Source organism: Salipiger mangrovisoli (assembly GCF_015223355.1).
Classification (GTDB): domain Bacteria; phylum Pseudomonadota; class Alphaproteobacteria; order Rhodobacterales; family Rhodobacteraceae; genus Salipiger; species Salipiger mangrovisoli.
This window is the reverse complement of the sequence record NZ_JADFFK010000018.1, coordinates 1-55,204: the sequence shown is the minus strand read 5'-3', so window position 1 is coordinate 55,204 and position 55,204 is coordinate 1. Positions and strand designations below refer to the sequence as shown.

55 protein-coding genes, 1 tRNA gene and 1 pseudogene (1 of these 57 cut by a window edge) are annotated in these 55,204 nt (G+C 66.8%); 21 read left to right on the top strand and 36 right to left on the bottom strand.

Going from position 1 to position 55,204, the window contains the following annotated elements:
- Nucleotides 1–490, bottom strand: the 5' end (the start) of a protein-coding gene (gene hutI, locus IQ782_RS20935) for an imidazolonepropionase (protein ID WP_194136619.1). Its footprint begins 716 nt before the window's first position; the window shows 490 of its 1,206 coding nt (coding positions 1–490); it begins with the start codon at nt 488–490; its stop codon lies off the left edge, out of view.
- 249 nt (nt 491–739) lie between these two features.
- On the opposite strand from hutI, the gene IQ782_RS20930 reads away from it, so the two are divergent.
- The 3 genes from IQ782_RS20930 to IQ782_RS20920 all read left to right on the top strand — a co-directional run bounded on the left by IQ782_RS20930 (nt 740) and on the right by IQ782_RS20920 (nt 4,306).
- On the top strand, nt 740–2,092 hold the full coding sequence (locus IQ782_RS20930) for an LLM class flavin-dependent oxidoreductase (RefSeq protein ID WP_194136618.1): 1,353 nt from the start codon (nt 740–742) through the stop codon (nt 2,090–2,092).
- A gap of 192 nt (nt 2,093–2,284) precedes the next feature.
- Entirely contained in the window at nt 2,285–3,322 is a 1,038-nt protein-coding gene (locus tag IQ782_RS20925) for an AI-2E family transporter (RefSeq protein ID WP_194136617.1), read from the top strand.
- A 150-nt stretch (nt 3,323–3,472) separates the two neighbouring features.
- Nucleotides 3,473–4,306, top strand: a complete 834-nt coding sequence (locus IQ782_RS20920; RefSeq protein WP_194136616.1) for a bestrophin-like domain — start codon at nt 3,473–3,475, stop codon at nt 4,304–4,306.
- 56 nt (nt 4,307–4,362) lie between these two features.
- Here the strand turns inward: IQ782_RS20920 and IQ782_RS20915 are convergent, their stop codons facing one another.
- Both IQ782_RS20915 and IQ782_RS20910 read right to left on the bottom strand, forming a co-directional pair.
- A complete protein-coding gene (locus IQ782_RS20915; protein ID WP_194136615.1) occupies nt 4,363–4,761 on the bottom strand; it encodes a cupin domain-containing protein in 399 nt (132 codons plus the stop codon).
- Between the two features lie 308 nt (nt 4,762–5,069).
- Nucleotides 5,070–6,065 carry a YihY/virulence factor BrkB family protein gene (locus IQ782_RS20910; RefSeq protein WP_194136614.1) on the bottom strand — a complete coding sequence of 332 codons (996 nt, stop codon included), beginning with the start codon at nt 6,063–6,065 and terminating at the stop codon, nt 5,070–5,072.
- Nucleotides 6,066–6,192: 127 nt separating this feature from the next.
- On the opposite strand from IQ782_RS20910, the gene IQ782_RS20905 reads away from it, so the two are divergent.
- Genes IQ782_RS20905 through IQ782_RS20895 form a run of 3 tightly spaced genes read left to right on the top strand, consistent with a single transcriptional unit; the run spans nt 6,193 to nt 8,189 of the window.
- On the top strand, nt 6,193–7,155 hold the full coding sequence (locus tag IQ782_RS20905) for a diacylglycerol/lipid kinase family protein (RefSeq protein WP_194136613.1): 963 nt from the start codon (nt 6,193–6,195) through the stop codon (nt 7,153–7,155).
- On the top strand, nt 7,152–7,997 hold the full coding sequence (locus IQ782_RS20900) for a metallophosphoesterase family protein (RefSeq protein ID WP_194136612.1): 846 nt from the start codon (nt 7,152–7,154) through the stop codon (nt 7,995–7,997). The genes IQ782_RS20905 and IQ782_RS20900 overlap by 4 nt, the downstream gene beginning before the upstream one ends.
- Before the next feature lie 33 nt (nt 7,998–8,030).
- Nucleotides 8,031–8,189 carry a hypothetical protein gene (locus IQ782_RS20895; protein ID WP_194136611.1) on the top strand — a complete coding sequence of 53 codons (159 nt, stop codon included), beginning with the start codon at nt 8,031–8,033 and terminating at the stop codon, nt 8,187–8,189.
- Between the two features lie 38 nt (nt 8,190–8,227).
- Here IQ782_RS20895 and IQ782_RS20890 read toward each other — a convergent pair whose 3' ends face one another.
- The 3 genes from IQ782_RS20890 to msrB form a co-directional block, all read right to left on the bottom strand.
- Entirely contained in the window at nt 8,228–8,848 is a 621-nt protein-coding gene (locus tag IQ782_RS20890) for an exopolysaccharide biosynthesis protein (RefSeq protein ID WP_194136610.1), read from the bottom strand.
- Nucleotides 8,849–8,977: 129 nt separating this feature from the next.
- A complete protein-coding gene (msrA, locus tag IQ782_RS20885; RefSeq protein ID WP_194136609.1) occupies nt 8,978–9,487 on the bottom strand; it encodes a peptide-methionine (S)-S-oxide reductase MsrA in 510 nt (169 codons plus the stop codon).
- A complete protein-coding gene (msrB, locus tag IQ782_RS20880) occupies nt 9,484–9,933 on the bottom strand; it encodes a peptide-methionine (R)-S-oxide reductase MsrB (protein WP_194136608.1) in 450 nt (149 codons plus the stop codon). The genes msrA and msrB overlap by 4 nt, the downstream gene beginning before the upstream one ends.
- A gap of 324 nt (nt 9,934–10,257) precedes the next feature.
- Here msrB and IQ782_RS20875 point away from each other — a divergent pair, with 324 nt between their 5' ends.
- The 4 genes and pseudogenes from IQ782_RS20875 to IQ782_RS29880 all read left to right on the top strand — a co-directional run bounded on the left by IQ782_RS20875 (nt 10,258) and on the right by IQ782_RS29880 (nt 12,262).
- Nucleotides 10,258–10,800, top strand: coding sequence for a hypothetical protein (locus IQ782_RS20875; protein ID WP_194136607.1), 543 nt, complete (start codon nt 10,258–10,260; stop codon nt 10,798–10,800).
- A gap of 462 nt (nt 10,801–11,262) precedes the next feature.
- Nucleotides 11,263–11,422, top strand: a pseudogene (locus IQ782_RS20870) (transposase); the annotation flags it as partial.
- Between the two features lie 142 nt (nt 11,423–11,564).
- On the top strand, nt 11,565–11,903 hold the full coding sequence (locus IQ782_RS29890) for a hypothetical protein (protein ID WP_240989451.1): 339 nt from the start codon (nt 11,565–11,567) through the stop codon (nt 11,901–11,903).
- A gap of 191 nt (nt 11,904–12,094) precedes the next feature.
- The gene (locus IQ782_RS29880) at nt 12,095–12,262 is read left to right on the top strand and encodes a hypothetical protein (RefSeq protein ID WP_240989450.1); all 168 of its coding nucleotides are present in this window, start codon (nt 12,095–12,097) and stop codon (nt 12,260–12,262) included.
- A 246-nt stretch (nt 12,263–12,508) separates the two neighbouring features.
- Here IQ782_RS29880 and queG read toward each other — a convergent pair whose 3' ends face one another.
- The 7 genes from queG to IQ782_RS20830 form a co-directional block, all read right to left on the bottom strand.
- Complete coding sequence (gene queG / locus IQ782_RS20860) at nt 12,509–13,564, bottom strand: tRNA epoxyqueuosine(34) reductase QueG (protein ID WP_194136606.1); 1,056 nt, start codon at nt 13,562–13,564, stop codon at nt 12,509–12,511.
- A 136-nt stretch (nt 13,565–13,700) separates the two neighbouring features.
- Nucleotides 13,701–14,366 carry an FtsZ-binding protein FzlA gene (fzlA, locus tag IQ782_RS20855; protein ID WP_194136605.1) on the bottom strand — a complete coding sequence of 222 codons (666 nt, stop codon included), beginning with the start codon at nt 14,364–14,366 and terminating at the stop codon, nt 13,701–13,703.
- Nucleotides 14,367–14,579: 213 nt separating this feature from the next.
- Nucleotides 14,580–15,644: a linear amide C-N hydrolase gene (locus tag IQ782_RS20850; protein ID WP_194136604.1), complete on the bottom strand. Its 1,065-nt coding sequence runs from the start codon at nt 15,642–15,644 to the stop codon at nt 14,580–14,582.
- A gap of 148 nt (nt 15,645–15,792) precedes the next feature.
- Entirely contained in the window at nt 15,793–16,542 is a 750-nt protein-coding gene (mtgA, locus tag IQ782_RS20845) for a monofunctional biosynthetic peptidoglycan transglycosylase (RefSeq protein ID WP_194136603.1), read from the bottom strand.
- A gap of 112 nt (nt 16,543–16,654) precedes the next feature.
- Nucleotides 16,655–21,196: a glutamate synthase large subunit gene (gene gltB, locus IQ782_RS20840; protein WP_194136602.1), complete on the bottom strand. Its 4,542-nt coding sequence runs from the start codon at nt 21,194–21,196 to the stop codon at nt 16,655–16,657.
- A gap of 133 nt (nt 21,197–21,329) precedes the next feature.
- On the bottom strand, nt 21,330–21,767 hold the full coding sequence (locus IQ782_RS20835) for a GFA family protein (RefSeq protein ID WP_194136601.1): 438 nt from the start codon (nt 21,765–21,767) through the stop codon (nt 21,330–21,332).
- Nucleotides 21,768–21,879: 112 nt separating this feature from the next.
- Nucleotides 21,880–23,319 (bottom strand): NAD(P)-dependent oxidoreductase, encoded by a 1,440-nt coding sequence (locus IQ782_RS20830; RefSeq protein ID WP_194136600.1) that lies wholly within the window; start codon nt 23,317–23,319, stop codon nt 21,880–21,882.
- Nucleotides 23,320–23,545: 226 nt separating this feature from the next.
- On the opposite strand from IQ782_RS20830, the gene IQ782_RS20825 reads away from it, so the two are divergent.
- Nucleotides 23,546–24,349 carry an undecaprenyl-diphosphate phosphatase gene (locus IQ782_RS20825; RefSeq protein ID WP_194136599.1) on the top strand — a complete coding sequence of 268 codons (804 nt, stop codon included), beginning with the start codon at nt 23,546–23,548 and terminating at the stop codon, nt 24,347–24,349.
- Between the two features lie 260 nt (nt 24,350–24,609).
- Here the strand turns inward: IQ782_RS20825 and rlmH are convergent, their stop codons facing one another.
- The 4 genes from rlmH to deoC form a co-directional block, all read right to left on the bottom strand.
- Nucleotides 24,610–25,080, bottom strand: coding sequence for a 23S rRNA (pseudouridine(1915)-N(3))-methyltransferase RlmH (rlmH, locus tag IQ782_RS20820; RefSeq protein ID WP_194136598.1), 471 nt, complete (start codon nt 25,078–25,080; stop codon nt 24,610–24,612).
- Between the two features lie 12 nt (nt 25,081–25,092).
- On the bottom strand, nt 25,093–25,464 hold the full coding sequence (gene rsfS, locus IQ782_RS20815) for a ribosome silencing factor (protein ID WP_240989449.1): 372 nt from the start codon (nt 25,462–25,464) through the stop codon (nt 25,093–25,095).
- Between the two features lie 244 nt (nt 25,465–25,708).
- The gene (locus IQ782_RS20810) at nt 25,709–28,048 is read right to left on the bottom strand and encodes an aldehyde dehydrogenase family protein (protein ID WP_194136596.1); all 2,340 of its coding nucleotides are present in this window, start codon (nt 28,046–28,048) and stop codon (nt 25,709–25,711) included.
- Nucleotides 28,049–28,079: 31 nt separating this feature from the next.
- The gene (gene deoC, locus IQ782_RS20805) at nt 28,080–29,072 is read right to left on the bottom strand and encodes a deoxyribose-phosphate aldolase (protein ID WP_194136595.1); all 993 of its coding nucleotides are present in this window, start codon (nt 29,070–29,072) and stop codon (nt 28,080–28,082) included.
- A gap of 344 nt (nt 29,073–29,416) precedes the next feature.
- Here deoC and IQ782_RS20800 point away from each other — a divergent pair, with 344 nt between their 5' ends.
- The gene (locus tag IQ782_RS20800) at nt 29,417–29,761 is read left to right on the top strand and encodes an antibiotic biosynthesis monooxygenase family protein (protein ID WP_194136594.1); all 345 of its coding nucleotides are present in this window, start codon (nt 29,417–29,419) and stop codon (nt 29,759–29,761) included.
- Nucleotides 29,762–29,827: 66 nt separating this feature from the next.
- Here IQ782_RS20800 and IQ782_RS20795 read toward each other — a convergent pair whose 3' ends face one another.
- From IQ782_RS20795 to smpB, 3 genes are all read right to left on the bottom strand, one after another.
- Nucleotides 29,828–31,012, bottom strand: a complete 1,185-nt coding sequence (locus IQ782_RS20795; RefSeq protein ID WP_194136593.1) for an amino acid aminotransferase — start codon at nt 31,010–31,012, stop codon at nt 29,828–29,830.
- The gene (gene sseA / locus IQ782_RS20790; RefSeq protein WP_194136592.1) at nt 31,012–31,869 is read right to left on the bottom strand and encodes a 3-mercaptopyruvate sulfurtransferase; all 858 of its coding nucleotides are present in this window, start codon (nt 31,867–31,869) and stop codon (nt 31,012–31,014) included. The genes IQ782_RS20795 and sseA overlap by 1 nt, the downstream gene beginning before the upstream one ends.
- A gap of 92 nt (nt 31,870–31,961) precedes the next feature.
- Nucleotides 31,962–32,435 carry an SsrA-binding protein SmpB gene (smpB, locus tag IQ782_RS20785; protein WP_194136591.1) on the bottom strand — a complete coding sequence of 158 codons (474 nt, stop codon included), beginning with the start codon at nt 32,433–32,435 and terminating at the stop codon, nt 31,962–31,964.
- A gap of 412 nt (nt 32,436–32,847) precedes the next feature.
- Here smpB and puuE point away from each other — a divergent pair, with 412 nt between their 5' ends.
- From puuE to IQ782_RS20765, 4 genes are all read left to right on the top strand, one after another.
- Nucleotides 32,848–34,260 carry an allantoinase PuuE gene (gene puuE / locus IQ782_RS20780; protein ID WP_194136686.1) on the top strand — a complete coding sequence of 471 codons (1,413 nt, stop codon included), beginning with the start codon at nt 32,848–32,850 and terminating at the stop codon, nt 34,258–34,260.
- A gap of 5 nt (nt 34,261–34,265) precedes the next feature.
- A complete protein-coding gene (locus IQ782_RS20775) occupies nt 34,266–35,108 on the top strand; it encodes a bifunctional allantoicase/(S)-ureidoglycine aminohydrolase (protein ID WP_194136685.1) in 843 nt (280 codons plus the stop codon).
- Nucleotides 35,105–35,602 (top strand): ureidoglycolate lyase, encoded by a 498-nt coding sequence (locus IQ782_RS20770; RefSeq protein WP_194136590.1) that lies wholly within the window; start codon nt 35,105–35,107, stop codon nt 35,600–35,602. Before IQ782_RS20775 ends, IQ782_RS20770 begins: the two co-directional genes overlap by 4 nt.
- Before the next feature lie 95 nt (nt 35,603–35,697).
- Entirely contained in the window at nt 35,698–37,065 is a 1,368-nt protein-coding gene (locus IQ782_RS20765; protein WP_194136589.1) for a uracil-xanthine permease family protein, read from the top strand.
- A gap of 28 nt (nt 37,066–37,093) precedes the next feature.
- On the opposite strand, the gene IQ782_RS20760 is transcribed toward IQ782_RS20765, so the two are convergent.
- Nucleotides 37,094–37,732, bottom strand: a complete 639-nt coding sequence (locus tag IQ782_RS20760) for a hypothetical protein (RefSeq protein WP_194136588.1) — start codon at nt 37,730–37,732, stop codon at nt 37,094–37,096.
- 177 nt (nt 37,733–37,909) lie between these two features.
- Here IQ782_RS20760 and IQ782_RS20755 point away from each other — a divergent pair, with 177 nt between their 5' ends.
- The 3 genes from IQ782_RS20755 (at nt 37,910) to IQ782_RS20745 (ending at nt 39,879) form a co-directional block, all read left to right on the top strand.
- A complete protein-coding gene (locus IQ782_RS20755; RefSeq protein ID WP_194136587.1) occupies nt 37,910–38,194 on the top strand; it encodes a hypothetical protein in 285 nt (94 codons plus the stop codon).
- Nucleotides 38,166–38,867, top strand: a complete 702-nt coding sequence (locus tag IQ782_RS20750; RefSeq protein WP_194136586.1) for a hypothetical protein — start codon at nt 38,166–38,168, stop codon at nt 38,865–38,867. Before IQ782_RS20755 ends, IQ782_RS20750 begins: the two co-directional genes overlap by 29 nt.
- A gap of 517 nt (nt 38,868–39,384) precedes the next feature.
- Nucleotides 39,385–39,879 carry a hypothetical protein gene (locus IQ782_RS20745; RefSeq protein ID WP_194136585.1) on the top strand — a complete coding sequence of 165 codons (495 nt, stop codon included), beginning with the start codon at nt 39,385–39,387 and terminating at the stop codon, nt 39,877–39,879.
- A 31-nt stretch (nt 39,880–39,910) separates the two neighbouring features.
- On the opposite strand, the gene IQ782_RS20740 is transcribed toward IQ782_RS20745, so the two are convergent.
- The 4 genes from IQ782_RS20740 to IQ782_RS20725 all read right to left on the bottom strand — a co-directional run bounded on the left by IQ782_RS20740 (nt 39,911) and on the right by IQ782_RS20725 (nt 42,925).
- The gene (locus IQ782_RS20740) at nt 39,911–41,149 is read right to left on the bottom strand and encodes a lytic murein transglycosylase (protein WP_194136584.1); all 1,239 of its coding nucleotides are present in this window, start codon (nt 41,147–41,149) and stop codon (nt 39,911–39,913) included.
- A 119-nt stretch (nt 41,150–41,268) separates the two neighbouring features.
- Nucleotides 41,269–41,871, bottom strand: coding sequence for an SCO family protein (locus IQ782_RS20735; protein ID WP_194136583.1), 603 nt, complete (start codon nt 41,869–41,871; stop codon nt 41,269–41,271).
- Between the two features lie 11 nt (nt 41,872–41,882).
- Nucleotides 41,883–42,446 carry a copper chaperone PCu(A)C gene (locus tag IQ782_RS20730; protein ID WP_194136582.1) on the bottom strand — a complete coding sequence of 188 codons (564 nt, stop codon included), beginning with the start codon at nt 42,444–42,446 and terminating at the stop codon, nt 41,883–41,885.
- Between the two features lie 125 nt (nt 42,447–42,571).
- A complete protein-coding gene (locus IQ782_RS20725) occupies nt 42,572–42,925 on the bottom strand; it encodes a hypothetical protein (protein WP_194136581.1) in 354 nt (117 codons plus the stop codon).
- Between the two features lie 265 nt (nt 42,926–43,190).
- Between IQ782_RS20725 and IQ782_RS20720 the strand changes: the two genes are divergently transcribed.
- Entirely contained in the window at nt 43,191–43,985 is a 795-nt protein-coding gene (locus IQ782_RS20720) for a DeoR/GlpR family DNA-binding transcription regulator (RefSeq protein ID WP_194136580.1), read from the top strand.
- A 12-nt stretch (nt 43,986–43,997) separates the two neighbouring features.
- Here IQ782_RS20720 and IQ782_RS20715 read toward each other — a convergent pair whose 3' ends face one another.
- The 10 genes from IQ782_RS20715 to IQ782_RS20670 all read right to left on the bottom strand — a co-directional run bounded on the left by IQ782_RS20715 (nt 43,998) and on the right by IQ782_RS20670 (nt 51,855).
- The gene (locus IQ782_RS20715; protein WP_194136579.1) at nt 43,998–44,786 is read right to left on the bottom strand and encodes an aldolase; all 789 of its coding nucleotides are present in this window, start codon (nt 44,784–44,786) and stop codon (nt 43,998–44,000) included.
- An 85-nt stretch (nt 44,787–44,871) separates the two neighbouring features.
- Entirely contained in the window at nt 44,872–45,639 is a 768-nt protein-coding gene (gene rutD, locus IQ782_RS20710) for a pyrimidine utilization protein D (protein WP_194136578.1), read from the bottom strand.
- On the bottom strand, nt 45,636–46,022 hold the full coding sequence (gene rutC, locus IQ782_RS20705) for a pyrimidine utilization protein C (protein ID WP_194136577.1): 387 nt from the start codon (nt 46,020–46,022) through the stop codon (nt 45,636–45,638). Before rutC ends, rutD begins: the two co-directional genes overlap by 4 nt.
- Nucleotides 46,015–46,710, bottom strand: a complete 696-nt coding sequence (locus tag IQ782_RS20700; RefSeq protein WP_194136576.1) for an isochorismatase family protein — start codon at nt 46,708–46,710, stop codon at nt 46,015–46,017. Before IQ782_RS20700 ends, rutC begins: the two co-directional genes overlap by 8 nt.
- Before the next feature lie 8 nt (nt 46,711–46,718).
- Nucleotides 46,719–47,804, bottom strand: coding sequence for a pyrimidine utilization protein A (gene rutA, locus IQ782_RS20695; protein ID WP_194136575.1), 1,086 nt, complete (start codon nt 47,802–47,804; stop codon nt 46,719–46,721).
- 315 nt (nt 47,805–48,119) lie between these two features.
- Nucleotides 48,120–48,193 (bottom strand) — tRNA-Cys (locus tag IQ782_RS20690).
- Between the two features lie 128 nt (nt 48,194–48,321).
- On the bottom strand, nt 48,322–49,224 hold the full coding sequence (locus tag IQ782_RS20685; protein WP_194136574.1) for a sulfotransferase family protein: 903 nt from the start codon (nt 49,222–49,224) through the stop codon (nt 48,322–48,324).
- 1 nt (nt 49,225) lies between these two features.
- Nucleotides 49,226–50,470, bottom strand: coding sequence for a glycosyltransferase family 4 protein (locus IQ782_RS20680; RefSeq protein ID WP_194136573.1), 1,245 nt, complete (start codon nt 50,468–50,470; stop codon nt 49,226–49,228).
- Nucleotides 50,467–51,660 (bottom strand): glycosyltransferase, encoded by a 1,194-nt coding sequence (locus tag IQ782_RS20675; protein WP_194136572.1) that lies wholly within the window; start codon nt 51,658–51,660, stop codon nt 50,467–50,469. The genes IQ782_RS20680 and IQ782_RS20675 overlap by 4 nt, the downstream gene beginning before the upstream one ends.
- A 15-nt stretch (nt 51,661–51,675) precedes the next feature.
- Nucleotides 51,676–51,855, bottom strand: a complete 180-nt coding sequence (locus IQ782_RS20670; protein ID WP_194136571.1) for a hypothetical protein — start codon at nt 51,853–51,855, stop codon at nt 51,676–51,678.
- A gap of 628 nt (nt 51,856–52,483) precedes the next feature.
- Here IQ782_RS20670 and IQ782_RS20665 point away from each other — a divergent pair.
- On the top strand, nt 52,484–54,928 hold the full coding sequence (locus IQ782_RS20665; protein WP_194136570.1) for a right-handed parallel beta-helix repeat-containing protein: 2,445 nt from the start codon (nt 52,484–52,486) through the stop codon (nt 54,926–54,928).
- A gap of 70 nt (nt 54,929–54,998) precedes the next feature.
- On the opposite strand, the gene IQ782_RS20660 is transcribed toward IQ782_RS20665, so the two are convergent.
- Nucleotides 54,999–55,204 (bottom strand): UDP binding domain-containing protein (locus tag IQ782_RS20660; RefSeq protein ID WP_240989448.1); only part of this gene is annotated, 206 nt, incomplete at its 5' end.

The window sequence follows — 55,204 nt, the reverse complement described above, 5'->3', positions numbered from 1 at the left end:
GGCGCAGCTCGGCGAGTTTGCGCGCGACACGCAGCAGGCGCAGCTCGGTGTCGCGGTCGAGCCCGTAGCCGGACTTGATCTCTACCGTCGTGACACCTTCGGCCAGCAGCGCATCGAGCCGTGGCAGGGCTTGCGCGATCAGCGCGCCCTCATCCGCCGCGCGGGTGTGGCGCACGGTCGAGGCGATGCCGCCCCCGGCGCGGGCGATTTCCTCGTAGCTGGCACCCTCGAGGCGCATCTCGAACTCGCGGGCGCGCGAGCCGCCGTAGACGAGGTGGGTGTGGCAATCGGTCAGCGCGGGCGTCACCAGACGACCCTCAAGCTCGGTCACCTGCCAGTCGGCAAAGGTTTCGGGCAGCTCTGCCATGGGGCCGACCCAGGCGATGGTTGCGCCGTCGATAGCGACCGCGCCGCCCTCGAGAAGCCCGTAGCCCCTCTCCCCCTCGAGCGTCACCAGGGTTCCGCCGCGCAGCACCTGTTGCTTTGTCATTTCGATTCTCCCGGTCGTTGCGTCTTTATGTCTATACAATTGAAGAGCTGTCAATCGAGCCGTCGGGAAAACACGCGGGCGGGCGCCGCAGTGCCCAACCAGCAGGCACTACGAACGCCGGGCCGGTCCGCGCGCCAGCACCCCCGATCTGTTTAGAAAAACTAAACCAATGCGCAGCCCTGCCCCGCTTGTCGCGCGCCCCGCCAAGCGACATTCTCGCTGCATCTTTCGCCCGCCAGAGGACTCCCCATGTCGCGCCCCGACCAGCTCAAACTCGGTACCTTCGTCTATACCTTCGGCTTCCACCCGGCTGCCTGGATGCATCCCGGCAGCGACGTCCGCGGGGCCAACGACCTGTCGCACCTCAAGAAGGTCGCGCAGATCTCCGAAGCGGCGAAGCTCGACTTCATGTTCTTCGCCGACAGCCCGGCGGCGGCCATCGGCGATCCCGCCGCCCTCGCCCGCCAGCCCACCAAGATGAACCGCTTCGAGCCGATCACCGCGATCACCGCGCTGTCGCAGCACACCGAGAAGCTGGGCTTCGTCGCAACCGCCTCGACCTCCTACTACGAACCCTACAACATCGCGCGGCTCTTCGCCTCGGCCGATCACATGTCGGGCGGGCGGATGTGCTGGAACGTGGTGACCTCGGACCATGACGAGACCGGCTACAATTACAACCGCGAGGGGCTGCCGCCGCATGCCGAGCGCTACGAGCGCTGCGAGGAGTTCGTCGATGTGGTCTTCGGTCTCTGGGACAGCTACGAGCCGGACGCGCTGCTGCTCGACCGCGAGAGCGGCTTCTACCACGACCAGCACAAGCTCCATGAGCTGAACCACCACGGCAAGCACTTCCAGGTGCGCGGCCCGCTGAACATCGCCCGCACGCCGCAGGGCCGCCCGGTGATCGCCCAGGCGGGCGGCTCGGAGCCCGGCATGGAACTGGCCGCCCGCACTGCCGAGATGGTGTTCTCGCTGGCTTCCAACATCGAGAAGAACCGCGCCTTCTATGCCAACGTGAAAGGCCGCATGGCCAAGTACGGGCGGCACGAGGACGACCTGAAGATCATGCCCGGCATCGTCATCAACGTCGGCGAGACCGAGGAAGAGGCCGAGGCGAAGGCGCAGCAGCTGGTGGATCTTATGCACCCCGACGTCGGCCTGCTGATGCTGCAGGAGTTCCTCGAAGCCGATCTGCGCGGCGTCGATCTCGACAAGCCCTTCCCGATGGAGCGCATGCCCGAGAAGGCCAAGGGCTCGAAGGCGCTCTTCGACGAGCTGAAGGAGTTCGTGACGCAAGGCCACACCATGCGCGAGCTGATCACCCATTACGCCCGCCGCCACACCGGCAACGGGCTGACCGGCACGCCGAGCCAGATCGCCGATTTCATGCAGGAATGGTTCGAGACCCGCGCCGCCGACGGCTTCATCCTGATGTTCCCGACGCTGCCCAGCTCGCTCGAGGATTTCACCCGGCTGGTCGTGCCGGAACTGCGCCGCCGCGGGCTTTTCCGCGAGGAGTACGAGGCCAGCACGCTGCGCGGCAACCTCGGCATTTCCGAACCCGGAAATCGCTACGCACAGGCCCGCGCGGCGGAATGAGCCGGCCTTGGGGAAAGCCGGGGCTCTGCCCCGGACCCCGGGATATTTTCACCTAGAAGAACGCCGGGCGGCGGCGGACCCGCCGCCGCCCGGCTGACACAAACGCGGTCCGCCGCGGCTGTGCGCGGCGCGGAACAAATTCCGCATCTCGAAGTTGAGGGGCATGTTCCCCGATTTGAGACCGCGCATTTCATGAACCGCTCCCCCAATGCCGATCCCGTGCTGCGCGTCAGCGCCGCGATCCTCGCCGGGCTGGCCCTGCTGGTCTGCCTCAAGCTCGCCCAAAACATCTTTGCACCGCTGATGCTGGCGGTGATCGTCGGCATCATCTTCTCGCCGGTTGCAGATCGAATGGAGAAGGTCGGCCTGCCCCGCGGGGTCGTGGCGATCCTGCTGATCGTCTTGATCTTTTTCTTGATCGCCTCGCTCGGCTTCCTGGCTGAGCCCTACATCACCGCCGCCATCGACCGGATTCCGACGGTGAAATACGAGATCCGCAAGTTCCTCTTCGAGTACCGCGACCTGATCCGCGGCATCGACGAGGTCGAGCAGGCGCTCGGTGCGGCGCAGAAGAAGGCCGAAGAAGGCTCGGGCATGCCCAGCGTCACCGATGCGCTCTACATCGCGCCGGTCATCGCCGCGCAGGCGCTGGTGTTCTTCGGCGGGCTGTTCTTCTTCCTGCTGACCCGCTGGGGCATCTACAGCTGGATGGCGCATCGCATCGGCGACAACACCACCACCGCCGCCATCCTCGACCGCTTCTGTGCCGCCGAGAGTTCCGTGGCGCGCTATTTCGCCACCATCTCGATGATCAACATCGGCCTTGGCTTCGCGGTGACCGGCGGGCTGATGGCGATCGGCATGCCCGCGGCGCCGATCTGGGGCATCGCGGCAGCGCTGCTCAACTACGTGCTCTACGTCGGGCCGGCGGCCATGGTCGCGGGGCTGCTGCTGAACGGGCTGGTGGCCTACGACGGGATGATGAGCTTTGCCCCGGCGGCGATCTACCTGTTGCTCAACATGTGCGAGGCGCAGTTCGTCACGCCGGGGCTGGTGGGCAAGCACGTCCAGATCAACCCCTTCCTGATCTTCGTCTCGCTGGTGTTCTGGCTCTGGCTCTGGGGGCCGCTTGGCGGCATCGTCGCGATCCCGACCACGGTGATCATCCTGCACCTGTTCGACATCATCGGCGAGGGGCGCCGCGTGCCGGCAAGCCGCCGGGCGGCGTGACCCGGTGCCGGAACCGTCTCCGGCACCACAAGAACCACTTTGCGAAACCTCTCAGATAGAGGATCATTGGCCCGGCAGGAAATCCCCGGAGCCACCGGTATTCCCGACTCGAAGGAGCCTGCGCGGTTTTTCAGAAGTCGAGTATTCCCGGTGTCCATCGCATCCCATCCGATCCCCTTCTGGCTGATCGTCCTGATCTTTCTTCTGGCCCTTCCCGCCTGCGCCTTCGCCGGCTTTCGCTTCGGCCGCTTCGAGCTGCGCCGCGCCCCCGCGCTCTTCGCCGCCGACAAGCTGCCCGGCGAGGCCTCGCTCGGGGCGCTGCTGGCGCTCCTCGGGCTGCTGCTCGGCTTCACCTTCAGCGCCGTGCTGAGCTGGCGCGAGGCCAGCGTCTCGGCGGTGGTCGAGGAGGCCGCGGCGCTCGGCACCGCCTTCCTGCGCGCCGATCTGCTGCCCGAGGGCACGGGGCGGCCGCTGCAGGCGGCGCTGCTCGATTACGGGCGCACCCGGATCGTACCCACCGGCTTTCGTGCGACGCGCGAGAGCATCGACGCCTTCGTCTCGCGCAGCACCGAGGCGCAGGCCGCGCTCTGGCCCGCGACCATGGCCGCGCTGACGCCCGAGGTCGCGGCACCGCTGGCCACCTACGTCTCCGGCGGCATCACCGAGGTTCTGGATGCCCACACCCGGCGCGTCGCCGCCGCGTCGAAGACCATCACCTCGGGCATCTGGATGCTGCTGACCTTCGCAGCGGGCTCCGGGGTCTTCATCATCGGCAACCGGGCGGCGCTGCAGGGGCGGCGGTTGAGTTGGCGCACGCTGGTGTTTTCGCTGGTGCTGACGGCGGTGCTCGTGACCATCGAGGACCTGAGCCGCGGCAGCGACGGCTTCACCCGCGTGCCGCAGACACCGCTGGTCGCCGCGGTCGCCGACATGGAGGCGGCGTTCGAGGCCCCGGCGCTGGCAAGCGTCTCGGCCAGACCCTGACCGGACAAATCCCGGCCCTGAAGCGAGGTGCGCCCGCCCGGGTACGGCCGGTCACATCAGCCCGCCACCAGGGCCTCAAGCTCGGGCAGGAGCACCACGCTTTCCTGCTCGTTGGGATCGGTGCGCGCGATCACCGCGACGGCGGGCAGCTCTGCTTGGTTGAGCGGCAGATGAGGCGTGTCCGGGGGGATATAGATCATGTCTCCGGCGGCAACCTCCATGAGGTGCTGCAGCCGGTCGCCCCAATACATCCTTGCCGTACCGGAGATCACGTAGATCGCGGTTTCATGCGACAGGTGCTTGTGTGCGCGGGCGCGGCCACCGGGCGGGATGGTCAGCAGGTGCATGCACAGGCCCTGGCTGCCCACGGTCTCGGCCGCGATGCCCTCGAAATAGTCGAACCCCTGCTTCCCCGAATAGGCGCCGCCTGGGCGCAGCTTGATGCAATCCGCCATGTCCGGCTTCCTCCTCCTGCCGTTCAATTGCTGCCGGCAAGGTTACGCCTCGGGCCGCGTGCCGCCAAACGGAACCTCGGTCTGGGCACCGGGCCGGGACCCAAGAACCTGGGATGAGGCGGCGAGGCCTCGAAGAAGATGATGCCGAAAAGGATAAGGCTCCACCTTCGGGGAAAGGTGGAGCCTTGGGGCGATCCGGGCCACACGAGGGAAGTCGGGACAGGGTTGCAACCCAGGATCAGGGACAGGACCACTGCTGCGTCCTTGTCCTTCCAACCCCGGCGCGCGGGAAAGGTTCCCGCAATTCATCACATTTTTTCAGAGCCTTCGGCGGGGGCTGCGGCGGCCTCCTCATGCGCCTTATCCGCGGCGGCTTTTTCCGCCGCACGGCGGGCGGCGAGCACCCTCAGAAGCTCGGTATTGAGCTGCGCGCCAAGCAGCGTCACCAGCGCGCTGACGTAGAACCACAGCAGCAGGGCAACGACCGCACCGAGTGATCCGTAGACCTCGTTCAGCCGGTCGAAATTGCGCACGTAGCTGGCCAGCACGAACGACCCGCAGGCCCAGGCGATAACCGCGATCGCGGCACCGGGTGTCAGCCAGGGCATCCGTGCGTGCCGCCGGTTCGGCCCGAAGCGGTAGACCAGCGCGACCGCCAGGTAGACCACGCAGAGCAGCACGATCCACTTCGTGCCCTCGACGGCGATCTCCACCTCTGCGGGCAGGTGCAGGAAGACCATGGCGGCCGGGACCACGACCACCGCAGCGAAGGCCAGCAGCGCCACCAGCACCAGCAGCGCTGTCATGCCGTAGGCGACCAGCACCCGGCGCACGGGATTGGTGCGATGTGGCGCCTCTGTCACCGCGTTGAGGCCGCGGATGAGCGCCGCCACCGAGGCGCGCGCCGACCAGATCGCCAGGACAATGGACAGCACCGAGGCCCATTGCAGCGTCGAGCGGTTGGCCGAGATGAGCTGGGTGATCTGCGCGTCGATCAGTTGGAAGGCGGTCTCGGGGATCACGTCGACCAGCAGGTCCATCTGCTCGACGATGGCGCTGGGATCGGCCCAATAGCCCCAGATGGCAATGAGCGCCGCCATCGCGGGAAAGATCGACAGGAAGGCGTAGAAAGCCACGCCGGCGGCGATCAGCCCGAGATTGCGCTCGTCCATCCGCCGCCAGGTGCGCAGCAAGGCGTGCATCCAGCCGCGCAGCCCCACATAGCGGATGCGCAGGCGGTCTTCGGAAGCGGCAGCCGCGGGAAGGCTCGGCTCGGGCGTGGGAGAGGTCGGGAGGGTCCGCATCTGCGCAACCTGCGCAGAAGCCAACGCGGCGTCAATCCACAGGTTGCCTGTGGCGCAGAGTATTCCGGCGAGCGTGGCTCATACGGAACCGCCCGAAGCGGGGGTGCGTTGATCCTACGGAACCCCGATGGAGAGCGCACCCGTGCCGGACCACCGAAAAATCTGCGTCATTCTGAACGAGCATTCCGGGGATCACCCGGACAAGCAGAGCCGCCGCGAGAAGCTGACCGAGCTCTTCGCCGCGCAGGGACTCGAGGCCGAGCTGATCGGCCTCACCCCCGAAAAGCCGATCCTCGAGACCGCGCGCAAGGCCGCGGCAAGCGGCTGCGAGATGATCGTCGCGGCAGGCGGCGATGGCACCATCGGCGCGGTTGCAGCGGCGGCGCACGAGGCGGGCGTGCCCATGGGGGTGATCCCGCAGGGCACGTTCAACTACTTTGCCCGCGGCCTCGACATTCCCGAGGAGCCCGAGGGCGCGGTGCGCATTCTTGCCACGGGCCGGTTGCAGGAAATCAGCCTCGGCGAGGTCAATGGCGAGGTGTTTCTCAACAACGCCAGCCTCGGGATCTATCCGCTGATCCTGCGCACCCGCGAAGGCGTCTACCAGCGGTGGGGCCGCTCGCGCATTGCGGCCTATTGGTCGGTGGTGCTGGCGCTGGCGGGCTTTCGTCATCCGCTGCGCCTCCGCGCCGAGGTCGATGGCCGCGACACCGAGATCCGGACCCCCCTCGCCTTCGTGGCCAACAGCGCCTACCAGCTCGACCAGTTCAACCTCGATGGTGCCGATGCGATCCGCGACGGGGACTTCGTGCTCTTCACCTCGAAGGGCACCAGCCGCTGGGATCTCGTGCGGGCCTCGCTGCGTCTCGCGATGGGCAAGGCCCAGAAGGGCGAGGAGTTCGGCGTGGTCACCGGCCGCGAGATCACCCTCCACACCGGCCGCCCGCGCGCTCTGGTAGCCCGCGACGGTGAGAAGGAACTGATGGATACGCCGATCCGCTTCCGCCGCCGACCCGAGCCGCTGCGGGTGATGGTTCCGGCCGAAGCTGCCATCGCCGGGGAGGCCCGCGCCGAAGACACCGCCGCATGACCCGCCTCATCCACCTTTCCGACCTGCATTTCGGGCGCACCGCCCCAGAGCTGCTGGAGCCGCTGCTGCGCGCGGTAAACGCGGCAGAGCCCGACCTCGTGGCGGTGACCGGCGATTTCACCCAGCGCGCCCGCCGCAGCCAGTATCGCGATGCCCGCGCCTTCCTGCGCAAGCTGAACGCGCCCTGGATGGCGGTGCCCGGCAACCACGATGTCTCGCTCGACAATCTCTGGCTGCGCTTCGTGCGTCCCTACCGTCGCTACCGCCGCTTCATCACCCAAGAGATGATGCCGGTGAAACACCTGCCGGGGCTGACCGTCGTGGGTTTCAACACCGTCGACCGCTTCCGCTGGCAGCGCGGCAAGATCCGCTGGCTGCAGATGCGCCACGCCTGCCGGATCTTCTCGGAGAGCGAGGGGCTGAACGTGGTGCTGGCGCACCACCCGTTCGAGCAGGACGCGGATGTCGAAAAATCTCTCATGCGCGATGCCGATCAGGCCATCGAGCGGCTGTCTGAATGCGGCGCGCACCTCGTCCTCTCGGGCCACCTGCACCGTTGGCGGACCGAGCCGTTTCTCTCGCGCAAGCATGGCGCGCAGGTCCTGCAGGTGCATGTCGGCACCGGGCTCTCGACCCGGCTGCGGGGGCAGGAGAACGATTTCGCGATCCTCGACTTGGAAAGCCACAGCGCCGGGATCCGCAGGATGATCGCCCGGGAGGGCCATTTCGTCGAAGCCGAAAGGCGGCACTATGTTTTTGGCGAAGGCGGCTGGGAGCGCTGCCCCGACTGGCCACCGAGCACCCGGCAAAGCGCGGAACCCGCGGCGCAATCGGGCGTTTAATTCAGGTAGTTGATGCAGGAACAGGAGACGGTTGTGATCCCCTATATTCGCAAACAGCATGAGCGTGGCGCAGCGCGGACCGAAGCGGCTCCTGACCCGCGCCGCGAGCGCAGCCCGGTCCTGACCTTCGTGATGCTGGCCGCGGCCGCGCTTCTGATCATCGGCGTCTTTGGCAGCGGCACCCCGCTCTGACGCGCCTTGCGGGGCCGCACGGCCCCGCAGGTTCCGCTTCAGATCACCCCGGCGACGGTCAGCGGCACCAAAACCGCCGCCGCCAAGGTGGCGCAGCCAATCGTCGCGAAAAGCCCATCGCGCACCAGCAGCGCGGTGGCAAAGCACAGCACCGTCAGCCCCAGAATGGACGACGAGAAGGGCACCAGTTCCAGGAAGGGCATTGCCGCGCCGCACAGCAGGCAGACCGCCTGCAGGAGCTTGCGCATCGGCCCGGCGGTCATCAGCCGCAACCGGCTGCGCGAATGCCGGTCAAGCCAGTCCGCCAGTCCCCGCAGCTTGCCGATGCCCTTGCGCGCCTTCGCCCCGTCGAAGCTGCGCGCCATCAGGAACTCCGGCAGCCACAGGTGGCGGCGCGAGATCAGCATCTGCCCGGCGATGAAGGCGATCAGCAGCCCGCAGAAGGTCGAGAACAGCGGGATCCCCGATAGCGGCGAGACCACCAGCAGCGCCGGCACCATCAGCGCCGGAATGAAAGAGCTTTCCCCGAAGCTTTGCACCATGTCGCGCAGCGACACGCGCGGGCCGCCGGCAGCGTCTCGCAGGCGGTCCACGATTTCGCCCACGGGACGGTCGGGGCACAGGTCGGAAGTTCTGTCTGGCGCGGCGGCGCGGTTCATAGGGTCTGGTCCTTCACGGCTGTCGTCCGTCGGACGAACGCGGCGCCCGCTTCAGGGGTTCCCCGGTCGCGTGACACGACACAACGCGGCGCATCACGCCGCGTTGCTAGGTTTCTCTTGTCTGCGGGCCTACTCCGCGGCGTTGCGCCGTGGCAGCACCCAGTCAGGCCGCGGAAAATGGCAAGTATAGCCACCGGGGTAGCGCACAAGGTAATCCTGGTGCTCCTCCTCGGCCTCCCAGAAATCCCCCACCGGCGCGACCTCGGTGACCACCTTGCCGGGCCAGATCCCCGAGGCGTCGACATCTGCGATGGTCTCCAGCGCCTCGGCTTTCTGTGCCTCGCCGTCGTAGTAGATGGCCGAGCGGTAACTCATCCCCAGGTCGTTCCCCTGGCGGTTGAGGGTGGTCGGGTCATGGATCTGGAAGAAGAATTCCAGCAGCCGACGGTAGCTGGTCTTCTCCGGATCGAACCAGATTTCGATGCCTTCGGCATGGGTGCCGTGGTTGCGATAGGTGGCGTTCGGCACGTCGCCGCCCGTATAGCCGACGCGGGTGCTCTCGACCCCCGGAAGCCTGCGGATCAGATCCTGCATCCCCCAGAAGCAGCCACCCGCCAGGACCGCGCGCTCAAGGCTCATGCCACATCCTCCACCTGTTCCAGATACGCCCCGTATCCTTCGGCCTCCATCTCGTCGCGCGGCACGAAGCGCAACGAGGCGGAGTTGATGCAATAGCGCAGCCCGCCCCGGTCGGTCGGACCATCCGGGAAGACATGGCCCAGGTGCGAATCTCCATGGGTCGAGCGCACCTCGGTGCGGATCATCCCGTGGGTGGTATCGCGCAGCTCGGCCACATGCGCGGGCTCGATCGGCTTGGTGAAGCTTGGCCAGCCACAGCCGCTCTCGTACTTGTCGGACGAGGCAAAGAGCGGTTCGCCCGAGACGATGTCGACGTAGATGCCCGGTGCCTTGTTGTCGAGATACTTGCCGGTGCCCGGCCGTTCGGTGCCGTTTTCCTGCGTGACGCGGTACTGCTCGGGGTCGAGCGTCGCGATCACGTCTGGATTGCGTTCATATGTCGCCATGGAATCCTCCGGTCTTTGATCTTGCCCCTAAAGATGGGGTCGCCCGAGGGCAATGCAAAGCCCCCTTCTCGGGCAGCCACCCGCCGCGGCTCCGCACGGCGTCGGCAATGGGGTGCCCGCGCGCGGCTCCACGCTGCGCCGCCACGGGAACCGGCAAGGCTCCGCGCCCCGCAAACGCCATTTCCGGCAGCTCCCCGCCGGAAATACACATCCTGCTTACCGCGCCGCAACAGAGGGATCCGAACCGCCCGGCCTCGCATTATTCACTAGACCGCCGCGACCACCGCGCCGGAATGACCGACCAAGGAAGCAAGGGAGAAACCCATGACCCTCCGTTCCACCAGCAAGCTCGCGCTTGCCGCTCTCACCGCCGCCACGCTCTCCGGCGCGGCTTTCGCGCAAACCACCGGCACCACCGACCCGGCGACGCAGGATCAGGCGCCGCTGGCGCGTTCGGAAATGAGCGACAGCACCGGCGCCAGCGGCTCGGGCGTCACCGGCACCATGCCGGTCTCGCCGCAGACCGCCGCAGAGCTGCGCGCCGAAGCCCCCCAGACCTACGGGCAGGTGATCTCGTCGCTGCACAATGCCGATCTGGCCATGGCCGACCCGGAAACCGTGGTCGAGGCCTCGAAGGTGCAGATCGTGGCGCTGAGCACGCTGAAGGGCCAGGCCAATGAAAGCGCCGATGCGCTCGACGACGCGCTCGAGGCGGCCGAGCCCGAGCTCGTAGCGCTGCGCGAGCTGATGTCCGACAATGACGCGCTCACCGCCGAGTTGCAGGACCAAGGTTATGAGGCTGAGGATGTGATCGGCGTCTACGCCGCCGAAGGCAGCATCGAACTGCTGGTTGACGACCGCGCCTGATCCGCACCTTGCAACACCATCCGCGCCCGCATGGGCGCGGTTTCCGGGACCTGCCTCGTGGTCCCGGCGGCCCTCCGTGTTCTCCAGCGCGGAGGGCCTAGTTCCACCTGAAGCTTGCGCCGCGTCGCGCGCCCCCATCGCGATCAACCTTCCCGGCAGTGCAGCCCATCGCGACGCACGGAAAACGTGCACACTGACGTTCCCATTCGCGTGATTTTCCTTGCAGTCGCGCCCGACCCCGCCCATCTTTCGAGCAGGAGGCACGTACTCCTGTCAGAACCTCCTGGATACCAGGACCCTCGTGGGCGTCGGTGCCATCCCTCGGCACCGGCGCTTTCTTTGTGTCGAGAGGCCTTCCGGGCCGGGCTGCGCAAGACAGGGCCGGGCTGTCGAAGACCACGCTCAGGATCCGTTGGTTGAGGCGGAGGGGCATGTTCCACCGCGAGAAGTCGAAGCGGTGATATGTCTGATCCCTTCAGGTTGGGTGATCCTCAGATGGCCCGCCCTTGAGCCATCGTCCCCGAAGTCCCATGGCAAGCCGCGCGTCGATGGTCTGCGCGTTCTGAACAGGATTATCTTCATCAATCGCAACCGTTTGCGCTGGCGAAATGCGCCACGGGAAACTGCCCTAACAAGACGCTCTGCAAGCGCTAAACGCGGCGCAGGCGAGAGACCACGAACAACCGCACCTGCGCGAGGATGAGGGGATAAGACTGATTGTCGGGCTGGATGTGTCGCTGCCGAAAACGGCGATCTGCACGCGCATGGAGCAGGGAAAAATTGCCCTGAAAAAAGAGGTGAGCCGCGAGCCAGAACCGCTGAACACCATGCGTCAACGGCGCGCAGGCACCGTGGAAGCGATCGGGCTTGAGTCTGGAGCACTGTCGCGATGGCTGCACCGGGCACTGTCGGAAGCCGGCCTCCCCGCTATCCCTTTGGAAACGCGACAGGTGAACGGCACCGTCAAAGCCATGCCTCTCAAGACCGACAGGCGCAATGCGGAGAGGATCGCGCGGCAGGGTCGCGGCGCGGATCCGGGACTTGGCGGCAGGCAACATGATGCTCGAAGCCGCGGCGGAACCCAGGCTGCCTGCACCGGATGAGTATGCCTGGAGTGGGTGCTGTCGTTGCTCTCACCTGCCGCGCGGCCGTCGATGGCCCTTCGCGCGTCCATTCGACGAAGAATGTCGGCCATTGGGCCAGTTAGACCCCATCACCTAGTCAGTCCGGAGAGTGGGATGCCTCAGGTGGCGATGTGACCCTCAGGCAAGCCATGTGCCGAGCGGCAACGGTCATGCTGTATCGCGGGCATGGAAATGCGCTTCGGACATGGGCATCCCGCGTTGCAAAACGCCGCGGGCGCAAGCGCGCGATGGTGGCCCTGGCCCGGCGCAAGGCTGTCATGCTGCACCGCATGTGGGACGATGACACGAGCTTCGGCATGAAAGCCGCCACCGCCTGATCCGACCGGTCTGATCCGACCCGTCTCGCCAACTTCATCGCGGGTTCCCGAGGTCCCGAAGGGACGCCGTTCCGGTGATGTCAGCCTTTGGACCCTCGCCAGCCAAGGCCGAGCACGCCTATGAGATGGACACGCCGGACCTGCATCGAACCAGCATCTCGCCGGCAGCCCTCCAGGCTGACCACGGACCGAAGCACGTTCCCGAATGGCCTTGACGGACGGAGACCCGTTACCGACGTCCCGGGCCTAGGCGTCGCGTAGCCGCGCGACCGCCCAGCGGGCCGCGTCGCGCACCGTCTCGTCGGCATCGCCGCAGAGCGCCCGCGCCGCGACGCGAAGCTCTGCCTGCCCCGAATTGCCGATCGCGTAGAGCACGTTGCGCACGAAGCGGTTGCGGCCGATGCGCTTGATCGGCGAGCCGGAGAAGCGGGCCCGGAACGCCGCGTCATCCAGCGCCGCCAGTTCCGCCAGCGGCGGCGCCAGCAGATCGGCGCGGGCGTGGTATTTCGCCTCCGAGGCGACTTCGGCGAACTTGTTCCACGGGCAGGCCGCGAGGCAGTCGTCGCAGCCGTAGATGCGGTTGCCGAGCAGGCCGCGCAGGTCCTCCGCCACCGGCCCGTCGTGCTCGATCGTCAGGTAGGAGATGCAGCGCCGCGCGTCGAGCCGGTAGGGCGCGGGAAAGGCCGCGGTCGGACAGGCATCGAGACAGGCCCGGCAGGAACCGCAATGGTCCCGCTCCGCGCCGTCCGCCGGCAGTTCCAGTGTCGTGAAGATCGCCCCCAGGAAGAACCAGGACCCGAGCTCGCGGCTGACGAGGTTGGTATGCTTGCCCTGCCAGCCGAGGCCCGCCGCCTGCCCCAGCGGCTTCTCCATCACCGGCGCGGTATCGACGAAGACCTTGATCTCCGCCGCCTCGCCGCCAGCACCGGCCCCGGCCGCATCGATCAGCCAGCGCCCCAACCGTTTGAGCTTCTTCTTCACCACGTCGTGGTAGTCGCGGTTCTGCGCATAGACAGAAACCGCCGCCCGCTCCCGCGCGGCCAGCACCGCACGCGGATCATGGTCGGGGCCGTAGTTCTCGGCCAGCATGATCACCGAGCGCGCCTCGGGCCAGAGCGCCGCGGGATTGCCGCGCCAATGGCTGCGCTCGGCCATCCACCCCATCTGCCCATGGTGCCCCGCCTCCAGGAAGGCCGCGAGGCGCTCGGCGGCCTGCGGCACGTCCCAGGGCCGGCAGACCCGGCAGGCCGCAAAGCCCACCTCCGCCGCCTCCGCCAACAGCCGTGCCTTCAAGTCCTCCACGCGCGCCCTTTCTTCTAGGCCGAAATATCCCAGGGGTGAATTCGCCGCAGGCGAAGAGGGGGCAGCGCCCCCTCACCTGTGGCGGGCGTTCTCGTGCGTCCCGCCGGAAGTCCCGCCCGGCCTCGGAGAGACCGCTTCAGAAGTCGAGATCGGCGTAATGCGCCGGTTGCGGGAAGCCGGGGATCTGGTCGGCGAGGATCGAGCGGAACGCCGGGCGCGACTTGATCTTCGCGTACCAATCCTTGACCACCGCCGAGCGGTTCCAGTCCACGTCCGAGATATAGTCGAGCGACGACAGATGCGCGGCGGCGGCGAAATCTGCCAGCGTCATCACATCCCCGGCCAGCCAGCGCCGGTGGTCGAGCAGCCAGGCCATGTAGTCGAGGTGGTATTTGATCGCCTTGGCACCGGCCTTGACGTTGCCCGAGTCGGGGAAGCCGGACTTCATGATCTTCTTGTTCACCCGCTCGTACAGCAGCTTCGAGGTGACCTCGTGGTGGAACTTGTCGTCGAACCAGGCGACCAGCCGGCGCACCTCGTAGCGCGCGTCGGGCGAGCGCGGCAGCAGCGCGGGATCGGGGTATTTCTCTTCGAGCCATTCGCAGATCGCGGCGCTTTCGGACATGGTCTTGCCGTCGATCTTCAGCACCGGGACCTTGCCTGCGGGGTTGCGGCGCAGGAAATCGGCTTCCTGCTCCCAGTAGCGTTCCTCGACCAGCTCGCATTCGATCTTCTTCTCGGCCAGGCTCAGGCGAACCTTGCGGCAAAAGGGCGAGAGCGGCACGTGGTAAAGCTTTGCCATTCGGGGAGGCGGCTCCGGGTCTGAGGGAAATCTTCCGCCTGTTTGCCGTGAAAGCGGCGACGATTCAACAGGGCATGCGGACACGGGCGGGTGATGGCCCGAGCTTCGGCCCGGCGGGCGGTGCCGCAGGGGGCTCCGCCCCCGCAGCGCCGCGTCGCGGCGCGCTCCCCCGGCGTATTTGCGAAGAGAAGAAGCCGCGCGCCGCGCGCTGGGTCAAAGGCCGAGGAAATCGAAAGGCGCGGTCTCGACGAAACTGGCGTTGGCGAGACCGGAATAGGTATTGGTCTGCTGCGGGCCGAGATCGAGGCGCAGGACCTTGCCGTTCTCCGGCGTGAAATCGAAAGCCTTCAGATCAACCCAGAAGGTGTTCGGGGTCATCGCGGATTCGAAGAAGTAGAGCAGCCGCTTCTGGTCGGCGACAGTGCGCCAGCGGGTCGAGGAGATATTGGGCTCATCCGGTGTGGTGATGCCATAGGGCACCGAGGCGTTGCGGATCACCCCAAAGACGCTGGCGAGGGTCTCGACCGCGTCTTCGGTCTTCGGAATGGCGTTCACGTAGAAGGAGGCGCGGGCAAACCGATCCGAGGCGCGGTTGGTGCCGGGCAGCATCACCGTGCCGCCGATCTGCCGCCAATAGGACTCGAGCGCCAGCTGCTCCTCGAAGATCGGCGAGTTGGTCATCACCTGGTACGCGCGGCTGTGGTGGATGACCTGCTTGCCGCCGATGTATTCGATGATCGCGCTGTCACCGGTCTTGTCCGAGATCGACAGGTGCAGCGTCGCGAGCCGGTCCTCGCCGGGCACCGCATCGGTGACAATCGTGAAGGGTTCGAGCTCCAGCGCCGCCACCGCCTCCTCGACGGTGGCGAAATTGTCGAGCACGTATTGGGTCCAGGCGGCGATGCTGAGGCCGGTCTGGCTGCCGTCGAACTCGGGATATTCGGATTCCACCAGCCACAGCAGGTTGGCCACGAGCCCGGCCTCGTTCATCCCGTCGGTCGTCGCGATGTCATAGGCCGAGGCGATGACGCTGCCATATTTCGACGTCCAGGTGATCGAGTTCGGCCCCGCCTCGCCGGTCCGTTCCATGCCGCGCGGGAACACCCAAAGGTTGGTGCCGATGTCGCTGCGCCAATCCATCGAGCGGGCGGTGATCACCTGGTCGGCAGCACCGAGATAGACCAGCCGGGTGCAGGCGTCGGCGGTACCGGCGAGACCCAATGCGCAGAGGCAAGTGGCGCTCAGGAGCGATTTGAGAGGGGTTAGATTGCGCGTCATGACAAGCTCTTCTGTTAAGACCTGCGGATGCATCTTGAGCACACAATTTCGCGGCGCGCGCAGCGCAGGCCAATGAATTTCAACCAATGCGGGAAGTATGGCGGGGCCGCCTGGATATGACAAGCACCGCGCTCGCGCGCCGGGGCGGCTACTCGAAGCAGCGCGCCCGGCCGTCGCGGGCGATGGTCGCCGCGCCGTCGCGGATCTGCGCCGCCCGGCGCTCCACGAAGCTTGAGGGGCGCGAGGCCGAGCGGTCCTTGGGGTCGGGCAGGATCGCCGCGAGCCGCGCCGCCTGCGTCGCACTGAGCTGCGCGGGGTCCACGCCGAAGTAATGCTGCGACGCGGCCTTGATGCCGAAGACGCCTTCGTCGAACTCTGCGATGTTCAGGTAGACCTCGAGGATGCGCCGCTTCGGCCAGAGCGCTTCCATCAGCGGCGTCAGCGAGGCCTCGAGCGCCTTGCGCGGCCAGCTCCGGCCCTGCCAGAGGAAGGCATTCTTCACCACCTGCTGGCTGATCGTCGAGGCGCCGCGGTTGCCGCCCTCGGCGATGGCGGCGCGGATCGCCCGCATGTCGAAGCCCCAGTGGGTGCAGAAGTTGGCATCCTCGGCGGCCACCAGCGCGCGCAGCGCCACCGGCGCCACGTCCTCGGCATCGACCCACTCGTAGTCGACCGGGGTGCCCAGCCTGCGCCCCTCGCTCCACATGTAGAGGCTGCCGGGCGGGTTGACGAAGCGATAGGCCAGCACCGCCAGCCCGAAGAGCAGCGCCAGCGCCAGCGCGGCCTGCACCGCGCGGGTTACCAGTCGGCGCAGCGGTCTGCCCCGCCATGCCGTCCTGCTCGTGCCCTTTGCGGGTTTCTTCGATTTGCCTTTGGTGGTCTTTGCTGCTCGCGCCATGCGGCAGATCTACACGGGAGCGCGGCCGCGGAAAAGCGCTCTGCGGCGTCACGGAACGGAAAACGCCCGGACCTAGGGTCCGGGCGCTGCATCTTTTCGGTCGGGCGCGGCGTTATTCCGCCGGCACCGCCAGATCGCTCTCGATTCCCAGCGGATGGGGAATCTTGTTGAGCATCTCGATCGGGCAGACCTGCACGAAGTTGGCCTTCTCGCTCTCCCAGTTCTGCAGGATGTCGAGTGCCTTGCGGCTGCCGGTTTCCGCAGCGTGGCGCTCGATCAGCCCTTTCAGCTCGGCCTCCCAGTGCTCTTCGGCCACCGGGCAGGTCACCAGGCTCTCCATGTTCATCAGATCCGGGGTCAGCCCTTCGGGATCATAGAGATAGGCCATGCCACCGGTCATGCCCGCGCCGAAGTTGGCGCCGATCGGGCCGAGGATCACCGCCGTTCCGCCGGTCATGTACTCGCAGCCGTTGGTGCCGCAGCCCTCGACCACCACCTTCGCGCCCGAGTTGCGGACCGCGAAGCGCTCGCCGGCCTTGCCGGCGGCGAAGAGATAGCCGTCGGTGGCGCCGTAGAGCACCGTGTTGCCGATGATCGTGTTGTTCGACGCGGTGAGCGGCGACATCATCGGCGGGCGCACCACGATGGTTCCACCCGACAGGCCCTTGCCGACGTAGTCGTTGGCATCGCCCGACACTTCCAGCTTCAGGCCCGGCGCCGCGAAAGCGCCCAGCGATTGGCCGGCCGAGCCGGTGAGCTTCACGTGCAGGTGGTCGGGCTGCAGCGCGTTGCGCATGCCGAACTTGCTGACGATATGGCTCGAGGTGCGCGTGCCCACGGTGCGGTGCGTGTTCTGCACCGCGTAGGAGAGCTGCATCTTCTCGCCGTCCTGCAGGAAGCGGCTGCCGTCGCGGACGATCTCGGCGTCGAGCGTGTCGGGCACCACGTTGCGCTCTTTCGAACGGTCGTAGACGATGTCGTCGGCGCCATCCACGCGGATCAGCAGCGGGTTGAGGTCGAGGTCATCGAGATGCTCGGCACCCCGGCTGACCTGGCTCAGCAGGTCGGCGCGGCCGATCACGTCGTTCAGCGAGCGCGCCCCGATGGAGGCGAGGATCTCGCGCACCTCGGTGGCGTAGAAGGTGATCAGGTTCACCACCTTCTCGGCATTGCCGGTGAACTTCGCGCGCAGATCCTCGTCCTGGGTGCAGACGCCCACCGGGCAGGTGTTCGACTGGCACTGGCGGACCATGATGCAGCCCATGGCGATCAGCGCGGCGGTGCCGATGCCGAACTCCTCGGCACCCAGCATCGCGGCCATGACAATGTCACGCCCGGTGCGCAGGCCGCCGTCGGTGCGCAGCGTCACGCGGTCGCGCAGCTTGTTCATCGCCAGCACCTGGTGCGCCTCGGTCAGGCCCATCTCCCACGGCAGACCCGCGTATTTGATCGAGGTCGCCGGCGAGGCGCCGGTGCCGCCGTTGTGGCCCGAGATCAGGATGATGTCGGCCTTCGCCTTGGCGACGCCCGCGGCGATGGTGCCGACGCCCGAAGAGGCCACCAGCTTCACCGTCACCTTGCAGCGCGGGTTGATCTGCTTGAGGTCGTAGATCAGCTGCGCCAGATCCTCGATCGAGTAGATGTCGTGGTGCGGCGGCGGCGAAATCAGCGTCACGCCCTCGGTCGAGTGGCGCAGACGGGCGATCAGCTTGGTCACCTTCATGCCGGGCAGCTGGCCGCCCTCGCCGGGCTTGGCACCCTGGGCGACCTTGATCTCGAGTTCCTCGCAGTGGTTCAGGTATTCGGCGGTGACGCCGAAGCGGCCCGAGGCCACCTGCTTGATCTTCGCCGAGGGGTTGTCGCCGTTCGGCTCGGGCACGAAGTGTGCCGGATCCTCGCCGCCCTCACCGCTGTCGGACTTCGCGCCGATGCGATTCATCGCGACGTTCAGCGTCTTGTGCGCCTCGGGCGAGAGTGCCCCCAGCGACATGCCAGGCGTCACGAAGCGCTTGCGGATCGAGGTGATGGATTCCACCTCTTCCAGCGGGATCGCCTCGCCGATGGGCTTGATGTCAAGAAGGTCGCGCAGGTGGATCGGCGGGTTGGCCCGCATCGCCTTGGAGTAGGTCTTCCACAGCTCGTAGCTCGACTTGTTGCAGGCCGCCTGCAGCAGGTGCATGTTCTGCGCGCCCCAGGCATGGGTCTCGCCGGACTTGCGGGCCTTGTAGAAGCCGCCGATCGGAAGCACGTCGCGGCCGCCCTTGAAGCCGAGCGCGTGGACCTCTTCGGCCTTCTGCTGGATGCCGTGCACGCCGATGCCCGAGATCCGCGACAGCATGCCGGGGAAATACTCGGCGCACATGGCGCGCGACAGGCCCACGGCCTCGAAGTTGAGACCGCCGCGGTAGGACGAGATCACCGAGATGCCCATCTTCGACATGATCTTCAGCAGGCCCTGGTCGATGGCCTCGCGGTAGCGCGCCACGGCCTCGGTCAGGCTGCCGTCGATCAGGCCGCGCGAGATGCGGTCGGCGATGCTGTCCTCGGCGAGGTAGGGGTTCACGATGGTCGCGCCGCAGCCCACGAGGACCGCGAAGTAGTGCGGATCGATGCATTCCGCCGAGCGCACACCCAGCGAGCAGAAGGTCCGCAGGCCCTTCTTGGTCAGCCAGCTGTGCACCGCCGAGGTGGCGAGGATCATCGGCATGGCGACCTTGCCATCGCCCTGGTGATGATCGGTCAGCACGATGTGGCCGCCGCCCGAGCGCACGGCGTCCTCGGCCTCGGCCCGGATGCGGGCCAGACCGTCGCGCAGCGCGCCCTCACCTGCGTCGGCGGGGAAGGTGCAGTCGATCTCGACCAGCCCCTGCGCGAAGTGCCGGGTCAGCTCCTCGAACTGCGCGTTGGCGACGAAGGGCGTGTCGAGAACCAGGATCTCGGTCTGCGCCGAGGACTCGTCGAGCACGTTCTTGAGGTTGCCGAAGCGGGTCTTCAGCGACATCACGCGATACTCGCGCAGCGAGTCGATCGGCGGGTTGGTCACCTGGCTGAAGTTCTGGCGGAAGAAGTGGCTCAGCGGCCGGTACTTCTTGGACAGGACCGCCGACGGGGTGTCGTCGCCCATCGAGGCGAGCATTTCCTTGCCGTCCTCGGCCATCGCCGAGAGCGACTGCTCGAGCTCTTCGATGCTGTAACCCGCCGCAATCTGGCGCTTGCGCAGCTCGGCCCCGGAGAACAGCGGCTTCTCGGTGACCTTCGACAGGCTGTCGTCCAGCTCGGTGATCTTGCCGACCCATTCGCCGAACGGCTGGCTCGACGCCAGGCGGTCCTTGATCTCGGTGTCGCGGTAGAGCTTGCCCTCTTCCATGTCGACGGCGATCATCTGGCCCGGCCCAAGCGCGCCTTTTTCACGCACGGTCGACTCGTCGACCGGCACCATGCCCGCCTCGGAACCGGCGATCAGCAGGCCGTCGCCGGTGACGACGTAGCGCATCGGGCGCAGGCCGTTGCGGTCGAGGCCGCCGCAGACCCAGCGGCCGTCGGTCATGGCCAGCGCCGCGGGGCCGTCCCAGGGCTCCATCACCGAGTTCACGTAGGAATACATGTCGAGCCAGGCCTGCGGCAGCTCCACCGCCTGCTTCGACCAGGCCTCGGGGATCAGCATGGTCTTGGCCATCGGCGCGTTGCGCCCGGCGCGGACCAGCACCTCGAACACCGCGTCGAGCGCGGCGGAGTCCGACGCCCCGGTCGCGATGATCGGCTTGATGTCCTCGGCCATCTCTCCGAAGGTCGCCGAGGCCATGCGGATCTCGTGCGACTTCATCCAGTTGGTGTTGCCCTTGATGGTGTTGATCTCGCCGTTGTGGGCAAGCATCCGGAAGGGCTGCGCCAGCCACCACTGCGGGAAGGTGTTGGTGGAATAGCGCTGGTGGTAGATCGCGAAGGCGGACTCGAAGCGCTCGTCCTGCAGGTCGGGGTAGAAGACGGCGACCTGCTCGGCCAGCATCATGCCCTTGTAGATGATCGACCGGCACGACAGCGAGGCGATGTAGAGCCCGTTGATGCCCGCGGCGGCCGCGGCCTTCTCGATGCGGCGGCGGATGACGTAGAGCTCGCGCTCGAAGGTTTCCTCGTCGATGCCCTTGGCGTTCGAGATCAGGATCTGCTCGATCTCGGGGCGCGTCGCGTTGGCCTTCTCGCCAAGGCACTCCACGCTCACCGGCACGTGGCGCCAGCCGTAGATGTAGTGGCCCATGCGCAGCACTTCGGTCTCGACGATGGTCCGGCAGGTTTCCTGCGCGGCGAAGTCGGTGCGCGGCAGGAAGACCTGGCCAACGGCCATCAGCTCTTCCTTGCGGGGCGCGTGGCCGGTGCGCTCGATCTGGTCATAGAAGAAGGAGACGGGGATTTGCACGTGAATGCCCGCGCCGTCGCCGGTCTTGCCGTCGGCGTCCACGGCACCTCGGTGCCAGATCGCCTTCAGCGCGGTGATGCCCGCTTCGACAACCTTGCGCGACGGTCTCCCGTCGATGGAGACAACAAGGCCGACACCGCAGGAAGAGTGCTCATGCTCTTCGCGGAACAGGCCGTTCTCCTCCATCCACTTGCGCTTGGCTTCCTCTGCGGCAACCCAGTTGGCGTCGAAAGTGGTCATGGCTTAGCACCTCCATGGAAGGCCGCCGGGGCGGCCGGGATACGTGGCTGGCGCGCGAGGCGCCGAATGAAATGGCGCGGGATCGCGCCGGAATTTGGTTTGCGGCTCAGGCGCCGCGGGTGTCTTCTGCGGCTCAGGCGCCGCTGACGTCCGCGCCGAATTTCTTCAGCGTCTCGGCGCGGGTGTACTTCGGATGCCCGCCGGTAAGCGCCCAGCTGTCGGGCTTCTCGTCGGCGAAGATCTCGCTCTTCATCTCGAAGCCGTTGCCGTCGTCCAGAAGCCCGAGGCAGACCTCGTATTCCCCTGCCCCGTCGACGCCCTTGTCGTAGCGGTACCAGAGCACCGAGCCGCAGGTGCCGCAGAAGTGGCGCGACGCCCAGTCCGAGCTGCGGAAGCTGCGGATCGCTCCGGCCCCCTCGATGGTGATCGCCGCCTCGGGCACGTTCACCGCGAAGAGCGCCGATCCGGCCCAGCGGCGACACTGCTCGCAATGGCAGACGCCGAAGCTGCCGAACTCGGTCACGGTGAAGCGCACCGCGCCGCAAAGGCATTGTCCGGTCTTCTGCGTCATGCACCGCTCCTTGATCTCGGCAAGGGTCGGCTGGGCCAACCGCGCCTCGGGCGTGAGGTTAAGGGGATGCCCGCCCCATGCCCGCGAGGGTGCAGGGGGCGGGCGCGAAGCCTTACTCGGCGGCGATGGCCGCGAGCTTTTCAAAGTCCTTCAGCACGTGCTCGGCGCAGTCGCGGCCGTCGCGGATCGCCCAGACCACCAGCGAGGCACCGCGCACGATGTCGCCCACGGCGTAGACGCCCGGAAGCGCGGTGCGGCCCGAGGTGAACTCGGCCTTCACCGTGCCCCAGCGGGTGACTTCCAGTTCGGGCGCGCCCCAAAGCGTCTGCAGATCCTCGGGCTCGAAGCCGAGCGCCTTGATCACCAGATCGGCGGGCTCTTCATAGTCGGCACCCTCGATCAGTTCGGGCGACTGGCGGCCGGTGGCGTCGGGCAGGCCGAGACGCATCTTCTGCACCATCACCGCCTCGACGGTCTCGTCGCCCTTGAAGCCCTTCGGCGCGGTCAGCCACTCGAACTGCACGCCTTCTTCCTCGGCGTTCGCGGTCTCGCGCTGCGAGCCGGGCATGTTGGCGCGGTCGCGGCGATAGAGGCACTTCACGCTCTCGGCGCCCTGACGGATCGCGGTGCGCAGGCAGTCCATGGCGGTGTCGCCGCCACCGATGACCACGACGCGCTTGCCCTTGGCATTGAGCTCGCCGCTTTCGAACTCGGGCACGCTGTCGCCAAAGTTGGCGGTGCGGTTCGAGGCGGTGAGATAGTCGATCGCCTTGACGATGCCCTTGGCGCCCGCGCCCGGACCACGCAGGTCGCGCGACTTGTAGACCCCGGTTGCGATGATCACCGCGTCATGCTGGTCGCGGATCTCGTCGAAGCTCATGTCCTGCCCGACGTTGCAGTTGAAGACGAAGCGCACGCCACCGTCCTCGAGCTGCTTGATGCGGCGCATGACCACGTCCTTCTCGAGCTTGAAGCCCGGAATGCCGTAGGTCAGCAGGCCGCCGCCACGGTCGTAGCGGTCATAGACAATGACCTGCACGCCGGCGCGGCGCAGCATGTCCGCCGCCGCAAGGCCACCCGGGCCCGCGCCGATGATGCCAACGCTCTCGGACCGCTCCACCGCGGGCGCGGCGGGCTTCACCCAGCCCTGCTCCCAGGCTGTGTCGGTGATGTATTTTTCGACAGACCCGATGGTCACAGTGCCGTGACCGGACTGCTCGATCACGCAGTTGCCTTCGCACAGGCGGTCCTGCGGGCAGATGCGACCGCAGATTTCCGGGAAGGTATTGGTGGCCTGGCTGATCTCGTAGGCTTCCTCCAGACGGCCGGTCGCGGTGAGGTTCAGCCAGTCGGGGATGTTGTTGTGCAGAGGACAATGGGACTGGCAGTAGGGCACACCGCACTGGCTGCAGCGGCTCGCCTGCTCCTCGGCCTTGGCCTTTGCGAACTCAGCATAAATTTCGTCGAAGTCGTGGCTGCGGACGGAGGCCTCCCGCTTCTCGGGCATGTCGCGCTCGATCTTCACGAATTTCAGCATGGGTTGCTTTGCCATGATGCCTTGTCTCCAAGCAAATCAATCGGTCGGGCTTCCTTACTTAAAGTCGAAAAGGAATAAAAGTCATACATACTGACCTATATTGATAAAAATTTGTCCCTCCCCCGGTCAAGGGGGACGATTTGGCCAAAAATTAGGTCCGATAACGGACCAATTTCGCTCTTTCCCCCTGAAAACCAAGGACCTATAGCAAAAGGGCTTTCATTCTCGGAGACCAGCTTACATGCCCCTGTCTCAACTGATTATTCTAGCTCTCATCCAAGGCATCACCGAGTTTCTCCCGATTTCCTCCTCCGGTCACCTGATTCTCCTCCCAGGACTCACCGGCATGGCGGACCAGGGACAGGTGATTGACGTGGCGGTTCACGTCGGAACGCTCTTTGCCGTGGTGCTCTACTTCTGGAAGGACGTACACGAGGGACTCGCGGGCATCCCGCGGATGCTGACCGGAAAGATCGACACGCCCGGCTCGAAACTGGCCTTCCTCCTCGCGGTCGCAACGATCCCGGTGATCCTCGTCGGGCTGATCCTGAACCTAACGGGGCTGTCGGACATGCTGCGTTCGGTGGCGGTGATCGGCTGGACCATGCTGATCTTCGGCATCGTCCTGTGGTGGGCCGACCAGAAGGGCCCCGAGGTGAAGACCGAGAAGGACTGGACCCTCGCCGACGCCATCAAGCTTGGCCTCTGGCAGGCCGTGGCGCTGATCCCCGGCACCTCGCGCTCGGGCATCACGATCACCGGCGCGCGTCAACTTGGCTACAAGCGCCATGACGCCGCGAAGATCTCGATGCTGATGTCGATTCCGACGATCTTTGCCTCTGGCGTCCTGCTCGGGGCAGAGGTGATCGGCAGCGCCGACGCGCAGGCCGCAAAAGACGGGGCCATCGCCGCAGGCTTCGCTTTCGTCTCCGCCCTGCTCGCCCTCACCCTGATGATGCGGCTGCTGCGTTCGGTCAGCTTCACGCCCTACGTCATCTATCGGGTGATCCTGGGGGTGATCCTGCTGGTCATCGCCTACAGCTGACCCGGCCCTGAAAAGATAGGGCCCCGGAGTTCGGGGAAACTCCGGGGCCGTTGATCTGCCCGGGACCGGCGGGGGAGCCGGCAGGGACAGTAGAAGGGCAGTCAACCTCGCTCGTCTTCACAGCTGCGCGACGGTGCGATAATTGCAGCTAAATCAGGGATTTCGGTGTTTGCAACGCAGGGTTTGCATTCGCGCGGATTCCCGCCGCAGGCGAGTCGGCCTAACGGCAAGATCCCGCCGACGCGAAAACTTACACAAATTCAAATGCGGTGGTACGGGCTGCCCGCCAGGATGGATGCGGCGCGATAGAGCTGCTCGGACAGCATGACCCGCACCAGCATGTGCGGCCAGACCATCTGGCCGAAACTAAGGGCCATGTCCGCCTCGGCCCGCAGCGACGGATCGATGCCATCGGCCCCGCCGATCACGAAGGCCAGATCGCCCGTGCCGGCATCGCGGATCTCGCCAAGCTGCCGCGCGAAGTCGGGCGAGCTCATCAGCTTGCCACGCTCGTCGAGGACGCAGAGCCGAGCCCCCGAGGGAATCGCCTTGCGCAGCAGCGCAGCTTCCGCCGCCATGCCCCCGCCCTTGCGGTCCTCGACCTCCAAGAGCGTGACCGGACCCAGCCCCAGCGCCCGCCCCGTGCGGTCGAAGCGCTTGAGGTAATCGTCAATAAGATCGCGCTCGGGGCCAAACCGCAGCCGGCCCACGACGCAGAGATGCACGCGCATGTACGCTCCCGGTCAGCTCGGGCTCTGGGTGACCTTGCCCAGCGGCATCCACATCTTCTCGAGCTGGTAGAAGTCTCGGACTTCGGGGCGGAACACGTGGACGATCACGTCGCCCGCGTCGATCAGCACCCAGTCGCCGGTCTCCTCGCCCTCGGTCTTGCACAGGACGCCCAGCTCGTGTTTCAGATCCTCGGCGAGCTTCTGTGCGATCGAGGCCACCTGCCGCGAGGAACGTCCCGAGCAGATCACCATGTGGTCGCAGACGGAGGTCTTGCCGCGCAGGTCGATCTGCACGGTTTCTTCCGCCTTGTTGTCGTCGAGAGATTTGAGGACAGCGGCAAGGACACCCTCGCTCGTGACCTCGGTGTGGGTGAGCCCCGTCATGGGCATCCCCGCATCAGCGGCACCAGCCGCATCGGCAGTAAGTGACAGGACATTGTCCTCCTTCATGGCACGCGCCGAATGTGACCCCGGCGCCGGGCCCTTATAAGATAGCATCGGAGAGGGCTTTTCTCAACGTTGCGGCGAAAGATCGCCCCTTATCCGGGACAGCAGGCTGATTCAACGCCTAAAACGGTGGGGCGCGACAAGGCGCCCCACGGGAGTCGGCCCCTGCATGGCCGGCGCGTCACGCGCCCCAGGGGATCCAGACGGTCTGCACCTCGGTCGACGCCTCGAGGAAAGCCTCGCCCTCCCCGGCCGCCGACATCCAGTCGCGCGACTTGCCGTCGTTGACCCAAGTGCGCTTCAGGTTGCCCGCCGCGCCGGTCTCGATGGCTTTCGACAGGTCGGACGACGAGAAGCTCCAGACCGCCTCGACATCCATGTGGCTGGCGAGCACCGGCGCCAGCTCCTCATGCGGGCCGGTGAGGATATTGACCACCCCGCCCGGCAGGTCCGAGGTGTCGAGCACCTGGTAGAAATCCGTCGCCGCCAGCGGGAAGGGCTCCGAGGCGACCAGCAGCGCGCGGTTGCCCATGGCGATCGCCGGCGCCATGACCGAGACCAGCCCCAGCAGCGGCGCCTCGTCCGCGCAGAAGGCACCGATGACGCCGGTGGGCCGGCGCAACGACAGCGCGGTGCCGCGCAGCGGCACGGGTTTCACCGCGCCCTCGTACTTGTCGGCCCAGGCGGCATAGGTGAAGAGCCGGTCGACCGAGGCCTCGACCTCTGCCGCACCGGTCTTGCCGCCGGTCATCGCGTCGATCCGCGCCGCAAACTCCTTCGCCCGCGCCTGCAGGTTCTCGGCGATGTAGTAGATCACCTGCGCGCGGTTGTGCGCCGTGGCCGAGGACCAGCCCGAAGCGCCCCGCGCCGCCTCGACGGCGTTGCGGATGTCCTTGCGCGACGAGATCGGCGCCTGCCCCAGCAACTTGCCCTTCTTGTCGTAGATGTTCTGCGCGTAGCCGCCATCGGGCCGCGCCTGCTTGCCGCCGATGTAGAGCTTGGCGGTGCGGTCCACGTCCTGCGGCTCGGCGGTCTCGCCCGCAAAGGCCTCGACCTTCTTGAGCGCCTTGGCCTTGCCCGCGGAACGGGTGTAGGCCGCGAGCCCCTCCCAGCCGCCCTCACGGCCGAAGCCGCTCTCGCGCAGCCCGCCAAAGGGCGCCGCCGCGTCGAACATGTTGCTGCCGTTGACCCAGACCACCCCGGCCTCGAGCTTCGGAGCCACGTCGAGCGCGGTGTTGATGTTCTCGGACCAGACCGAGGCGGCGAGCCCGTAGCGGGTGTTGTTGGCAATCTGCACCGCCTCGTCCGGGGTGCGGAAGGTGGTCGAGACCAGCACCGGGCCGAAGATCTCCTCCTGCATCAGCAGCGATGCGGGCGAGAGCCCCGTGACCAGCGTCGGCGCGATGAAGCAGCCCTCGGGCGCGGCGCAGCCGGTGTAGACCTCACCCTCGCCAGCGGCCTTTTGCATCAGCGCCTCGATCCGGGACTTCTGCTCGGGATCGACGATGGCGCCGATGTCGATGCACTTGTCGAGCGGATCGCCAAGGCGCAGCTTGTCCATCCGCGCCTTGAGCTTGTCGTGGAAGCGCTCGGCGATGCCTTCCTGCACCAAGAGGCGCGAGCCCGCGCAGCAGACCTGCCCCTGGTTGAACCAGATCGCATCCACAAGCCCCTCGACCGCGCTGTCGAGATCGGCATCCTCGAAGACCACATAGGCCGACTTGCCGCCCAGCTCGAGCGTCAGCGACTTGCCGCTCCCGGCGGTGGCGGCGCGGATCTTCCGGCCCACCTCGGTCGAGCCGGTGAAGGCGATCTTGTCGACCTCGGCCCCGGTGATCATCTCGCCGACCGCGCCATCGCCGGTGACGATGTTGACCACGCCCTTCGGCAGCCCCGCCTGCTGGCACAGATCGGCAAGACAGAGCGCAGTGAGCGAGGTCCATTCGGCGGGCTTCAGCACCACGGTGTTGCCCATGGCCAGCGCCGGGGCGATCTTCCAGGCCAGCATCAGCAGCGGGAAGTTCCACGGCACGATCTGCCCGCAGACGCCCAGCGGCTCCTGCCCCGGCAGTTCCGCGTCCATCAGCTGCGCGCAGCCCGCGTGGTAGTAGAAATGCCGCGCCACGAGCGGCACGTCGATATCCCGGCTCTCGCGGATCGGTTTGCCGTTGTCGAGCGTCTCCAGCACCGCCAGCAGCCGCGAATGCTTCTGCACCAGCCGCGCCAGCGCGTAGAGGAAGCGCGCGCGCCCCTTGCCGCCCAGCTTCGCCCAGGCCGGCTGCGCCGCGCGCGCGGCCTTCACCGCCGCATCGACATCGCCCTGAGTCGCCTGCGTCACCTCGGCCAGCACCTCGCCGGTGGCGGGGTTGCGGCTCTCGAAGGTCGCGCCCGGCTTGGTGAACCCACCATCGATGAAGCAGCCGAAGCGCGAGCCCTGGTCGACGATCCAGGTCAGCGCATCCGCGGCGCTCTCGGGCGAGGGTCCATAATCCATGCTCTCGAAGATCTCTTTCACGCTCATGTCCGTCGTCTCCAGTTCCGCAGATGCGCCATCAGCTCGTGGCGTGGCGCCAGGAGGCCGAATAGGCCCCGGTCACATGGTGTTCGAGCTGCCGCTCGATGTCGCCCAGCAGCGAGGAGGCGCCGAAGCGGTAGAGGTCCGGCCGCAGCCAGCGGTCGCCGAGCTCCTCCTTGACCAGCGCGAGGTAGGTCACCGCGTCCTTGGCCTTCGAGATGCCGCCCGCGGGCTTGTAGCCGACGCGGTAGCCCGTTTCCTCGTAGAACTCGCGGATTGCCCGCATCATCACGAGGCTCACCGGCAGCGTGGCGTTGACGCTCTCCTTGCCGGTCGAGGTCTTGATGAAATCGGCGCCCGCCATCATGCAGACCATCGAGGCCCGTGCCACGTTCTGCAGCGTGCCCAGCTCGCCTGTGGCGAGGATCGCCTTGACGTGCGCCTCGCCGCAGGCCTCGCGGAACGCGCGCATCTCGTCGTAGAGCGCCTGCCAGTCGCCGGTCAGCACATGGCGGCGCGAGATGACGATGTCGATCTCCCGCGCACCGGCCTTCACGCTCTCGGTGATCTCGGCGACGCGCAGGGGAAAGGGCGAGAGCCCCGCCGGGAAGCCGGTCGAAACCGCCGCCACCGGAATGCCGCTGCCCTCCAGCGCCGCGACGGCAGGGGCGATCATGTCGTGGTAGACGCAGACCGCGCCCACGGTCAGCCCCTCGAGCCCCAGCGCCTCGAGGATGTCCGCCCGCACCGGCTGGCGCGCCTTGGCGCAGAGCCGCGCCACGCGGCCCGGCGTGTCGTCGCCCGCCAAGGTTGTCAGGTCGATGCAGGAGATCGCCCTGGCGAGCCAGGCCGCCTGGTAGTCCTTCTTCACCGAGCGCCGCCCCGGCAGCGACGCGGCCCGCCGCTCGATCGCCGAGCGGTTGGCGGTGCAGCGCATCACCCGGTCCATGTCGAGTGGCATGCCGGGATTGCGCGGCTCGTGGAGCTGCGGCAGCAGGCTGGTTTCGGATCGGCTCATCGTCTCGGTCATCACTGGAGTCCTCCGGCGGGAAGGGTCGCACGGCCCCCGCGCTTCGGCAAGCGGGCCAGCCCTGCGGATACGCGGCAAAGCCCCGTTCAGCAAGCGACTCCTCGGCAGATGGGGACCGGTGGCAAGCCGCCGCGCCCTGCCCCCGCGTCATCGCGCATGGAACCGTCCCGACCGCGTATTTGGAAAGAGAAGAAGCAGAGCGTCGCGCCCTGCCCCTTCTTCTCTTTCCAAATACGCAAATCCGGCGCGCGCCAGCGGCGAGGCGGCCAGGCGGGCGGGCGCCGGAACCGTCTTGCAAATCCGGGCTCCTGCCGGGAAAGCTGGCCCCGAAAGAGGAGACAGCCATGATCGCCATCATCTTCGAGGTCATCCCCGCGGAGGGCCGCAAGGACCAGTACCTCGACATCGCCGCCGCCATGCGGCCCATGGTCGAGGAGGTCGAGGGTTTCATCTCGGTCGAGCGCTTCCAGAGCCTCACCAATCCCGAGAAACTGCTCTCGCTCAGCTTCTTCGAGGACGAGGCGGCCGTGCAGCGCTGGCGGACCCTTGCCGCGCATCGCGGCGCACAGAAGGCCGGGCGCGAGGGCATCTTCGCCGGCTACCGGCTGCGGGTGTGCCAGGTGCTGCGCGACTACGGCATGGAGGAGCGCGCCGAGGCGCCGCAGGACAGCCTCGCCGAGCATGGCTGAAATGCGAAACGCGGGCCCGGGGGCCCGCGTTCGAAACTCATGCCGCCATGCACCGGCGGAGGGGGCTCAGCAGCCCGCCTTGATGATCGCCTCGGCGAGGATCGGCACGGTGGTCTTGTTCAGCCCCGCGATGTTCAGCCGCGAGTCGCCGACCATGTAGATGCCGTGGTCGCGGCGCATGGTCTCGACCTGCTCCGGCGTCGCGCCGAGGCGCGAGAACATGCCGCGGTGCTGGGCGATGAAGCCGAAGCGGTCCGAGCCCGACAGGCGCTGCAGTTCGGAGGCCAGCTGCTCGCGCAGGCCCAGCATCGACAGCCGCACCTCTTCCAGTTCCGCCGCCCAGTCGGCGCGCAGCTCGGGGTCGGTCAGCACCATGGTCACCAGCCGCGCGCCGTGGTCCGGCGGGAAGGAGTAGTTCTGGCGGTTGAGGTAGTTCAGCGTGCCCTGGTTCAGCTTCTTGGCCGAGGCATCCTGGCTGACGGCCATCAGCAGGCCGGTGCGCTCGCGGTAGATGCCGAAGTTCTTCGAGCAGGAGGCGGCGATCAGGCACTCGGGCACCGAGGACGCGACGAGGCGCACGCCGGCGGCGTCTTCCTCGAGACCGTCGCCGAAGCCCTGGTAGGCGATGTCGATCATCGGCGTGCCCTGCTTTTCCAGCAGCAGCTCGGTCACGGCCTTCCACTGCGAGATGTTCAGGTTCGCACCGGTGGGGTTGTGGCAGCAACCATGCAGCAGCACCACGTCGCCGGGCAGCACCTGGTGCAGGTCGGCGATCATGCCGACGAAGTCGACGCCGCGGGTCTCGTTGTCGAAGTAGCGGTAGGGAACGACCTCGAGCCCCATGTGCTTGAGGATCGACAGGTGGTTGGGCCAGGTCGGATCCGAGACGAAGACGCGCGCCTTAGGGTTGGCCATCTTGATCATGTCGAAGGCCTGGCGCACGGCGCCGGTGCCGCCGGGGGTTGCGGCGGCCGCCACGTTCTCGGCCGGGACCGCGTCACCCAGCACCAGCTTGCCCAGGGCCTCGGCAAAGGCCGGATCGCCCGCGAGACCGGTATAGGACTTGGTGGTCTCACTCTCCCAGAGCTGCTTTTCCGCCGCCTTGATGGCGCGCATGACCGGCGTGTTGCCGCTGGCGTCCTTGTAGACGCCGACGCCGAGGTCGACCTTCTGCGTGCGCGGGTCTTCCTTGAAGGCCTGCATCAGCATCAGGATCTTGTCGGCGGGTTGCTCTTTCAGAGTCTCGAACATTAGTCCTCTCCGGTGGCGACGGGCAGCGTGGGGAATTGCCCCCACTCGGTCCAGGACCCGTCATAAAGGGCGTGGTCGGTCTTGCCGAGGCGGGTCAGGGCAAGGCTCAGGATCGCGGCGGTGACGCCGGATCCGCAGCTGGTGATCGCGGGCTTGCCCAGGTCCACCCCCGCCGCCTCGAAGGCGGCGCGCAGCGCCTCGGGGGCCTTCATCGTCTGGTCAGGGTTGAGCAGCGTGCCGAAGGGCACGTTCTTCGAGCCGGGGATATGCCCCGAGCGCAGGCCAGCACGCGGCTCGGGCACCTCGCCGCGGAAGCGGGCGGGGGCGCGGGCGTCGAGGATCTCGTGGTCGCGCAGCTTCGAGGCGGCGGACACCTGCGTCACGTCCTTCACCAGGTGGTTCTGGCGACGCACCATCATATGGCGGTCGCGGATCACCGGCGGCAGGTCCTCGACCTCGCGCCCCTCCGCCTGCCATTTGGGCAGGCCGCCGTCGAGCACCGCGATGTCGTCATGGCCCATCAGCTTGAACAGCCACCAGACGCGGGCGGCGGAGAAGAGACCGGTGCCGTCGTAGACAACGATCTGATGGCCGTCGCCGACACCGAGGGCGCGCATCCGGGACATGAACTTGTCCACCGGCGGAACCATATGCGGCAGCTCCGAGCGCAGGTCGGAGATCTCGTCGATGTCGAAGAACCGCGCGCCGGGGATATGGGCAGACTCGTATTCGGCCTTGGGATCGCGGCCCGAACCCGGCATGTACCAGCTCGCGTCGAGCAGGCGCAGATCGGGATCCTTCAGGTGGCGCGCCAGCCAGTCGGTGGACACGAGCGTCTTGGGGTCGTCACTAGCCATCACCTCTCCCCGGGGCAGTCAGCATCGCCTCGTCTCTAAGGTGCCCGTTCCGGACTCGCAAGGGTGGGATCACGACGGCGGGCCAACCCGGCTCAGCCGCGCTCCTTGAGCAGGCGCTGCTTCTGGCGGTTCCAGTCGCGCTTGGCCTCGGTCTCGCGCTTGTCGTGGTTCTGCTTGCCCTTGGCGATGCCGATCTTCAGCTTCACCGCACCCTTGTGGTTGAAATACATGACCAGCGGCACGATCGTCATGCCCTTGCGCTGGGTCTCGTTCCACAGGCGCGAAAGCTCCTTCTTCGAGACCAGCAGCTTGCGGCGGCGGCGCTCCTCATGCGGGAACATCGCGCGGGTGTAGGGGGCGATGTAGGAGTTGACCAGCCACAGCTCGCTCTCTTCCACCGCCGCGTAACTCTCGGCGATGTTCGAACTGTTCTCGCGCAGGCTTTTGACCTCCGAGCCGGTCAGCACGATGCCGCATTCGATATCGTCCTCGATCGCGTAATCGAAGCGCGCACGCCGGTTCTCGGCGATGATCTTGTAGTTGGGGTCGGACTTCTGCTTGGCCATGATGGCTGCACATAGGGGTTGAGGGGCGTCCTGTCCATATGGTGCCGGACAATTGGAACGCTGCCCCGCGCGCCAATGGCGCGCCTCTGGCAATTCGGGTCGGCATCTTGAGGGGGCTCTGCCCCCGAGCCGCTGCGCGGCTCTCCCCCGGGATATTTGGACCTAAAAGAAAACGCGGCGGTTGGCCGTCGGGGCTTTCTTCTAGGAACAAATATCCCCGCCGGAGGCATCCGGACTCTCGGTCCGCGGCAGGCGGGGGCGGGGACACGGCGGCACCACATGTTCTTGCTCCTTTTTTCAGCGGTGCTAACACGGAAGCCAGGGCGCGCGTCCCGGCACGGGGCTTTGCAGTTCCGCCCGGCCCGCGGCACCAGTATCGACAGGAGACCACCCCATGCCAGAGGACCGGCAGATGCAGCGCTATCCCCGCAACATGATCGGCCACGGCCCCGACCGCCCCGACGCGCAATGGCCGGGCGGCGCGAAGATCGCCGTGCAGTTCGTGCTCAACTACGAGGAGGGCGGCGAGAATTGCGTGCTGCACGGGGACGCGGCCTCGGAGGCCTTCCTGTCGGACATCGCCGGCGCGGCGCAATGGCCGGGACAGCGCCACTGGAACATGGAGTCGATCTACGAGTACGGCGCCCGCGCCGGCTTCTGGCGACTGCATCGCCTCTTCACTGGCTACGACATCCCGCTCACCATCTACGGCGTCGCCACCGCGCTTGCGCGCTCGCCCGAGCAGGTCGAGGCGATGAAGGACGCCGGCTGGGAGATTGCCTCGCACGGCCTCAAGTGGGTCGAGCACAAGGACATGCCCGAGGCCGAGGAGCGCGCCGCCATCGCCGAGGCGATCCGCCTGCACACCGAGGTCGTGGGCACGCCGCCGCGCGGCTGGTACACCGGGCGCTGCAGCGCCAACACCGTGCGTCTGGTCGCCGAGACCGAGGCCATGGACTACGTCTCGGACACCTATGACGACGACCTGCCCTACTGGATTGAGGTGGCGGGCCGCGACCAGCTGATCATTCCCTACACGCTCGAGGCCAACGACATGCGCTTCGCCACCTCGCCCGGCTGGATCGAGGGCGAGATGTTCTTCACTTACCTCAAGGATGCCTTCGACACGCTGATCGTCGAGGGCGAGGCGGGCAAGCCGGCGATGATGTCGGTCGGCCTGCACTGCCGGCTGATCGGCCGACCGGGCAAGATGGCGGGGTTGAAGCGCTTCCTCGACTACATCGGCGGCTTCGAGGGGGTCTGGACCCCGACCCGGCTGCAGATCGCCGAGCATTGGGCAAAGACCCATCCGCCGAAGAAGGGCCCGCGCCCGTCGACCATGGACCGCGAAACCTTTGTCGGCACTTTCGGCGGCATCGTCGAGCATTCACCCTGGGTCGCCGAGCGCGCCTTCGAGCTGGAACTGGGCGCGGCGCATGACCGGCCCGCCGGTCTGGCCAATGCGCTCGCCCGCGTGCTGCGCACCGCCAGCCGCGAGGAACGGCTGGGCGTGCTGCAGGCTCACCCCGATCTTGCCGGCAAGCTGGTCGAGGCGAAGCGACTGACCGAGGACAGCACCGCCGAGCAGGCCAGCGCCGGGCTCGACGCGCTGACCGACCCCGAGCGCGCGCGCTTCACCGAGCTCAACGCCGCCTACGTCGAGAAGCACGGTTTCCCGTTCATCATCGCGGTGCGCGACCATGACAAGGCCGGCATCCTCGCCGCCTTCGAGCGGCGCATCGCAAACGACACCGAAACCGAGTTCGCCGAGGCCTGCCGCCAGGTCGAACGCATCGCCCGCCTGCGGCTGGAGGCCCTGCTGTGAGCATCATGGACAGCCCTCGCAGCTACGCCTTCCCGCCCGCCGGCATGCCCCCGCGCGAGGACAACCCGCAGGGCGCGGCGGTCTTCACCACCGCCTATGCCTTCATCCCCGCCGGAACGATGCGCGACATCGTCAGCTCGCTGCTGCCGGGTTGGCAGCAGACCCGCGCCTGGATCATCGCCAAGCCGCTCTCGGGCTTCGCCGAGAGTTTCGCGCAATACGCGGTCGAGCTGGCACAGGGCGGCGGCAGCGACGCGCCCGAGCCGGATCCGCAGGCGCAGGCGGCGCTGCTGATCACCGGGGGCAGCGCACGGCTGACGGTTGGCGGCAAGGAGCACGATCTGCGTGCGGGCCACGTGGTCTACCTGCCGCCGAGCTCGGGCTGGACGCTGTGGAACAGCGGCGACGCCCCCTGCCGGTTCCACTGGATCCGCAAGCGCTGGGAGGCGGCGCCGGGCATCTCGGTGCCGCCGGTGATCATCACCCATGACGACGAGGTCCCGGTGAACTGGATGCCCGGCTGCGACCAGCTCTGGGGCACCCAGCGCTTTTTCGATCCGGCAGACATCCGCCATGATTTCCACGCCAATATCGTCACCTTCGGCAAGGGCGGGCGCATCCCCTTTGCCGAGACCCACGTGATGGAGCACGGGCTCTACGTGCTGGAGGGGCGCGCGAAGTACCTGCTCAACCAGGACTGGGTCGAGGTCGGGCCCGGCGATTTCATGTGGCTGCGCGCCTTCTGCCCGCAGGCCTGCATCGTCGACGAGAGCGCGCGCTTCCGCTACCTGCTCTACAAGGACGTCAACCGCCACGTCTCGCTGGCCCCGGTGGGAGCGGCGCGATGAGGCAGATCACGACAAGGCCGCTGACCGCCGAAGCCTTCGCGCCCTTCGGCGAGGTGCTCGAGGTCACGGGCGCGCCCGACAAGATCATCAACCAGGGGCTCTGCGGGCGACATCACGACCGCGCCGCGATGGACTTCGGGCCGGAGGGGCGGGCGGGCATCAGTCTTTTCGACGCCGAGCCGCGCGCTCTGCCCTACAGGCTGGAGCTGGTGGAGCGGCACCCCGAGGGCTCGCAGGCCTTCCTGCCGATGCACCGCAACGAGTGGCTGGTGATCGTCGCGGAACCCGGCCCGGGCGCGAACGCGGTGCCGGGCGAGGTGCATGCCTTCCTCGCGGCGCCGGGACAGGGGATCAACTTCCACCGCGGCACCTGGCACGGGGTGCTGACACCGCTGCACGCGCCGGGGCTCTTTGCCGTGGTGGACCGCATCGGGCAGACGCCCAATCTTGAAGAGCACTGGTTGACGGAACCGCTGCTGATCACCCGGCCCTGAGGGGGAGACCCCAGGAACACCCCCGCGCAGACGCCCGGCAGAGGCGGCGGGTCATCTCATAATCACGACGTGACACCGACGAGGGAGACTATGGAATGACTGACGCAACCGCCCCCAAGGGCCATCCGATCGGCACGCCCGAAGAGCTGATCAACCCCGACTACATGCCGCCGCTCGGCAAGGCGGTGCCGCTGGGTCTGCAGCACGTGCTGGCGATGTTCGCCTCGAACGTCACCCCGGCGATCATCATCGCCGGGGCGGCGGGCTTCGGCTACGGCTCGAACAGCCCCGACTTTCCCAACATGATCTACATGATCCAGATGGTGATGCTGTTCGCCGGCATCGCCACGCTGTTCCAGACCATCGGTTTCGGCCCGGTGGGGGCGCGGCTGCCGATCGTGCAGGGCACGTCTTTTGCCTTCCTGCCGGTGATGATCCCGGCGGTGGCGGGACAGGGCGTTGCGGGCATGGCCGGGCTGATGACCGGCATCGTGATCGGCGGACTCTTCCACTTCTGCCTCGGTTTCATCGTCACCCGGATCCGCCATGCCCTGCCGCCGCTGGTCACCGGGCTGATCGTGCTGATGATCGGCCTCGCGCTGCTGAAGGTGGGCATCCAGTACGCCGCGGGCGGCGTGCCGAAGCTGGGCACGCCGGAGTTCGGCAGCCTCGCCATGTGGCTGCCGGCGCTGGTGGTGATCCTCGTGACGCTCGGGGTGAAGTTCTTCACCCGCGGGCTTCTGGCGCTCTCGGCGGTGCTGGTGGGGCTCGTCGCGGGCTATCTCGTGGCGCTCGCCATGGGGCAGGTCAGCTTCGGCAATGTCGCCAGCGCGCCGGTCTTCGAGCTACCCATGCCGTTCCGCTGGGGCATCGAGATCAACCCGGCGATCATCCTCGGCATGTGCTTCATGGCGGTCATCTCGGCGATCGAGACCGTGGGCGACGTCTCGGGCATCACCAAGGGCGGTGCCGGACGCGAGGCGACCGACCGCGAGGTTGGCGGCGCGACCTTCGCCGACGGGCTCGGCACCGCGGTGGCCGGGATCTTCGGCGGGCTGCCCAACACCTCGTTCAGCCAGAACGTCGGGCTGATTTCGATGACCGGCGTGATGAGCCGCCACGTGGTGACCATCGGCGCGCTCTTCCTGATTGTCTGCGGGCTGGTGCCGAAGGTCGGCGCGGCCGTCTCGACCGTACCGATCAACGTCCTGGGTGGCGGCGTCATCGTGATGTTCGGCATGGTCTGCGCGGCGGGGGTCAACATGCTGTCCGAGGTGGTCTGGAACCGCCGCAACATGGTGATCTTCGCGATCTCGCTCTCGGTCGGCTTCGGCTTGCAGCTCGAACCGAGCGCCTTGCAGCACCTGCCCCAAACGGCACAGGTGCTGCTGACTTCCGGGCTGCTGCCGGCGGCGGGTCTGTCGATCCTGCTCAACCTGCTGCTGCCCGAGGACCTTCACTGATCACCGGGACCGACCCCGGTCGGCGCGCTCAGTCGCGCCGGCCGTCGTGGCCCCAGCCCCGCGCCCAGTCGCCGTGCCGGTTGTCATGCCGGTCGCCATGCCAGTCATCGTGGCGACCTTGGCCCTGCCCCGCACCGCGGCCGACAACGCGCCAGCCCGCCTTCTGCAGACACTCGGCCGAGAACACCCGCTCCTTGTCCTTGCCGATGCGGATTTTCTTGCTGCATCGGTCGGGAAGCGCCTCGGTGCGGACCGCGGCGTCGCGCAGGCACGCGCGCTGCATCACTTGCCCCCGCTCGCCGCGCACGTCACGCAGGCAAGACGCCGGCAGGACGCCCTGCGGACCGCCATGAGAGGGCTGCCCCGCCTGCGCCGGACGGCCCTCGAAGGTATAGGGCCGCGGCAGGTAGGGTGCCGGGTCGCGGTTGCGCCAAGCGAGCTCTTGCGCCGCCGCCTGCTGCGCCTTCTTTTTCTCCTTCTCCTTCCTGTCCCGTTCGCGGTCTTCCGCGCGCGCGTCGCTCACCGCCTTGCCGATCATGTAGACGAGGGCGGCACCGCCGAGGACCTTGGCGACGTCCTTCGCCTCTGCGGCGCGCGTCGGGGCGGCGCTGAAGCCTGTGACCACAAGCGAGGCGGCGAGCACGGCGGCGATGAACTTTCTGGACATGGGCTGTCTCCTTCGGGAATGGATGGGGTCATCACGGCCCGCGCCGCGATCTGCAACGACCCTCGGCCCGCCCCGGCAAAACAGGCAATATCCCTCCGATGTTATCGGATATCCGCCGCCTATCCGTACGGGGCTATTGAATTGCGGCGGCGGCGCGCTCAGTGTTCAGGCATGAACATGCCGTTTCTCACCCTCTCGCTTCTGCTCGCCCTTGGCGCCACCGCGGCGCAAGCCGAGTGCTACGCGGAGTACAAGGCCAAACAGGACGATCCGCTGCGCCTGCAATACGGCATCGCCCTGCTTCCGACGGAGACATGCCCGTCGAAGAACACCGCGGCCGCGCAGCTGGAGATCCGGCTCGACCGCAACGGCTGGACGCTTTTGAGCGTCGTCGCCCTGTCCGAACAGCCGCCCTCGGAAGAAAAGAAGAAGAATGCCGGCGAGTTCTATCTCCGCTACTGAGGCCCGCCGCGCGGGCGGGCGCATCGTCACATTCGGCATTGCCGCGATCATCGCCCTGCTGGCCCTGGCCGGCGGGGTGCTGATGTTCACCCTGCCCGACGGCAACGCGTTCAACGCAAGGGTCGAGCAGATTTTCGTCGAGCACGACCTGACCGCCCAGGCCGAGGTGAAGCTGCTGGAGATCCTCGCGCTCTCGGGCACCGCCTTTGCCGACACGCTGGCGAGCTACCGGATGGTGATCTTCGTGCTGCTGGTCTTCGCCGCCGCCATGCTGGTCGCCGCACTGGTCTTCCTGGTGATGCTGGCGGGAATGAACCGGCGCATGGCGCAGATCGAGCGCTCGGGCATCCAGGTCAGCTCTCTGATCATCAGCCGCGAGGAAAACATGGTCTACCTCAACACCATGGGCTTCAAGCTGACGGCGGCGATGATCGAAACCCTCTCGGTGCTTGCCGAGGCGCGGATGGACGACGAGACGCTGACCGGGGCGGAGATCGAGGGGATGATCTCGGGCCGCGACCCGAGCGACTGCGAGGAGGCAGCCGGCGCGACCCGGATCAAACGCCTGCGCGACGGGCTGGGCAACCAGATGGTCAGCGAGCTTCTGGTGCGCAACATCGCCCGCAAGGGATACCATCTTGCCATAGACAAGGACGTGATCGAGGTCGTCTGAGACCCGGTCACACCGCCCGTCCCCCATGTCACCCCGGTCGATCCCGACTGCGGCGAGGACGAGGCGATGTCCGGCACGATGCCGCTGCGCCGGAACCGGAGGTTCGCACGCCGCAGGGGGATGGCCGGTTCAACCGCCGCAGCGACGCTTTTGGCACAGGACGACGTGGGCCATCGCACCCGAAGACCCGCTCCGGGTCGGCACGTCCTGCGGCGGCGATCGGCGGAAATCTGATCATCGTGCGCGCATAGGCGCCGGTCACCCGCGCGTCGCTGGATCACCCGTGAGGGTTGAGCTACGCTCCGACCGTTCCGGTTCAGGACCTTAGACATAGGGTCCGGCCAGTGTATTGAGGCCGGCCCCGATCATTTCAGACCACAGCAGGCCCCGGATTTTGGACCTGCACACGCTACCGACACACCCGCCGGGGCCCGGCATTCCACGCCGATCGATGACCCAGCGGCCCTTCTCCGGACACCCGCAACGGACTCACACAACGATTGAGCGGAGGCTCTCAATGGCACTCAAGGAAAAATTCACCGCGACCGATTGGGCTATGGTTCTCGAGGCCCCGATGCTGGCCGGGCTGGCGATCACCGCCGCCGACCCCGGCGGGTTGATCGGCGCGGTACAGGAGAGCGCGGCAATGGCCGGATCGCTGAAGGGCGCCTCCGCCGGCACGCTGGCCGCCGAGGTGGCCGAGGCCTACAAGACTTCCGAGGGCCGCTCGGCCGCAATGGACGGGGTGAAGGCCCTGGTGAAGGGCAAGAAACCGCCCGAGATCACCGAGGCCGCGATCACCCGCCTGTCCGAGATTCTCGGCACCGTGAAGACCACCGCGCCCGAGGAGGCCGCAGCCTTCTCGGAATTCCTCATCGACACTGCGACCCGGACCGCCGAAGCAGCGAAGGAAGGCGGCTTCCTGGGCTTCGGCGGCGAAGCCGTCTCGGAGGCCGAGAAGAAAACGCTGGCCGACCTTCAGGCGGCGCTTGGCGGCACCGCCGGGGTCTGAGGCGCAAACACGGCGAAAGGTGGCGCGGCGGTCAGCCGCGCCGCAGCCGTGCCAGAAGCTCCTGCGAGGGCGTGCCGGTCACCGGCATCCCGGCGCGCGCCTGATAGCCCTCGATGGCCGCGGTGGTTTTCTTGCCTAGAACCCCGTCGGGCGTACCTGCGTCGTAGCCCGCCGCATTGAGACGTCCCTGCAGCTCGCGGCGGTCGTCGATGGTCAGCCCGTAGCGGTCGGGCGGGAAGCTCGCACGCAGCGGACCCGCCCCCAACAGCCGGTCCGACAGGTGGCCTACCCCGATGCCGTAGTTCTGCGCGTTGTTGTAGCGCAGGATGACGTTGAAATTGCGGTAGACGAGGAAGGCCGGCCCGCTTGCCCCCTGCGGCAGCAGCAGCTTGCCCGAGCCCGAGGGCAGCGATCCCCCGGCGGACGGGCGCACCCCGGCCGACGCCCAGCCCGCGCCGCTGCGCGTGCTGCCGGCCAGACCCGCGCCGCCCGCGGGCAGCACCACCTCCACCCCCCAGGGCTCACCGCTGCGCCAACCGCTCCGCGCCAGGTAGTTGGCGGTCGAGGCCAGCCCATCGGTCGGATCGTCCGACCAGATGTCGCGCCGCCCGTCGCCGCGGAAATCCACCGCGTAACTCTGGTAGGTGGTCGGGATGAACTGCGTATGGCCCATCGCCCCGGCCCAGCTGCCGGTCAGGTGCAGCGGATCGACGTCGCCGCGCTCGAGGATGCGCAGGGCGGCCAGCGTCTGCGACTCGAAGAAGGCGCCGCGCCGGCCGTCGTAGGCCAGTGTCGAGCAGGCCGAGATCACCGGGATGCTGCCACGCCGTGTGCCGTAGCTGCTTTCCATGCCCCAGACCGCGCAGACCACATGCGGCGGCACGCCGTAGCGCGCCTCGATCTCGCGCAGGACGCCCATGTAGCGCCGCAGCTCGGCGCGGCCCTGCTGGACCTTCTGCTCGTTCGCGGTGATCGCGAGGTAATCCTCGAGCGTGCGGGTGAACTCGGTCTGGCTGCGGTCGCGCTCGACCACGCCGGGCAGGAAGCCGGCAACGCGGAAGGCGGCGTCATAGGTCGAACCGGAAATGCCCTGCGACAGCGCCCGGCCACGGAACGACGCGACCCAGGCGTCCCAGCCGGGATTGGGCTGAGGGCGCAGCATCGGGTCCTCGACCGGGGCCGAACCGCCCGAGTATCCGCCGCCGCCACAGCCCGCCAGAAGCGCCAGCGCCCCGCCCGTCATGAGGAAGTTCCGTCTTGTGCTGCCCATCTGCCCGCTCCGCCTTTTTTGGGTTTTGCCGGCAGAGTGGCCCGCGCCGAATGCCTCGGCAAGGGCCTGCCGAGACATCGGCAAGCCCTTGCCAACCGGCGGCTTTTGACGGCCGCGGCTCAGGACGCGCCAACCAGGCCGCGCAGCTTGCCGAGTGCGCGGTCGTAATCTTCCTGGTAGTTGATCAGCCCGGCATAGTCGCCCTTTTCGTCAAAGAGCAGCACCATGGCCGAATGGTCCATCGTGTAGCCGCCGTCATCCAGCGCCACGCGGCGGGCGTAGATGCGGAAGGCCTTGATCGCCTTGTCCATCTCTGCGCGGTCCCCCGATACACCCAGCACGCCGGGCACCCAGGAGACATATTGCGCAAGCTGCTCGGGCGTGTCGCGTTCGGGATCGACGGTGACGAAGAAGACACGGAGCATCTTGCCGGCCTCGCCGAGGCCTTCCTGCCATGTGGCGATGTCGCCCAGCGTCGTCGGGCAGACCTCGGGACAATGGGTGAAGCCGAAGAAGACGGCCGAGGGCGCGCCCTTCAGGCTGCTCTCGGTGAAGGCGCTGCCGTCGGTGGCGGTCAGATGGTAGTCCCCCCGCCCGAGCGAGGCCGTCACATCCTGCTCCAGCCGCGGGGCGATGACCCGAACCCAGAGCAGGGCAACGAGGGCCAGCAGAACCAGACCCCAGAGCGCGATGCGGATGGCGGTGATGCCTTGCTTGCTCACGTCTGCGCTCCTCAGTTGCCGTGGGACATATGTGCGTGCGGTGCCGCGCCCTTGGCGTTGGGCGCGCCAATGGCCAGCGGCACCTCGATCGTGCCCGCCTTCTCGAAGGTCAACGAGATGGTCACGCTCTCGCCCTCGACCAGCGGCTGCTTGAGCCCCATCATCATCAGATGGTAGCTGCCGGGCTTGAGCTCGACCGTTGCGCCCGCCGGGATCGGCAGCCCCTCGGACAACTCGCGCATCTTCATCACCTGCCCGTCCATGGCCATCTCGTGGATCTCCAGGTGATCAGCCAGCTCTGGCGCGACACGTGCCTCGATCAGGCGGTCGTCCTCGGTGCCGGTGTTGGTGACGGTGAAAAATCCGCCGCCGACGGGCTGGTTCGGAAGGCTGGCGCGCGCGAAAGGGGACTCGATGTGCAGCGCCCCGAGTTCGTAGACGGTCTCGGCGCTCCCGGCATGGGCCAGCATGTGCTGGCCGGGCGCCGTGCTGTGGTCTGCGTGCTCGTGATCGGCATGGCCGCCCGTGGCGGTTGCAAGGGCAAGCCCGAGTGCAGTGATCAGGGTGGTCTTCATATTGGGTCTCCTCCGTCGCGCGCGCGGACGCACCGCTGCCAGCGCGAAAACATGGGTCCGGGCTCTGCGCCCGGCGGCAAGTTTGGCAAGGTTGGCCAGGCGGCGTGGCGCGCCGCGGCCTCTTGTCAGGCCAGCGCCGGGGGCGCGCGCGGAGCGCCTCGCATGTGGCCCCGCTGCGGCGGCAGGCCGAGATCGCCTTGCCCGCCCAGGTGAAAGCGGGAATCCAAGCGCGTCGTCGCGATCGGCAGGCGGGACTCCGGCGTCTCGGGCAGCAGGTTGCAGACCGGGCAGTGATGGCCGTGATGCGGGCCCTCCTCGGCGCAGAGGTCGGCAAGCGTGCCGCCCATGGCGAGATAGCCCTCAAGCCGCGCGCCGGAGACCTCGTCCGGGGCCATGCGCGCCGCGAAGACGACGCTGGCCAGCGCCACCACGAGGATGACGACACATAGGGACAGGCGTTGGGCGCGCGCGCGGATCATGCTGTGATCAGTAACGGTTTTCCGACGCGCTTGGAAAGGGACGTCGCGTCGCATGCGCAACCGGCGCGATCACCACCACCACCAACGGCGCTTCACAATTCGTTATCTTTTGTTCGCTTATGTCTGTTTGTGCTAAGGTTGAATTACCGGCGTCCGGCTTTCGCGCGTATCGCGCCCGTCCGACGTCCCTGCCCCAAGGAGGCACGCGCCTGCCCTGCCCAAGCTCTTCGCGACAGTGCCCGGCAGCGGCTGCGCCAGACAGACCATGACCGCCGAAAAGCAAGCCCCCCCGCCCCGCATGATGGGCGAGGTCCGCAAGGACCGCATTGCGCAGATGGTCCGCAAGACCGGCTTCATGTCCTCGGTCGATCTGGCGGGTCATTTCGGCGTGTCCGAGATGACCGTGCGGCGCGACCTGCGCGAGTTGGAGGAGCGCGGCGACCTGCGCCGCACCCATGGCGGCGCGATCCTGGGCGACGGCGGGCTGCCCGAGCCGGTACCTGCCCCCGCCTTCTCCGAGCCGCGGACCCGCAACGCCGGGGCCAAGGCGCAGATCGCGCGGCGGGCGCTGACGCTGACCCGGCCAAGCGAAGTCGTAGCGCTCGACGTCGGTACAACCGTTCTGGAACTGGCGCGCCTGATGGTCGGCGATGCTCGGCGGCGCATTTTCACCAACAACCTGCGGATCGCGGCACTCGAGACGCGGGCCGAGGTCTACATGCTTGGTGGCAGGATGCGCCCCGCCGCGATGTCGCTGGTCGGTCCGGTGGCGATGGAACAGGCCGGAAAACTGTGGTTCGACACGGTTTTCCTTGGCGTTGCCGCGATCTCCGAGGAGGGCATCTTTGATCTTTGCATCGAGGATGCCGAGATGAAGCGCACCTTTGCCGCCCGTGCCGGGCGCTGCGTGGTGCTGGCCGACAGCAGCAAGTTCGGTCTGCCCGCGCTGGTGCAGGTGGCGGCGCTGAAACAGGTCGACACGCTGGTCACCGATGCTGCGCCCGAGGCACCGCTGGCCAGCGCGCTGGCCGCCGCCGGGGTCGAGGTGATCGTCGCCTGAGCCCTGCCCCGCCTAGTCGCGGAAACCCGGTGACACCACGTCGAGCTGACGCTTGATGCTCTCGAGATGCATGCGCGCGCTTTCCGGGTCGCCCTCGCGCATCAGCCTCGCGGTCTTCTCGGCGAGGTCCCTTGCCACCGGGATCAGCGGTCGGCCCGAGCTCATCGCCTTGAGTTGCACCTCGGCGGCGCGCTCAAGGTAATAAAGATCGTCCCAGGCCTCTGCGATATTGGGCGCGGAGACCATGACGCCGTGGTTGCGCATGAAGACGATGTCCGCGACACCCATCGCTTCGGCGATGCGGTCACCCTCGGCGTTGTCGAGCGCGAGCCCGTTGTAGACTTCGTCCACCACGGTGCGCCCGTAGAATTTCAGCGCGGTCTGCCCGGCCCAGACCAGTGGCGCCCCCTCGATCATGGTGAGCGCGGTGGCGTTGGGCATGTGGGTATGGAAGGCTGCGCCGACACGCGGATGACGCTTGTGCAGCCTGGCGTGGATGTAGAAGGCGGTGGCCTCGGGTTCCCCCTCGCCCGCCAGCACGTGGCCATCGAAATCGCAGATCAGCAGACTGGAGGCTGTCGCCTCGGCGAAGGCGTCTCCCAACCGATTGACGAGGAAGAGATCGGGATGGCCCGGCACCACGGCCGAGAAATGGTTGCAGATGCCTTCTTCCAGCCCGTAGCGCGCCGCCATGCGCAGGGTCGCGGCGAGGTCGACCCGCGCCTGCCGGATCGCGTCGGTATCCAGATCGACGTTGCGCCGCGGCGCCGGGGCGGCGGGTTTGTGCATCTCGTGGGCCATGCCGTGTCCTTTCCGTTTCGTCAGGCGCGAGCGTGGGAAACCCCGCGGGGATCGTCCAGCGGGGTTTCGGACGCAGGCCCTGCGCTCACGCCGCGGCGAGGAACGGCAACACCTCGGCCTCGAAGGCTTCGCGCTTCGTCAGGTTCATCGCGTGGCCGCCCTGGTCGAAAACCGCGAGCCTTGCGCCGGGAATACGCGCTGCCAACCGCTCGGATTGGGCCACATCGACCAGCGCATCGTCCCTGCTGGCGATGAGCAGGATGTCCGCGCCATCCGCAATACTCGGCAGGCGGAAATCGCGCAGCGCATTGATGCGATGGGTGATGGTCTCGGCCCCCTGGAAATGCGCCACCGCGTGCGCCTCCTCGGCGGCGATCTTCTCGGGGAAGGCCGCGATCCAGAACGGCGGGTAGAGGAAGTTCATCTGCAACGCGGCAAAGGCCGCCAATCCCTGCCCCGCCAGCGTCGCCAGCCGGAGGTCGAAACAGCGCGCGGTATGCGCGTCGATCTCTGGCCAGGCGTTGATCGCGACGACGCGCCCGACGCGGCGGTCCGTACGCGCGGCCAGATCGAAACCGACAAGGCCACCAAGCGCATGGCCCATCAGGTCGAAGCTTTTGACACCCGCGGACTCACAGACCTCAAGCACGTCGTCCGCCATTTCGGCGATGGAGGTCGGCCCGAGGCTGCACGCATTCGCCCCGGTGCCGCGCTGGTCGTAGAGAATGAGGTCGAAGACCGGTCTGAGCGCGTCGAGATGCGGCGCCCAGTAGCCCTGCGCGCCGCCCAGCCCCGAGCACAGCACAAGCGTGCGGGCGCCCTCGCGCCCGCACTTGAGATGAGTGAATTTCATCCCTTGATCACCGCGACCGTGGCGATCTCGACCAATGCGTCGGGCTTCACCAGGCCGCACTGGATGCAGTAGCGCGCCGGCTTGTCACCCGGGAAGTAGGTCGCATAAACCTCGTTCACCGCGCCGTAGTTGGCCCAGTCGGTGACGAAGATGTGGTTCATCACCACGTCATCCATCGTGCCGCTGGCGGTCTCGATCACCGACTTGATGGTCTCCAGCACGTGCTTGGTCTGAGCCTTCGCGTCGCCCACGTGCACGACGTTGTTTTCCTTGTCGAAGGGCAACGTGCCCGACACGTACACAACCCCGTCGGCCAGCACGCCCGGCAGGTAGGGTGCGAGCGGCTTGCCGGTGCCTTCGGGGATCACGGGAGTCTTAGGCATTCGAAAGTTCCTTTGCTTCCTTGGAGATGAGCGCGGCGCAGAAGTCGTCGGTCTTGGCGACCCAGCCGAAGAAGGTCGCGACGTTGAAGACCGTCGCCTTCTGGATGTAGTCGGGCCCGACGGCGTTGGTCGCATCCTCGAGCATCAGGCAGTGGTACTCGAGATGGAAGGCGTCGCGCAGCGAGCTTTCCACGCAGACGTTGGTGGCGATGCCGGTGAAGACCAGCGTGCGGATCCCGCGCGAGCGCAGGGCGCTGTCGAGGTAGGAGTTGAAGAAGCCCGAGTAGCGCGGCTTGGGGATCAGCAGGTCACCCTCCTGCGGCACCAGCTCGTCGATCAGGTCGTAGTCCCAGCCGCCCTTCGCCAGCAGCTGGCCCCAGAGCTCGGGGCGCTTCTTCATCGTCTTGATCGCGTTCGACTTCTTGACGTTCGGCGAGTCAGGCCCGCCCGCCTCGACATAGGCCGCGTCCCAGCCGTTCTGCAGGAAGGTGACCAAGACACCCGCGTCGCGGCAGGCCTGCGTCACCTTGGCGATGTTCTCGATGCAGGAGCGCGCGCCGGAGATGTCGAAACCAGCAAGGTCGATGTAGCCTCCCTTGCTGGCATAGGCGTTCTGCATGTCCACCACGATCAGCGCGGTGGTGGCGGGGTCGAAGCCGAAGGCTTCGGGTTGTGCGGCAACTTCCATCTCGGTCCTCATGCGGGTTCGGCGACCTGAACCGCCTTGCGGCAGGCCATAAGCGGCTGGATCTTGGAGCCGAAATCCTCGACCCCCACCACGAAATCGTCGAAGGTCAGCAGAACGCCGCCCGTGCCGGGAACCTCTGCCACTTCATCGAGCATCCGCGCGACGCTCTCGTAGGACCCGACCAATGTGCCCATGTTGATGTTCACCGCCGAGACCGGGTCGGACATCTGCCGCACGTTGGTGTCGGTGCCCGAGGTCTTGTCGGCCGCGCTCTGCAGACCGAGCCAGGACAGCGCCTCCTGGTCGGCGCCCTCTTTGTAGCGCTCCCACTTGGCGCGGGCCTTCTCGTCGCTCTCGTCGGCGATGATCATGAAGAGCGCGTAGGTCGATACGTCGCGCCCGGTCTTGGCGGTGGCTTCCTTCAGGCGCTCTGCGTTGGGGGCAAAGGCCTTGGGCGTGTTCACACCCTTGCCGAAGCAGAAGTTGTAGTCGGCATATTGCGCCGAGAACTCCATGCCGGCGTCCGACGAGCCGGCGCAGATCACCTTCATGTCCGCCTGCGGCCGCGGGCTGAGGCGGCAGTCCTCCATCTGGAAGAATTCGCCCTTGAGATCGCTCTTGCCGGTCTCCCAGAGATCGCGCAGCACCTGCGCATATTCCCCGAGGTATTTGTAGCGCGTGCCGAAGAAAGCGTCGCCCGGCCACATGCCCATCTGGCTGTACTCGGGCTTTTGCCAGCCGGTTACCAGGTTCACCCCGAAGCGGCCGTTCGAGATGGAATCGATCGTCGCCGCCATCCGCGCCACGATCGCTGGCGGCATCACCAGCGAGGCGGCGGTTGCATAGAGCCTGATCTTGCTGGTGCAGGCGGCAAGCCCGGCCATCAGCGTGAAGCTTTCCAGGTTGTGGTCCCAGAACTCCGTCTTTCCGCCGAAGCCGCGCAGCTTGATCATGGTGAGCACGAAGTCGAGCCCGTGCTTCTCGGCGCTCATGGTGATCTGCTTGTTGAGCTCGAAGCTCGGCTTGTACTGCGGCGCGGTCTCGGAGATGAGCCAGCCGTTGTTTCCGATGGGAAGAAACACCCCGATTTCCATGAATGACCTCTTTTGTCGGACAGGTGACATGCGGCGCGAAGGCCGTCTGAGGTCAGGAGATATTTTTTTACCAAACGGTAAAATTAACTTCTGCGTTTTCCGCGCCCTGAAACACGGCGGTGCTGAAGATGCGGGCGTTCGCACCGCTGCACGTCAGAAGTTCATCAAATTATGTATGGGAATCCCACGTTTTGCGCGCCGGCGCGCGGCGGTCCATGAGGTCCGCCAGGGTCGCCGAGGATCAACACGCCACCTGCCAAGATCAGCGCCGGACAAGAGCCCGCACCTCTGTGGTGACTTGATTTGTAGGGAATTTGGAGGCGAGTAGGAGAATCGAACTCCTGTACACGGATTTGCAATCCGCTGCGTCACCACTCCGCCAACTCGCCGGGGGTGTGGCACTCATTAAGTTCCTTGCGGAGTGCCGTCAAGCAGATATCCGGTCTTGAGCATGCAGAGCCCGCAAGGTGCCAAAGGGCACGCGGGGCCGGGCAACGCGCCCGGCCCCGCCGCCGGCTCAGCCGAGGGCCTTCGGCGCAAGATAGCCGAAGCGCTCCATGATCGCCGCGCAGTTCTTCTGGATCATGCCGGCGACCTCGGGCGCGAGGCTGGCGCGGGCCATCTCGTTGACGTCCTCGCGCATGTGCCCGTTGGCGTGCTCAAAGGCGTGGAACGTGTCGACCTTGCGCGTGCCCACCACGCGGCCCTGCGCGTCGGTGATCCGCTTCTTGGTTTGCAGGCACAGCCCTTGCGTCACCCCGGTTTCCAGCCCGCACAGGTTGAAGACCTCGTCCACGGTCTTGCGGAAGTCGGTGACCATGTCTTCGAGCCGCACCACTTTCAGCGGCAGACCCCGCGCCTCGAGCCGCAGCAGCGTTTCGCCGAAATACCGGTAGAGCGGCAGGATCTTGGCCGGGTCCGCGCCGCGCGCCATCATGCTCTCGCAGATGCCGTAGGGATCACGCACCAGCCCGATGAACCGCGCACCGGGGTAGATCCGGTCAAGTTCGGTGGCGAGGCCGATATTGTAATTCATCACCTTCACCACCATCCGGTTCCGCCCCGAAAGCAGGCTCGGCCCCAGCCCCTGCGCCGCCAGCGCGCGCTTGTAACGTCGGACCTCGGGAAGGTTGCGAGCGGTGGCGCGGGCCAGCTCACTGGCAATCCAGGCCCGATCGCGCGGGCGCAACGGGCCCGGAGCCTGCCGCGGGTTCAGGATGTCGCCGCTGCGCAATGCTGTGGGCAGGTATCCCGCCAGTGTTCGCAGCGTGTCGGCGCCGAGTGCGGGCCTCGGGCGCAGCACCTCGTGCATCTCGCCGTCCGGCCAGACCGTGTCGGGGTGCGAGCGCAGGGCGTTCAGCATCTGGTTGGTGCCGCCGCGTTGCAGCCCAAGAATGAAGATCGGGGACGTATCGCTCATCTCACATTCTCCCGGCGGCTGCGGCGCGCGCGCCGGCCCCCAATTCGAGGTATTGTCCCAGCAGCGAGGTCGCAGTCTGGCGGATCTCGTAGCTTTCGGCGACCGTGCGGAGCGCAGCCGCGCCAAGCCGTGCCCGCATCTCGGCGTCACCTGCCAAAGTCTCCAGCGCGATGGCCAGAGCCCGGCGGTCGTCGACGTCGAACAGCAGCCCGTTCTCGCCATCGACCATGAAGTCCACCGCCCCGCCGGTGCGGGCGGTGATACAGGCCAGACCGGAGGCACACGCTTCGAGCAAGGCGTTGGAGAGACCTTCGCGCGCCGAGGGCAGCACGAAGACATCGACCGCCCGCAGCAAATTGGGCATGTCGGCCACGTGACCCAGCATCCGCACGCCCGGCTGTTGCAGCAGCGCCTCCGGGATCTCGTCGCTCTTGCCAAAGGTTGCCTGGTAGCCTGCGTCCGAGGCACGGTTGGCCCCGGCGATAGCCAGAGTTGCCTGCGGTATGCGGGCGCGGACATCCGACCAGGCCTCGAGCAACAGCGGCAGGCGCTTCTGCACCGCGAGCCGCCCGGCAAACAGAAAGAGCGGACCGGATGGCAAGCCCAGACTCAGCCGCAGCTTGTCCTTCTCGACCTGGCTCCTGGGCGGGCAGAAGCGCGCGCCGTCCACGCCGTTCGGGATGAAACGCAGCTTCGCCGCAGGAACGCCGAGCCCGGCAAGCTCGCTCTCGATCTCGCGGCTCACCATCGGGAAGCGATCGACCGAGCGCGCCAGGTAGGCCAGCCGCTGGCGCCCGAGAGGTTTGTTGGCGATCTTGCTCGCCTCGCCGCCGCACATCGGCTTGGCCAGCAGCGGCGCCCCGGTCCAGCGTTTGCCGAGCGCCCCTGCCAGCGCCGGCGAAAAGAGCGAGTGACAGTGGATCACGTCGGGGTTCAGCGCGCGCACCATACGTGCAGCACCAACTATGAAGCCCATGCCCTGCGCCGGTTTGCGCATGGTGATGCGCCGGATCTTCACCCCGTCCAGCGTCTCTTCCGCGGGCAGCCCCGGATAGCGCCGGGTGAGGATATAGACCTCGTGCCCCTGCCCGATCATCAGGCCGGCCAACTGCGCCACCTGTTTCTCGGCACCACCGACGATCGGATGATAGGACGAGATGATCATGCAGATCCGCAACGGCCGGGTCGCGGCGGGCTGCGCCAAGCCGCGCGTTCGGCTGAGGGAAAACGTGCTGCCCTGGGTCATTGCCCGCCCTCCGATGCCGCTTCCGCCGTTCCGGAAACCGGCAGGGGCGCCCTGCCCGCGGTCAGCTTCGACAGCAGTTCGACCCATTTGGCCACCATCGTCTCCTTGTCAAAGAGCGTCACGGCGCGGTGCCGCCCGGCGCTGGCATAGCGGTTGCGCAGGTCGGGATCGTGCAACACGCTGTTCAACGCCCGCGCCAGACCCGCCGTGTCGCCCGCGCCCACAAGGCGGCCGCTCACACCGTCTTCCAGGGCGTCGGAACACCCATCCACGTCGGTGGAAATGCAGCAGCACCCGCAGGCCATCGCCTCGAGCAGGGTGATCGGCAGCCCTTCCCAATGCGAACTCAGCACGTAGACATCAAAGGCCTGAAGCGCCGCGACCGGATCGGATTGCCATCCAAGCATCCGCACGGCGCCGGCGAGCCCAGCGACGGCAAGCGCATGCTCCACCTCGGGTTGGAGGCGGCCTTCACCTGCCAGAACGAATTGGACATGGGGGTATCGGGCAACCAGATCGCGCAGCGCCTCGACATAGTCGAGCGGAGCCTTCTGCGGCTCGATGCGCCCCATCCAGCCGACCACCGGCCGGTCAGGATCCAGCCCCATCACCCGCCGCGCCTCGGCGCGGTCGGCTGCGGGGCGAAATCGCTCCACATCCACGCCGGTGCGGATCACGCTCACCCGCTCGGGCGGCATCAGCCTGGCCTTCAGCGTTTCCTGGCGCGCGGCGTCGGTCAGCGTGACCACATGTCCGCCAAAGCCGCGCGCGGCGAAATCGAGCGCCCAGTAAAGCGGTGCCTTGGCCCCCTGTACCCGGCGTTGAAACGGCATGGAGGCCTGCCGGTAGACCACCGGCCGCCCGGTGATCCGGCCGGCAGCGCGCCCGATGAAGCCGGACTTGCTGCCATGGCAGACGATGACGTCCGCATCCTGTTCGCGGCTGGCGGCAATGACCCGGCGCAGCACCCGGGCATCGCCCCCGAGATCGATGCTGTAGCGCGCCATATCGACCGGCTCCGCTCCGAGCCCGCGCCGGTTGAGGTCTGCCGCATAGGCCTCGGAGTTTTCAGAAAGGCAAAGAGTGTGCGAGCGCACCCCGATCCGCCGAAGCTCCGTCAGAAGCAATTTGTTGTAGAGAGCTATGCCTCCGGTCGACTTCGTCAGGGCAAGCAGACTGATCTGTCGCATGGGTAATCCACATAATTAAGAAACAATTTGACGTAAATTTATAGAATCGGCGAAACGCGGCACGCCGGGAGACAGCGTCGATTCGGTCAAAATCGACCGTTGCCGCATGGGCAGCATACGCTGCTCGCGGTGATTATGCCGCAGCCGCTCTGCACCGAACAGCGCAAACTCTACACGCGCCCATTTTTTGGGCATCGAGGGCTCGGCAATTTCTTGCCTTTCGCCAGACGATACAAATCGTGTTCATTGTAGATAATTAACTTAACGTTAACGTACAAAATCTGTGAAAACTTAACCATCTATGGAAGATCGCGCCAAAAGTCGGCCCGATACCGCGCCCAGATTTTGCCTTAATTCCAAAATCAGCAACAGCTTTGCACCTGCGCCAACCGCGCGCCGGCAAAGGTCCACCCATATTCAGTCGGCGGAATTTCACCCAGTACCCCTAGGTAAAGTTTCATACGGCATGCGTCCCGAGGGTCGTCCGAGTATCCGATGGCCACTGCAGAGGAACTACTCAGACACAACATCAAGCAACTAATCGGGACTAAGTCACATAATGGTGGACAATAATTCGGAACTTCTCGCGTTTGAGGGAGCGCAGGGGTTTGGTGCAGGCGCGACAGGCGGCCGTGGTGGTGAAGTTGTTAAAGTTACAAATCTGAACGACTCCGGGGAAGGTTCGCTTCGCTGGGCTCTCGAAGATCTGGACGGCCCCCGCATTGTGGTTTTCGAAGTTGGCGGACAAATCGATCTGAAAGATCAGATCCAAATTAACGGAGACGTTACGGTGGCCGGGCAAACTGCGCCTGGGGGGATCACCGTGACCGGCGCCCGCCTTCGCGTGGTTGAAAGCAACGTGATCATCCGCGGCATGAACATTCGTCCGGGCGACGACGCCGACGGACAGAAACCCGATGGCCGCGACGGCATTTCGATTGGCAAGGACGGCAACACGGTCGAGCATGTCATCATCGACAGCAACTCGCTGACCTGGTCGATCGACGAGAACGTCGCGACCTGGGGCTCGCCGAGCAACATCACGATCTCGAACAACATCGTCGCCGAGGCGCTGCAGGACTCGCTGCACCCCAAGGGGGATCACTCCATGGGGATGCTGATCGGCGATAGCAGCTCGAACGTCAGCGTCATCGGCAACCTGCTGGTCAGCAACCAGTTCCGCAACGCGCTGATCAAGGATGACGCGAAGAACATCGAGTTCATCAACAACGTCATCTACAACTTCGGCAACGAAGGCCTCGTCGTCGCGGAAGCTTCGACCGTGCACGTGATCGGCAACGTCTTCATCAAGGGCAAGGATTCGGACGGCCGCGAAGCCATCCGCTTCCTCGACAACACCAGCGCAGCCTCCTACTACGTTTCGGACAACGTGGGCAAAGTGGGCGGCACCAACACCTCGCAGATCGTATCCGACTTCGTCTTCGATCCGGCGACCACCGAGGTGCTGACCTCGGCCGAGGCGCTCGACTGGGTCCTGTCCAATGTCGGCGCACGCATCGGCGGCGAACTGAGCGAGATCGACCAGCGCATCGTGGACACGGTGATCAACGGCACCGGCGCGATCATCGACTCGCCGAGCGACGTCGGCGGCTACGGCGACTACACCGCCACCGCTGCGTTGAAAGACTCCGACGGCGACGGTATCCCCGACTTCTACGAGCAGGTGATCGGTTCGAACGCCAGCGTCGCGGATGCAAACAAGGACGCCGACGGCGACGGCTACAGCAACATCGAAGACTACATCAACGGCCTCCTCGACGGGTTCACGGATGTGGTCGGCGATCTGGAAGACGTCACCGATGGCAGCGACATCACCGATGGCGGCAATGAGACCATCATCGGCGGCGACAGCGGCAACGGCGGCAACAGCGGCGCAACCGGTACGGTCGGCACGGTGATCACCGTCGAGGCCGAGGACTTCGAGCTGTCAAACGGCTTCGCTGTGAAGAACCTGATGAGCGCATCGGAAGGCAAGGTCATCCAAAGCACCTCGGACGCCGAGCAGAGCGCATCGCTGACCTTTGACGGCGGCGCCGGTGTCTACAGCCTGACCGTCAACTACTACGACGAGAACGATGGCGTCAGCTCGATGGCCGTTCTGGTCAACGGCAAGCAAGTCGCGAGCTGGGACTGGGATGCAGAGCTTGGCAGTGCCTTTGCCAACAAGTCGACCCTGACCGCCAAGGTGATCGAAGGTCTCGAACTGCAGGATGGCGACGTCGTCACGCTGCAGGGCGTGCGGGACGGCAGCGAACCGCTGCGCATCGACAATGTCAGCTTCGAAATGACCGCGGATCTCGCGGACACGGATACTGGCACGGACACCGGAACGGACACCGGAACGGACACCGGCACCGGAAACATCGACGCGATCGGCACGGTGATCTCTGTCGAGGCCGAGAACCTCAACCTTTCCGACGGCTTTGTCGTGAAGAACATCGGCCCGGCCTCGGGCGGCGCGGTCATCCAGAACGCGACCGACAGCCTGCAGACGGCGTCCTATGACTTCGACGGCGATGCCGGTGTCTACAGCCTCAACGTCAACTACTTCGACGAGAACGACGGGGTCAGCAGCCTGACCGTGCTGGTCAACGGTGAAGCAGTGGCGAGCTGGGACTGGGACGCGGAACTGGGCAGCGCCTACGCCGACGCTGGGACCAAGACCACCAAGCTGATCGAAGGCCTCGAGCTGACGGCTGGCGACGTGATCACCCTGCAGGGCGTCAACGACGGCGGCGAGCCGATGCGCATCGACAGCCTCGATCTCGAGATGACCGATGTGCTGGACGGTGCCGTCGAGCATGCTCCGGCGAACGGCGCGGAGTGGCTGTTCATCGAGGCGGAATCCTTCGTGTTCGACACCTCTTCCAAGCGCGGTTTCGCGGTTGCGGACATCAAGGCGGCGTCCGGTGGCCAGGTGCTGAAAGCGCTCGGCGTTGCAGAGGCCTCGACCACCTTCGATGGCCAGAGCGGCACCTATGACGTGGGCGTCGACTACTTCGACGAGAACGACGGGGTTTCCTACCTCGAGGTCCGGGTCAACGGCGAAGTGGTCGATTCCTGGCACTGGGATGCCGACCTCGGCGACAGCCTTGCGAACAAGAACACGCTCACCCGCCACCTCATCTCGGACGTCGAGATCGAAGCAGGCGACGAGATCGTGCTCGCGGGCTACGGCGATGGCGGCAGCGAACCGCTGCGCATCGACGCGCTCGAGTTCATGCCGAGCGACTCGCTGCTCTCTTGATCCGCACCCGCGGAGTCTCTGGAAGGCCCGGACCGGGCGGCGCGTCAGACGCGCCGCCCGGTTTGCCTTGTCAGGCACTGGCGCGATCACCGCGCCCGACGCTCTCGTAATCGCTGAAGCCCGCCGCCAGCGCGTCCTCGTAGGTGTAGATGTTGCGCAGGTCGGCCATCCGCGGGGTCGTCATGCCCTTGGCAAGCGCCTTGAGATCGAGCGCGCGGAACTCGTTCCACTCGGTGAGGATCACCAGCAGGTCGGCACCCGCGGCGGCGGCATAGG

Coding starts and splice junctions, on each gene's coding strand:
- IQ782_RS20930 (WP_194136618.1), top strand. CDS start 740: ATGTCGCGCCCCGACCAGCTCAAACTCGGTACCTTCGTCTATACCTTC.
- IQ782_RS20925 (WP_194136617.1), top strand. CDS start 2,285: ATGAACCGCTCCCCCAATGCCGATCCCGTGCTGCGCGTCAGCGCCGCG.
- IQ782_RS20915 (WP_194136615.1), bottom strand. CDS start 4,761: ATGGCGGATTGCATCAAGCTGCGCCCAGGCGGCGCCTATTCGGGGAAG.
- IQ782_RS20910 (WP_194136614.1), bottom strand. CDS start 6,065: ATGCGGACCCTCCCGACCTCTCCCACGCCCGAGCCGAGCCTTCCCGCG.
- IQ782_RS20905 (WP_194136613.1), top strand. CDS start 6,193: ATGGAGAGCGCACCCGTGCCGGACCACCGAAAAATCTGCGTCATTCTG.
- IQ782_RS20900 (WP_194136612.1), top strand. CDS start 7,152: ATGACCCGCCTCATCCACCTTTCCGACCTGCATTTCGGGCGCACCGCC.
- IQ782_RS20890 (WP_194136610.1), bottom strand. CDS start 8,848: ATGAACCGCGCCGCCGCGCCAGACAGAACTTCCGACCTGTGCCCCGAC.
- msrA (WP_194136609.1), bottom strand. CDS start 9,487: ATGAGCCTTGAGCGCGCGGTCCTGGCGGGTGGCTGCTTCTGGGGGATG.
- msrB (WP_194136608.1), bottom strand. CDS start 9,933: ATGGCGACATATGAACGCAATCCAGACGTGATCGCGACGCTCGACCCC.
- IQ782_RS20875 (WP_194136607.1), top strand. CDS start 10,258: ATGACCCTCCGTTCCACCAGCAAGCTCGCGCTTGCCGCTCTCACCGCC.
- IQ782_RS29890 (WP_240989451.1), top strand. CDS start 11,565: ATGGAGCAGGGAAAAATTGCCCTGAAAAAAGAGGTGAGCCGCGAGCCA.
- IQ782_RS29880 (WP_240989450.1), top strand. CDS start 12,095: ATGCTGTATCGCGGGCATGGAAATGCGCTTCGGACATGGGCATCCCGC.
- fzlA (WP_194136605.1), bottom strand. CDS start 14,366: ATGGCAAAGCTTTACCACGTGCCGCTCTCGCCCTTTTGCCGCAAGGTT.
- IQ782_RS20850 (WP_194136604.1), bottom strand. CDS start 15,644: ATGACGCGCAATCTAACCCCTCTCAAATCGCTCCTGAGCGCCACTTGC.
- mtgA (WP_194136603.1), bottom strand. CDS start 16,542: ATGGCGCGAGCAGCAAAGACCACCAAAGGCAAATCGAAGAAACCCGCA.
- gltB (WP_194136602.1), bottom strand. CDS start 21,196: ATGACCACTTTCGACGCCAACTGGGTTGCCGCAGAGGAAGCCAAGCGC.
- IQ782_RS20835 (WP_194136601.1), bottom strand. CDS start 21,767: ATGACGCAGAAGACCGGACAATGCCTTTGCGGCGCGGTGCGCTTCACC.
- IQ782_RS20830 (WP_194136600.1), bottom strand. CDS start 23,319: ATGGCAAAGCAACCCATGCTGAAATTCGTGAAGATCGAGCGCGACATG.
- IQ782_RS20825 (WP_194136599.1), top strand. CDS start 23,546: ATGCCCCTGTCTCAACTGATTATTCTAGCTCTCATCCAAGGCATCACC.
- rlmH (WP_194136598.1), bottom strand. CDS start 25,080: ATGCGCGTGCATCTCTGCGTCGTGGGCCGGCTGCGGTTTGGCCCCGAG.
- rsfS (WP_240989449.1), bottom strand. CDS start 25,464: ATGACGGGGCTCACCCACACCGAGGTCACGAGCGAGGGTGTCCTTGCC.
- IQ782_RS20810 (WP_194136596.1), bottom strand. CDS start 28,048: ATGAGCGTGAAAGAGATCTTCGAGAGCATGGATTATGGACCCTCGCCC.
- deoC (WP_194136595.1), bottom strand. CDS start 29,072: ATGACCGAGACGATGAGCCGATCCGAAACCAGCCTGCTGCCGCAGCTC.
- IQ782_RS20800 (WP_194136594.1), top strand. CDS start 29,417: ATGATCGCCATCATCTTCGAGGTCATCCCCGCGGAGGGCCGCAAGGAC.
- IQ782_RS20795 (WP_194136593.1), bottom strand. CDS start 31,012: ATGTTCGAGACTCTGAAAGAGCAACCCGCCGACAAGATCCTGATGCTG.
- sseA (WP_194136592.1), bottom strand. CDS start 31,869: ATGGCTAGTGACGACCCCAAGACGCTCGTGTCCACCGACTGGCTGGCG.
- smpB (WP_194136591.1), bottom strand. CDS start 32,435: ATGGCCAAGCAGAAGTCCGACCCCAACTACAAGATCATCGCCGAGAAC.
- puuE (WP_194136686.1), top strand. CDS start 32,848: ATGCAGCGCTATCCCCGCAACATGATCGGCCACGGCCCCGACCGCCCC.
- IQ782_RS20775 (WP_194136685.1), top strand. CDS start 34,266: ATGGACAGCCCTCGCAGCTACGCCTTCCCGCCCGCCGGCATGCCCCCG.
- IQ782_RS20770 (WP_194136590.1), top strand. CDS start 35,105: ATGAGGCAGATCACGACAAGGCCGCTGACCGCCGAAGCCTTCGCGCCC.
- IQ782_RS20765 (WP_194136589.1), top strand. CDS start 35,698: ATGACTGACGCAACCGCCCCCAAGGGCCATCCGATCGGCACGCCCGAA.
- IQ782_RS20760 (WP_194136588.1), bottom strand. CDS start 37,732: ATGTCCAGAAAGTTCATCGCCGCCGTGCTCGCCGCCTCGCTTGTGGTC.
- IQ782_RS20755 (WP_194136587.1), top strand. CDS start 37,910: ATGCCGTTTCTCACCCTCTCGCTTCTGCTCGCCCTTGGCGCCACCGCG.
- IQ782_RS20750 (WP_194136586.1), top strand. CDS start 38,166: ATGCCGGCGAGTTCTATCTCCGCTACTGAGGCCCGCCGCGCGGGCGGG.
- IQ782_RS20745 (WP_194136585.1), top strand. CDS start 39,385: ATGGCACTCAAGGAAAAATTCACCGCGACCGATTGGGCTATGGTTCTC.
- IQ782_RS20740 (WP_194136584.1), bottom strand. CDS start 41,149: ATGGGCAGCACAAGACGGAACTTCCTCATGACGGGCGGGGCGCTGGCG.
- IQ782_RS20730 (WP_194136582.1), bottom strand. CDS start 42,446: ATGAAGACCACCCTGATCACTGCACTCGGGCTTGCCCTTGCAACCGCC.
- IQ782_RS20725 (WP_194136581.1), bottom strand. CDS start 42,925: ATGATCCGCGCGCGCGCCCAACGCCTGTCCCTATGTGTCGTCATCCTC.
- IQ782_RS20720 (WP_194136580.1), top strand. CDS start 43,191: ATGACCGCCGAAAAGCAAGCCCCCCCGCCCCGCATGATGGGCGAGGTC.
- IQ782_RS20715 (WP_194136579.1), bottom strand. CDS start 44,786: ATGGCCCACGAGATGCACAAACCCGCCGCCCCGGCGCCGCGGCGCAAC.
- rutD (WP_194136578.1), bottom strand. CDS start 45,639: ATGAAATTCACTCATCTCAAGTGCGGGCGCGAGGGCGCCCGCACGCTT.
- rutC (WP_194136577.1), bottom strand. CDS start 46,022: ATGCCTAAGACTCCCGTGATCCCCGAAGGCACCGGCAAGCCGCTCGCA.
- IQ782_RS20700 (WP_194136576.1), bottom strand. CDS start 46,710: ATGGAAGTTGCCGCACAACCCGAAGCCTTCGGCTTCGACCCCGCCACC.
- rutA (WP_194136575.1), bottom strand. CDS start 47,804: ATGGAAATCGGGGTGTTTCTTCCCATCGGAAACAACGGCTGGCTCATC.
- IQ782_RS20685 (WP_194136574.1), bottom strand. CDS start 49,224: ATGAGCGATACGTCCCCGATCTTCATTCTTGGGCTGCAACGCGGCGGC.
- IQ782_RS20680 (WP_194136573.1), bottom strand. CDS start 50,470: ATGACCCAGGGCAGCACGTTTTCCCTCAGCCGAACGCGCGGCTTGGCG.
- IQ782_RS20675 (WP_194136572.1), bottom strand. CDS start 51,660: ATGCGACAGATCAGTCTGCTTGCCCTGACGAAGTCGACCGGAGGCATA.
- IQ782_RS20670 (WP_194136571.1), bottom strand. CDS start 51,855: ATGCCCAAAAAATGGGCGCGTGTAGAGTTTGCGCTGTTCGGTGCAGAG.